A 57,671-nucleotide genomic window follows, 5' to 3' on the forward strand; every position below is an offset into this window, starting at 1 on the left:
ACACACCCCACCTAAAGACACAAAACCCCAGGTAGATTGATGCGTACTAGCGTATTGCCTGTGCAGTAGAGCGATTCACCAAGGACCGGAAGCCCCCTCCCCTTAACGAAAGCCGATAGCTTTCGCTCATCACTACCACCTTGGCTCCGGTTTCTACGCTCCCCTAAAACAACCAAAGCTCCGGACTGACCAGGAGTCAATGATTCTGAAATCATCATTCTCCTAGCTTGCCCGGAGCCTTAGCCCAGCTACCTAAAAAGAATCAAGCCGCATAAACGCCGATTGATCTAGAGGCCAACAACGCACCTACACGGAGACCAACCAGCACCTACACGAACTTCACACCAGCGAAGTTCTTCTTACCGCGGCGCAGCACAATCCACTTGCCATGCAGCAGATCCTCGGCAGCTGGTTCCCACGCTTCGTCCTCGATGCGCTGGTTATTGGCGTAGGCGCCACCTTCCTTAATGGTGCGGCGTGCTTCGCCCTTCGACTTAGCAAGACCCGCAGCAACCAGGAGGTCAACGACCGTTCGCGGTTCACCCTCGGCAATCTCCGCAACCTCGGTCTCAGAGACAGCACCTACCAGAGTGGCCTCGTCCAGCTCAGTCAGCTCAGCGCGTCCAAACAGCGCCTGCGCTGCTAGCTCCACTGCCTTGGTGGCCTCTTCGCCGTGAACCAGATTGGTCATCTCCTGAGCAAGGCGGCGCTGCGCTTCACGCTTGAACGGACGCTCCGCAACAGCGACCTCGTACTCCGCAATTTCCTCCTGAGTCAGGAAGGTGAACCAACGCAGGTAGTCAATAACAACCGAGTCACCAGCGTTGAGGAAGTACTGGTACCAGGAGTACGGCGAGGTCTTCTCAGCATCCAGCCACAACTTGCCGCCACCGGTGGACTTACCGAACTTCTGCCCCTGCGCATCAGTCACCAGCGGCACGGTCAGGCCGTGCACCTTAGCGCCGTCGATACGCCTGTTCAAATCGACACCAGAGACGATGTTGCCCCACTGATCGCCGCCGCCAATCTGCAGCACACAATCGTAGTTGCGGCGCAGCTGCACATAGTCGTTGGACTGCAGCAGCATGTAGGAAAACTCGGTGTAAGAGATGCCGTCGGACTCGAGGCGGCGCTTGACGGTGTCGCGGTCGAGCATGGTGTTGAGGGAGAAGTTCTTGCCCACATCGCGAAGGAAGTCAATGACGGACATATTCATAGTCCAGTCCGCATTATTGACCATCGTCGCCGGGGCCTCGCCCTCAAAGTCAATAAAACGACGCAGCTGGCCCTTGATGGCCTCCAGGTTGTGCTCAATGGCGTCCTGGCTGAGCATCGAACGCTCACCGACATCACGCGGATCGCCGATGAAGCCCGTAGCACCGCCTGCCAGTGCAATTGGGTGGTGACCGGCCAGCTGGAAACGACGCAACATAATCATCGGAACCAGGTGGCCCGCGTGCAGCGAATCGCCCGTTGGGTCAAAACCGCAATACAGAGTAATCGGGTTTTCGCACGCCTCGCGCAGCGCGTCAACATCGGTGGACTGATTAATCAGGCCACGCCACTGTAGTTCGTCGATAATGTTCTGTTCAGTCACGTCCTCCATCGTAACGTTTCGCTTGCCGACGTTCACCGCGAGGGTGACCTAGAACTCCTCAACCGCCTTCTTGTGGCGCCGATAGGCTGAGACTGAATCGTCCGGCAGCCACAGCCGCCACGGCCTATTCGCAGCTCGGCGAACGCCCACGCGCGGGCCTGCGTGGATGTCGCTAACTAAATCGGCGGTCTCCGGCTGCGCCACAAACACGCGTGACGACGGATCCAGCGCATCTGCCCCATAGTCGCTTAGGTCAAGGCCAAGCGCCTGACCAACATTGCCCGGACCACGTCCGAGACCCGCAACCGCAGGCTTTTCACCACGGCGACGTCGCACCGCATCCATACCCTGCTCAATGCGAACGGAACGGACTAATACTCCCCCGCCCGTGCCGTCCGTAGCGCTAGTGATGTTGGCACAAAAGTGGATGCCATAGGAGCGGTAGATATACCAATGCCCCGCCGGGCCAAACATGGCGCGATTGCGTTCGGTCGGCCCCATAAAGCAGTGCGCTGCCGGGTCGGGATAGCGCTGGTCAGCTGGACCGCCGTAGGCCTCGACCTCGGTGATGGTGGCGGTGACATCCTCAGCGGGGATGACAATTACGCACCCGAGCAGCGTCCGCGCAGCCTCGATAGGAGCTCCCGACAGCATAGTGCGGTCGAGGACGCTGTAGCCGTCGGGAAGCGGGAAAGGCAATTATTTGTCCCAGGTGATAGCTTCGTCAGAAAGCATGACCGGAATGCCGTCGTCGATGCGGTAGGCGATTTTCAGACGGGGGTTGACCAGCACCTGCTCGTCTTCGAGGTATTCAAGCGGCCCCTTGTCACGCGGGCAAGCGAGGATATCAAGGAGTTTCGGATCAAGGCTCATAGTCCACTACCTTACCGAACTGAATTGCCAGGGTGTCACGATGGCTGTCCGAACACTTAACTGCGAACCGGCTTTTCAGCCCACTGCTTTAGCTCAGTGTTCTTCTCGTCGACACGAGCGAGCTGCTCTGCAACACGCACTCCCGCGGTACCACCACGGGTGTCGCGGGAAGCGACAGCGCCGTCGATAGTAAGCACTTCGCGGACCTTCGGAGTCAGTGCCGGGTGGACACCGGCGAGGTCCTCGTCGGAAAGCTCGTCCAGACCGATACCGCCCTTGGACTCTGCGATGCGGACGCACTGGCCGGATGCCTCGTGAGCGTCACGGAAAGGTACGCCTTCGCGGACCAGCCATTCAGCCAGGTCAGTGGCCAGGGTGTAGCCTGCCGGAGCGAGCTCGCGCAGACGATCCTCGTGGAAGGTCAGCGTTGCCACCAGACCGGTCAATGCCGGCAGCAGCAGGGTCAGCTGCTCGACCGAGTCCACCAGAGGCTCCTTGTCCTCCTGGAGGTCACGGTTGTAAGCCAGCGGCTGAGCCTTCAGCGTGGCCATGAGCCCTGCAAGATTACCAATCAGACGACCGGTCTTACCGCGAGTCAGCTCTGCCACGTCCGGGTTCTTCTTCTGCGGCATGATGGAGGAACCAGTCGACCAGGCATCAGCCAGAGTGACGTAGCCGTACTCAGGGGTGGCCCAGTAGATGATTTCCTCTGCCAGACGCGACATATCCACGGCAATCTGGGCGAAGACGAATGCCGCCTCAGAGGCGAAATCACGCGAAGAGGTGCCGTCAATGGAGTTGTCCGTGGCAGAGTCGAAGCCGAGCTCCTCAGCGATGGCCTCCGGATCCAAATGCAGCGAGGATCCTGCCAGCGCACCAGAGCCGTACGGGGATACAGCCAAACGACGGTCGAGATCGCGTATACGGTCGAGATCACGCAGCAGCGGATGCGCATGTGCCAGCAACTGGTGCGCCAGCAGCACCGGCTGAGCCGCCTGAGAGTGAGTCTTGCCCGGCATGATGGCATCCGGATGTGCCTTGGACTGAGCAACCAGGGCGCCGACCAGGTCCGTGACATCCAGTGCGATACCGCGCACGGCATCGCGCAGCCACATGCGGAACAAGGTTGCCACCTGGTCATTGCGGGAACGTCCAGCGCGCAGGCGACCGCCGACCTCCGGGCCGACGCGGTCAATCAGACCGCGCTCCATGGCCCCGTGGACGTCCTCATCCGTCGCCTCTGGACCAAACTCGCCGGAGGCAACGTCGCGGCCGAGCTGATCAAGGCCTGCAATCATGGTGTCAAAGTCGGCATCGCTGAGCAGCCCGCGAGCATGCAGCACTCGGGCGTGGGCCTTGGACGCAAGAACGTCGTAAGGCGCGAGCACCCAGTCGAAATGGGTGGACTTGCTCAATGCAGCCATCGCCTCGGACGGGCCACCCGCAAAGCGGCCGCCCCACAGGGAGCCTTCGTTGGTACCGTGCTTTTCGACCATTGTCTTTTCCAATAGGCCTTTCGCTCTAGTCGCTCTGGAGAATCTTTACAGGTTGAAGTCGCGCTTTGCGGCCATCTTCGAGGACAGGCCGTGCAGCTCGACAAAACCGCGAGCCAGGGTCTGGTCGAAGGTGTCGCCCTCGTCGTAGGTAGCCAGGTTGAAGTCGTACAGCGAGGTGTTCGAACGGCGACCGTTGACGTTGCAGTGACCAGCGTGCATGACCATGCGGATATCACCGGAAACGCCCTTCTGGGACTCCTCGATGAAGGCATCCAGCGCGCGCTTCAGCGGCGAGAACCACAGGCCGTCGTAGACCAGGTTGGCCCACTCGCCTTCGACCTGGCGCTTGTAACGAGCCAGCTCACGCTCAACGGTGACGTCCTCGAGCGCTGCGTGTGCGGCCATGATGGCAATTGCGCCCGGAGCCTCGTAGATCTCGCGGGACTTAATGCCGACCAGTCGGTCTTCAACCATGTCCAGACGACCGATGCCCTGAGCACCAGCGCGGCGGTTCATCTCTTCGATGGCCTCGAGCACGGAAACCTTCTTGCCGTCGATGGCAGTCGGCTTACCATCCTCGAAGGAGATGATGACCTCATCCGGAGAGTTGAAGTTCAGGGTCGGATCCTCGGTGTACGCGTAGACATCCTTGGTCGGTGCGTTCCACAGGTCCTCCAGGTAGCCGGTCTCAATGGCGCGACCGAACAGGTTCTGGTCAATGGAGAACGGCGACGACTTGGACTGCTCAATCGGCAGACCCTTTTCCTCAGCGAAGGCGATGGCCTTATCGCGGGTCCACGCGAAGTCACGAGCCGGAGCGATGATCTTCAGATCCGGTGCGGTGTTGGCGAAACCGACCTCGAAACGGACCTGGTCATTGCCCTTACCGGTGCAACCGTGAGCAACGTGGGTGCCACCGAACTCCTCTGCCGCCTTCGCCATGTGCTTAACAATCAGCGGGCGAGACAGTGCAGAAACCAGCGGGTACTGCTTCATGTAGAGACCATTTGCCTTAATGGTCGGCAGGCAGTACTCCTCGGCGAACTCGTCCTTAGCGTCGACAACGACAGCTTCGACAGCGCCGGCGTCCAGAGCGCGCTGACGCACGGACTCCATGTCCTCGCCGCCCTGTCCGACATCGATAGAAACTGCGACGACCTCGCCGTCGGTCATTTCCTTGAGGTACGGAATAGCAACGGTGGTATCGAGGCCACCAGAGTAAGCAAGAATAACCCGGTTGGTCATAGGGTAAGCGCTCCTTTAATCGGTGCTTTAAAGCATTTCGTGAAATAGTTTACTGGTTCGTTCCGGCGGCTAGACGCTGGGCTAGGTCAGCGCCGGAAAGTGGTTCTCTAGCCAGGCACATTACGGTGTCATCTCCCGCAATTGTGCCAACGATTTCTTTGAGTCCCGCACGGTCAATCACACTGGCTAGATACTGTGCGGCTCCCGGTGGTGTACGCACAACCGCGATGGTGCCCGAATGATCAATGGAGACCAGCAGCTCGTCTAAAACGCGCCGCATCCTGGCCACCGCCCCGCTGGAGACAGCGAGTGCATCTTCGACGATGGAATAACGCGAACCGTTGACTCCATCGCGAATCTTTCGGGCGCCCAGCTCATCGAGGTCTCTAGACAACGTCGCCTGCGCAATCTCAATGCCTTCGTCGGCAAGCAGCTCGACGAGCTGAACCTGACTGGACACGTGATGCTGCGCCAACAGGTCAGCGATGCGCGTCTGCCGAGCTGTGCGAGAACCTGGTTGTGCTGCGGTCATGACCTTACTGCCTCTCCACCAGCCAGGTCAGCAACGCCTTCTGAGCGTGCATGCGGTTTTCCGCCTCGTCAAAGACTACCGACTGCGGGCCATCGATGACCTCGGCAGTAACTTCGTTGCCGCGGTATGCCGGCAGGCAGTGCAGGAAGATGGCATCCTCATTTGCCTTCGCCATCAGCTCAGCGTTGATCTGGTACGGCAGAAACGGAGTGCGACGATCCAGGCCGTCGTTCTCCTGCCCCATGCTGACCCAGGTATCGGTGATGACAACGTCGGCACCGGCAATGGCCTCATCGACGTCTGCGGTCACGGCCACGGCCGCACCGGTCTGCTCCGCGACCTTCTTGGCGCGGTCGACGTAGACCTGCTCCGGCTGGAAGGTCTCCGGTGCACAGATGGTGACGTCCAGCCCTGCGGTGGCGAAGCCTACTAGGTAGGAGTTGGCCATGTTGTTGGCACCATCGCCGAAGTAGACAGCCTTCTTGCCACGCAGTCCCGCCTGGCCTTCTTCCGGGCACTTGTGCTCGATGATGGTCTGCAGGTCAGCGAGAATCTGGCACGGGTGGAACTCGTCGGAAAGTGCGTTGACAATCGGCACCGTCGCAGTTTCAGACATGGCCTCCAGCCCTGACTGTGCGTAGGTACGCCACACGATTGCCGAGACAAAACGGCTGAGCACAGCAGCGGTGTCCTGGTAGGTTTCGCCCTTGCCCATCTGCGAGTTTCCGGTTTCGACCACAATCGCGTTGCCGCCCAGAGCCGCAATACCAGCGTCGAAGGAGAAACGGGTACGAGTCGACGTCTTGTCGAACAGCACCGCAACCGACTGCGGCCCCTCAAACGGCCGGCGGGAGTACGGTGCTGCCTTTAGCTCTGCAGCCAACTGCAGCACCTCAGCCTGCTCCTGCGGAGTCAGGTCATCATCGGCGAGAAAATGACGGAGCATCAGTTCCTAATTCCTTCCATTGTTTGCGACAGCCTCAGCGGCGTCGTTCAGGCAGGTATCAATCAACTCGACGGCACGGTTGATTTCCTCATCGCTAAGATTCAGCGGCGGCACGATGCGCAGCACATTCGCCTGTGGTGCATTCAAAATGACTCCGTGCTCATAGCCGGCGTTAACCGCTTCCTTAGCCAGGTTCTCGCACAGCACCAGCCCAAGCATGAAGCCTCGACCACGCACGTGATCGACATGGCTTAACGACGCAAGCTTGCGAGCCAGAACCTTGCCCTTCTCGGTGACTCGATCGAGCAGCTTTTCTTCTTCCAGCGTCTCGATAACGGACAAACCAGCGGCGGCACAGACCGGGTTGCCACCGAAGGTGGTGCCGTGCGCACCTGGGGTGAACAGTTCTGCTGCGCGGCCGTTAGCGATGACAGCGCCCAACGGCAGTCCGCCGCCGAGCCCCTTAGCCAGGGTCATAACATCCGGCACGATGCCATCGTGCTGATGGGCAAACCACTGGCCGGTACGGCCAATGCCGGTCTGCACTTCGTCGACAATCATGAGGACGTCGAAGCGCTTGGTCAGTTCGCGGACGTCGGCGAGGTATCCCTCTGGCGGTGCGACCACGCCGGTCTCACCCTGAATTGGTTCCAGAATCACCGCTGCGACACCCAACGGATCGGATTCGATGGTCTTGGTAAGGAAGTCAATGTCACCGTAGGGCACGAACTCGACTCCACCCGGCATCGGTTCGAACGGGGTGCGCTTGTCCGGCTGACCGGTCATGGCAAGTGCTCCCATGGTGCGGCCGTGGAACCCGTGGTGGGTCGCGATAATACGGTTGCGCCCCGTCAAACGCGCCAGCTTGAATGCAGCCTCGTTGGCCTCGGTGCCGGAATTGCAGAACATAACCCGGGTGTCATCGGTGTCCCAGCCAGTGAGCTCAATGAGCTTCTCACCCAGTGCCAGTGGCGGCTCAGAGGCGAAGATGTTGGACACGTGCCCCAGCGTGGAAATCTGCTTGGACACGGCTTCCACGATCGCCGGATGCGCGTGACCCAACGCGTTGACTGCAATACCGGCGAGCAGGTCCAGGTATTCCTTGCCCTCGGAATCCGTGACAATAGCGCCCTTACCCTGCACAAGCTCAATGCGCGGCGTGCCGTAATTGTTCATCATCGTGTGTTGCCACTGCTGCTTGAAGTCGCTCATGTCGTCTTTCGACCTGCCTAACGTGTGTGTAGGTAAATTCTTGTCCGTCTTTTTCTGCCTTATCCGGGCTCTACCATTGTGCCGATACCGCCGGAAGTCATCAGCTCCAGCAGCACCGAGTGTGGCTGGCGGCCATCGATAACGTGGGCCGCAGGCACTCCCTGATCCACTGCGTTCAGGCAGGACTCCATCTTCGGAATCATGCCCGAGTCCAGCGTCGGAAGGATTTCTCGCAGGTGCGAAGTGGAAATCTTGGACACCAGCGAATCGCGGTTCGGCCAATCCGTGTAGAGACCCTCGACATTAGTCAGAATCACCAGACGGTTCGCGTTAATTGCCGATGCCAGTGCACCTGCTGCCGTGTCGGCGTTGATGTTGTAGACCTCTTTGCCGTCAGCGGACGGCGCAATCGTGGAGACCACCGGAATACGGCCGGCATCAATCAGGTCCAATAGCGTTTCCGAGTGCACCTCGGTGATATTGCCAACCAGCCCGATATCTGTCTCCTTGCCACCGACGTTTACCGTGCGTCGAGTACCGGTGAACAGGCCACCGTCCTCACCAGAGGTACCTACCGCATACGGCCCGTAGGCGTTGATGAGGTTCACTAGTTCGCGGCCGACCTGCCCGAAGAGAACCATGCGGACAATTTCCATGACCTCCGGAGTCGTGACGCGGAAACCGCCTCGGAACTCTCCCTCCAGCCCCAGGCGCTTGAGCATCGACGAAATCTGAGGACCGCCACCGTGGACAACCACCGGCTTCACACCCACGGTGCGCAGGAAAACCATGTCCTGCGCGAAGGCCTTCTTCAGTTTCAGGTCGGTCATCGCGTTACCGCCGTACTTGACCACCACAATCTTGTCACGGTGGTGCTGCAGCCACGGCAGGGCTTCCGCCAGCACATGTGCCCGCTGTTCGAAGGACAGCCCTTCGGTCAACTGGTGAACCATTGCAGAGTCTCCTCAAAACCTTTAGGACGAATATGCCGAGTTGATGTGAACGTAATCGTGGGAAAGGTCCGTCGTACGAATCGTGGCCTCTTCCGGATTACCAGTACCGAGGTCAACCTCAACGGCGATGTCCTTGCCGGACAGATCCACTTCACGAGCATCAGGCGTGCCACCAGTATCGCGACAGACTACGTGACCGTTGAAGGAAACCGTGATGTGCTCCGGATCCATATCCACCGGCGCGGTGCCGACAGCCGCCAACACACGACCCCAGTTCGGGTCCGAACCGAACATCGCACACTTGAAGAGGTTGTCGCGGCCGATAATGCGAGCAGCTACCAGGGCATCTTCAGCGCCACCGGTGCCACGCACGGTCACCGACACACGTTTGGTCACGCCTTCGGCGTCCGACTGCATCTGGCGTGCGATGGAATCACACACGCTGAGCACTGCCTGATCGAGCTCCTCCTGCGAGGGCTTCACGCCAGAGGCACCGTTGGCCAAAATGATGACGGTGTCATTGGTGGAGGTGGAGCCATCAATATCTAGGCGGTTAAACGTAACCTCGCTCGCCTTGGCAATAGCCTCGTGCGCCATTTCTGCGCTTACCGACGCATCCGTCGTAATCACACCGAGCATCGTGGCCATCGACGGGCTAATCATGCCAACACCCTTGCCCATAGCACCGACAGTGAATCCGTCACCATGCGCAACGGCCTGCTTTGCCACCAAGTCAGTGGTCAAGATGGCCTCTGCTGCAGCCGTACCTGCGGCGACATCGCCGCCCAGTTTCTCAATCAGCTTCGGCACACCTGCCAGCACAATGTCCATCGGCAACCGGTCACCAATCAAGCCAGTGGAACAGGCGCCAATCTCGGTAACGTCGACGCCGAGCCCATCTGCGACCTTTTGGCAAACTTCGAGGGCGTCGGCAATACCCGGCTGACCATTGCAGGCGTTGGCATTGCCGGAGTTCAGCACCACTGCCGACAGCTTGCCGTCAGCGATGTGCTTCTTGGATACCGTCACCGGCGCAGCCTGGACACGGTTGGTGGTAAAGACAGCCGCCGCGGTCTTCTCCGGCCCCTGGTTTACGATGAGCGCCATGTCCGGGTTTCCGCTGACCTTGATGCCGGCAATGACACCGCTGGCCGCGAACCCCTGAGGTGCACATACGCCGCCTTCGTCACCAGCGACGTTGACAAGACCTTCTTTTTCTTCCTTCATCATGGGGCAACTCCTACCAGTGGAAGTCCTGCAGCTTCATTCTGTCCAGTAACCAAATTCATGCACTGAACTGCGGCACCACCGGTGCCCTTTGTCAGATTGTCAATCGCCGAGGTCAGCACCAGGCGCTTGGCGCGTTCATCTACCTCGACCTGAATCTGAACCAAGTTAGAGCCAATTACCGACTGTGTCTGCGGCAGCAGCCCTTCGGCCAACACCTGCACAAACGGCTCATCCTTGTAGAACTCGAGGTAGGCTTCCCGTGCGGCTGCCTCCGTAACCCCGTCGACAAGCGGGGCGGTAATAGTGGTGAGAATGCCGCGCGACGTCGGGGCGAGTACGGGCGTGAAGCTGACGGTGAGATCCTCTGCGTACGGTTTGAGGTTCTGCAGGAACTCTGCGGTGTGGCGGTGCCTGCCCGCAGTGTTGTAGGCGCGGAGATTGCCCATAACCTCGGACCCGAGCAGGGGCACAGCCGCCTTCTTGCCCGCACCGGAGGTACCGGTGATGGAAACAACGGACAGGTCCGGCTTAACCAGGTTCTTTGCAACTGCCGGCAGCGCCGTAATTGTACCCCCAGTGGGGAAACAACCCGGCACAGCAATGCGCTTCGAAGCAGCCACTACTTCCCTGTTGCCCGGCAGCTCTGGAATACCGTAAGTCCAGGTACCGGCGTACTCCGAGCCGTAGTAGTGCTCCCACTCAGCGGCATCCTGCAGGCGGAAATCCGCGCCGCAGTCAATAATCACCGTGTCATCCCCCAACTGCTCTGCAATCGCAGCCGAATGACCGTGGGGCAGACCGAGGAACACCACGTCATGTCCAGCGAGTGTGTCACCATTAGTCGGCTCAATACGACGGTCAGCCAAAGGTGCCACATGAGGCATAATGTCGCCCACACGAGCACCCGCGTTGGATGCTCCCGTCAGTGCGCCGATGGTTAGTTCGCCGGAAAGGTACGCCGGGTGCGACAACAGGATGCGGAGGATCTCTCCTCCTGCGTAACCGGTCGCACCGGCAATGGCAACGGAAATACTCATGTCAAACATTCAACACTTTTATTCACTGCGTTGCAAGATATTCATAGAATTCGTTGCCAAAGTGCTGGAATCCTACCAATGTGACGTGAGTGATTTATGAATATAACGCCGTCGTCGGTACATACACTTCGCTCAACCAGCACGCCGGACTATTCAACACCGGACTACTCAACGCCGGGCTACTCAACGCCGGACTATTCAACTACGACGCTTGACTCCTGGCTCATCACACCATCTGCCCACTGCGCCACCGATGACGTCGTGGTGTAGAGATAGTAACCCGACTCCTCCGGTGCGACGCTGCCATCAAAAGCCACCGCACCCGAGAACACCGCGGCCAGCTGGCCGTCGATAAAGAGTGGTCCGCCCGAATCGCCCACCTGCAACGCCGCGGGTCGCTCCATGTGCGCCAACACTGAGTCTTCCCGCACGCACTGCTGATACTTCACCGGGCACATCGACGCGGTGACGGTCGCCATCGGCAGCGCGCCATCCGCAACATCGCCGAGCAGCGATCGCCCATAGACCGTGCCTGCCGTTTCTTGCTCCGAAAACGCTTGACGACGTTCCATTGCGGGATACTCCCGAAGAGCTGCATCGCCCGCAAGGTGAATAAGCACTACGTCACCGCTGGGCGCAATCTCCCAGCGATCAATCGGTACACGCCGGGCATCCGGGCCGGAACCGACCTCGACTTCCCCAACCTGCTGCGGGACATCACGCACGCAGTGAGCTGCGGTCATTACCCACTGCGGGGCGATTGCAGTTCCCGTGCAAAAGTTTCCGGTATGGGGACTGGTCCGGACCATGACCGACACCACGGAGTCCGCCGCCGCACTGGGCGCAGCAGCCTCCCCACCAACCAGCGCAGCCGCACTCGGCGCGCCGGTGAGCAATAGACCTGCCGTGACAGCAGCTGCAGCCACAGTCGCCGCAGGCTTCGCACTGCTCACAGCGCGCGCTCCGACGCGCTGCTCTCGTGCCTCTGCGCTATTCAGCCTGTTGTCGCGGTGCCGCAAGATGCCAATCATGGGTATCTCTCCCTGGGGCCTCCCCTTTTAGCCGCGCAGCTGAGCGCCGTGACGGGTAGTGGCCAACTCAATGGCCGCCTCGCGAGCTGCGGAAGCTTCCTCTTCCTTCAGCGTACGGTCCGGTGCGCGGAAACGCAGGGAGTACGCCAGTGAGCGAACGCCTTCGCCCATCTGCTCGGAACGGTAAACATCGAAGACACGGATGGATTCGAGGAGCTCACCGGCACCTTCCACCAGAGTCTTCTCCACCTCTGCGGCAGAGACCTCATCGCTGACAACAAGCGCGACGTCCTGGTGGACGGCCGGGAACGGGCTGAGTACCGGCGCCGGCAGGTGCTCCGTCACTGGCAGTGCATCGAGATTGATCTCCATAGCGCAGGTGCGCTCCGGCAGACCAGCATCCTTGCACACCTTCGGGTGCAGCTCACCGGCGTGGCCGACGACGTGACCGTCGACAAACAGCTCAGCGCAGCGGCCCGGGTGCCACGGCAGCACCTCAGCGTTACGGATCTCCAGCTCGACGTTGGCGGCGCGGGCAACAATGCGTGCAGCTTCGATGGCATCGGCGACGGTGTACGCGGCCTCATTGCCCCACGGGCTGTCCAGGCGGATCCGCCCACAGGCGACAGTGGCGACGTGCAGTGGCTGCTCCGGCAGCGAGTCCAGAAGCTCAGCGCGCTCGGCCTCGCTCGGCAAGCCGGCAGTCGACGGCATCGGCGAGACACCGTTACCGCGCTCGATGGATACCTGCTCCACACCGTAGAGCGACAGGTCGACCTGGCCGCGAGCAACATTGCGCTTCAGCGACTCCAGCATGGACGGCAGCAGAGTCGTGCCCAGCTGAGCGTGGTCGGACTCCAACGGGTTGATGACCTTGACGGTGTTACGACGCGGGTCATCAGCGTCCAGGCCCCAGACGTCGAATACATCGTTGGCAATGAACGGCGTCGGCAGAATCTCCAGGTAGCCATTGTGGGCCAACGCGTGACCGACGAAGCGGCGGCGCAGCTGACGCTCGGTCAGACCGCGACCGGCCGGAGCGATTGGAAGGATAACCGGAATGTCTTCCAGACCCTCCAGTCGCAGGATTTCCTCAACCAGATCAGCGGACATGGTCAGATCCGAGCGCCAGGTTGGCGGAGTGACAGCCAGGCGGTCACCGTTGTCAACGACCTCGCAACCGACCTCGCGCAGGCGACCAATGACGGTTTCACGCGGGTAATCAACGCCCGCAACTTCGCTGGCGCGGTTGACGGCAAAGTCAATAGTCGGCATGGTGGCAACCTCGCCGAGCAGGGTGCGACCAGTGTCGATAGTGCCGCCGGCGATGTCAGCGAGCAGCTGGCAGGCCAAGTCCAGAGCCGGCTCGACAAGGGCGGTGTCCACGCCGCGCTCGAAACGTCGTGAAGCCTCGGAGCTCAGCTTGTGGCGGCGACCGCTGCGGAAGACGTGCAGCGGCGACCAGTTGGCGGCCTCGAAGACCACATCGGTGGTGTCGTCGGCAATCTCGGAGGTAAGTCCGCCCATGATGCCGGCCAGTGACTGAATACCGTTGTCGTCGCAGATGACGACGTCCGCCGGGTCGAGCTTGCGGTCCACGTGGTCGAGAGTCGTCAGAGTCTCGCCGGCCTTAGAGTTGCGGATGTGCAGGCCACCAGCGATCTTAGAGCCATCGAAGGCGTGCATCGGCTGACCGAGCAGCAGCATCACGTAGTTGGTGACGTCCGTGGTCACGTTGACCGGACGCTGACCAGCCAGCAGCAGGCGGCGGCGCATCCACCATGGGGTCTCGGCGTTCGGATTGATGCCGGTGACACGGCGCAGACCAAAGCGGCGGGTGTCGGTGTCCTCGTCGATGGTGACATCCAGGATCTCACCTTCGACCGGTAGCTCCTTGACCTTGGCCGGATCGGCGAAGTCGAGGTTGAATGCGGAGCAAATCTCGCAGCCAAGACCGCGGGCCGACAGCGCATAACCGCGGTCCGGAGTGATGTTGACCTCGAATTTCTCGTCATCGAGACCGATGAACTCCTTGGCGCACGAACCCAGCTCAGCCGGGGCCGACGGGAGCGTCAGAATACCCGCGGAGGAATCGGTCATGCCCAGCTCAGCTTCGGAGCAGAGCATGCCGTTGGAAACCTTGCCGTAGGTCTTCCGTGCGGAAATCTCGAAACCACCCGGCAGCACGCAGCCCGGCAGTGCGACGACGACAATCGAGCCCTCTTCGAAGTTGCGGGCACCACAGATAATCTCCTGCAGTTCGCCGGTGCCATTGGCATCGCCGACGTTGACCTGACAGAAGCGAATTGGCTTCTTGAAGCCCTCGAGCTCCTCAATGTGGTCGACACGACCGAAAACCAGCGGACCTTCGATCTTCTCCAGCGGCTCGTGCCCCTCGGTTTCAAAACCAACGCGGACAAAGCCCTCATCCAGCTCGTCCGGGGTAACGGACCAGTCCGGGTTGATGGTGTTCTCTGGGCCGCGAACGATTTCAGTGACCCACGACTGTGGAATGAACATGTAAGTAAAACTCCTATCTGTAGGTCAGTGAATTAGCCGCGGATACCGAACGGCTGCGTGAAGCGAACGTCGCCTTCGACCATGTCGCGCATGTCGGTCAGACCGTTGCGGAACTGCAGGGTGCGCTCCAGGCCCATGCCGAACGCGAAGCCCGAGTACACCTCCGGGTCAATGCCGGAGGCCCGCAGCACGTTCGGGTTCACCATGCCGCAGCCGCCCCACTCGATCCAGCCGGCACCGCCCTTCTTGTTCGGGAACCAGACGTCAACCTCAGCCGACGGCTCGGTGAACGGGAAATAGTTGGTGCGCATACGGGTCTTGGTCTCCGGACCGAACAGCGCCTTTGCCATGTGATCCAGCGTGCCGCGCAGGTGCCCCATGGTCAGGCCCTTGTCCACAGCGAGCCCCTCGACCTGGTGGAAGACCGGGGTGTGGGTGGCATCGAGCTCATCGGTACGGAAGGTACGCCCCGGGCAGATAACGTAAATTGGCAGGTCACGCGACTGCAGAGTACGAACCTGAACTGGAGAGGTGTGCGTACGCAGCACCTGCTTGGATCCTTCCGGCGCAATGTGGAAAGTATCCTGCAGGGTACGAGCCGGGTGATCCGGCAGGAAGTTCAGCGCGTCAAAGTTGAAGTACTCGGCTTCGACCTCCGGGCCCTCGGCAACTTCCCACCCCATGCCCACGAAGATGTCACCGATCTGCTCGGACAGGATAGTAATTGGGTGCATACCGCCACGCTGGCCTCGCGTGGTGTCCACCGACACATCGATGCGCTCCGCGACCAGACGGCGCGCGTTTTCCTCTTCCTCCAGCACCGCAAGACGCTCTGCATAGTGCTTCTCGACGGCTCCGCGAACAACATTCACGCGACGACCAGCATCCTTGCGCTCAGCCTTCGGAATAGAGCCCAGCGCGCGGCGAGCCTGCGGAATGTAACCTTCATCCCCCAAGTGCTCACGACGGGCGGCAGAAAGCTCATCCAGGTTGCCGGCAGCGTCAAAGGCATCCGTGGCCTTCTGCGCAGCCGCCTGGAGGGCGTCCTCGGAAAGATCGATAGGATTTGGCGAATCGCTCACGTGTCAACCACTTCTATATAGGACTATCAGTTCTTGTGATGGAACAATCATAGTCGAGGATAACTGCACGCGTGCACGCACCTCACCATCGAGGTTTCCTACTTACCCCGAACCGTCTCCCACAGGCACATAGCCGCTGCGGTGGCGAGGTTCAACGACTCCGCCTCGCCCTTAATCGGGATGGCCACACTCGCCCCCGCCGAGGCCGTAATCTCCTCCGACAGGCCATGTGCTTCGTTGCCAAAAAGCCAGGCGACGGGACCGTCGGGAAGCGCATCAACGCCGAGTGTGAGAGCGCCATCCATCGCCGTAGCGAGGGTGGCAAAGCCCGCTTCCCTGACTCTCTCCACAACGACATCGATATCGCGCTCGCGTGCGACCGGTGTATGGAAAACAGACCCCGCAGAGGAACGCACGGCCTTCGAGTTCAAAGGGTCAACCGAATCGCCAGCAAGGATCACCGCACCAGCACCGAGGGCATCAGTCATGCGCACAATCGTGCCAACATTGCCCGGGTCATTGCACTCCACCGGAATCACCAGACAACCGGACTGCTTTCCAACCTCAATGGCCTCCTCCAACGAAGTGGACACCACACCTGTGTCGCAGACGGCGAAAAGCCCGGTAGTGGTGACGGTTTCGCTTAATGAGCGGGCGGCGGAGTCGTCGATAAGCGAAACAGACTTACGCTGCGTCCAAGATCCGAGATACCCCGTGAGCAGCTCACGGAACTGCTCGGCGGCGGGTGCCGTGACGAAGATTTCCACGACGGCCTCTGCGCGGATAGCCGCATCGACGGAATTGAAGCCCTCGACGAGGAAGCGCCCGGACTTCTTCCGCTTGGCCGCACGGTGGAGCTGAATAGCCGCCGAGACGCGTGGAGTGCGGGGAGTAAACGGCTCGTCGTTGAAGTACAGCGCAGAGTTCATAGTGATTAATCCTAGCGATGCGATTCGGGATTCATAACCGCCAGTGCGGATACGAAAAACCACCGCCGGGGTTATTCATAAACCCAATCGACGGTGGTTTTTTCAAAGATGTTGGCAAGACCGCGCTGCCAGTCGCAGGCGCTTGCCGACGCTACGTACGAGTTACCTCGTAGCTGCTTTACTTAGCAGCAGGAGCGTTGACGTCCTCCGGCAGAGCGTCCTTAGCAACCTTGACCAGAGCAGCGAATGCCTGCGGGTCGTTGACAGCCAGCTCAGCCAGGTTCTTACGGTCAACCTCAACGCCAGCCAGGTTCAGGCCCTGGACGAAGCGGTTGTAGGTGATGTCGTTAGCGCGGGCAGCAGCGTTGATGCGCTGAATCCACAGACGACGGAACTGCCCCTTACGGTGGCGGCGATCGCGGAACTCGTAAGTCTTGGAGTGGAGCATCTGCTCCTTGGCCTTGCGGTACAGGCGAGAGCGCTGACCACGGTAGCCCTTTGCGGAATCGAGAACTTCGCGACGCTTCTTCTTAGCGTTAACAGACCGCTTCACACGTGCCACGGTGATACTTCCTTTTCGTTGTCTTTAAGAACTAGTGAAATTAAGAGGGCGATTGCCCTGGGACGAGACTTGAAAAATTAAGCCTTGCCCAGCAGACGCTTGACGCGCTTGACGTCCGACTTAGCAACGTCCGTAGTGCCCTTCAGGCGACGGGTACGAGTGGACGGCTTGCCCTCCAGGAGGTGGCGGCGGTTAGCCTGCTCGCGGCGCAGCTTGCCGGAACCGGTAACCTTGATGCGCTTTGCGGTGCCCTTGTGGGTCTTCTGCTTCATGTTAAAACTCTCCCCTACCGATCTTTGACGCTCGTGGCGCAAAAATCTCGTTTACAACCATTTCTGGTCAGGTCGGTTACTTCTTACCCTTATTCCGAACCGGCCCCAGGACCATAGTCATGTTGCGACCGTCCTGCTTCGGGCGAGACTCGACGGTGCCGTACTCTTCGACATCGGCGGCCAGACGCTCCAACAGGCGGAATCCCAGTTCTGGACGAGACTGTTCACGGCCACGGAACATAATCGTGACCTTGACCTTCGAACCCTTCTCCAAGAAACGAACAACGTTGTTCTTCTTGGTTTCGTAGTCGTGGTCATCAATCTTCGGACGGAACTTCTGCTCCTTGACCACAGTCTGCTGCTGGTTCTTTCGAGCCTCGCGTGCCTTCTGGGCTTGTTCGTACTTGAACTTGCCGTAGTCCATAATCTTGGCGACCGGCGGCTTTGCTCGCGGAGCAACCTCAACCAGGTCAAGGTCTGCTTCGTAAGCGAGCTTGAGTGCGTCACCGGTGCGGACAACGCCCACCTGCTCACCATTCGGTCCTACAAGGCGGACTTCCGGTACTCGAATATCCTCGTTAATACGAGCTTCAGCGCTGATGTGGCCTCCTAGGTTGAACCTGAACAATCTTCGTTTCAAACCGCGATAGCAAGCGGGAAAGGAAGAAAAGCCACGCGTCTACAGCGGATTACTACACACTGTATAAGGACGCCTTCCAATCGTGCGACGTGACATCACCGATTAGGGTGGACCCCGGCGCTACCGTAATTCTTTGGCGCACCCAGGGTGGGACTTAAATCCTCTTCGCTGCCGAATGCGACTAAATGCTCCCCGAAGGCAGCAAGAAGCATCACATTCTGGCGGTCGTAGACGAGATGTTAACACAAGCGTTCTCGCATACCAAAACCGACTCTTACGCCAGGTTGTTCACCATCAGCTCCCCCGGCGCACTACTGAGCGTTAAAAAGCGCAATCGGAATTGTAATCAGATTGGTAGATTCTCTCCATAGTTTTTAGGCCAAACACGATTAAAGTCGTCACCATGAATACTGGCTCCAACGGCTTTGACCCTAAAGCCGAGAACACCAATCCTAATCAGCATTCCGCCCGATACGGCAAGCCTCCGACCGGAGATTTTGTCCTGACCGGCGACTCCGTCTCAGAGCTTTCCCATGCTCTGGCAGATTTGGAGGCCAGCTCGCTTCGGCTGGCTCGGCTCACCCGAACTTGGCAGGTGCGCCTTTCGCAGGCAAGCGGGCAAGCGCCGACTGCACCGAGCGCGCCTCAAACTACGGGAACGGAGTTTGCGTCGGCACCTAAAGCGGTACCTAAATCGGCGCCTGAGCGGACACCTCAAGCGCCGCCCCATGCTGCGCCCCAAGGGGCACCTCAACACAATCCGCAGCCACCGCCAACACAAGCGGACTGGCGGAATCAACCAGCTCCCCTGCCACAGAGCGGCGCAACTGCGCAGCCGATGTTCGGCTTCCCCTCTGCCCACCAGTGGCGGCGGGATTCGAAGTCGCCGCAGTCTTCTCTCTCGCCGCAGTCTTCCCCAACCGGCTCGGCCCCGCCGCCGAAGCTGCCGGAGGCACCGCGTGAACCTCGCGAGCCCCGCGAACCCTGGTGGCGCAACGAGAAGGCGATCATCAAGATTATTGCCATCTTCGGTGGTCTCATTACCGCTGCCGGTATCGCGTTCTTCGTCGCGGTTGCAATCCAATCCGGCCTGATTGGACCGGCCGGGCGTGTGGTTCTGGCTTACTTGTTGGCCACCGTGCTCGCGGTCGCGGCTGTGCGAGCGCACCGTCGTCAAGCACCGCCTGCTGGCGTAACGGCATTGATTGCGACGTCGCTAGCCGCTGCGCACCTGACAACGATGTCGATGTCCTACCTCCTCGACTGGATTCCGGTGGCGGCGACGCTGGTCATCATGCTGCCTTTCGCCGCCGTCGGCCTATACGGCGCGCGGTGGACAAAGTCGAGCGCAACCGCCACGTGGGCCATCACAATCAACACCGGATTAATGCTGTGGGCGACGATCGGCCTCAACTTCCACGCCCGCCCGCTGAGCTCTTCGCTCGCACAAATCACCCTTCAACTGATGGTTATCGCCGCTATCGTCTGCTTCTTGAACATCCCCTTCCGGAAGTACGTAGTCGCATTCCTGCTCGGCGCAAACGTTCTCATCGGCGTGATCACGACCAATAATGCACTGGTGATGCCTGCAATCGCCGCACTCACCATTGCCCTTTTCGTGTTTGCCCAGTTCGGTCCGCTGGCGTTGGCGCGCCAACTCACTCCCGAGCTTGACGACGAGCCTTCGGAGACCAGTACTTGGGAAGACGATCTGGTCACCATCACGTCAGTAGTTGCCTTCTCGACTCCGGTTGTAGCCGCAGTCCCAACGGTCAACGCCACACAGTCCACCTCCAGCCTCTGGTTGCTGTTCTACGGCGGATTCGTGCTGTTCATCGCAATTGCCGCGGTATTCCTTTGGAACCGTGCCATCTTCCGCTATCTCGCCCCAATGGCCTTGGCCACGGCAATTCTGCCCTGGCTTGCACTCGCGGTGGCGGGCCCAGAAGGGGACGCAGGAGCCGGTACTGGAACCCACACCTGGGGTCTCATCCCAATCTCCATCGGTGCCGCGCTCTTTGTCTGGGCGCTGGCCACAGCACCGAAGTACAGCGCGATTGGTGCACGCCTACAAGCTCCTGAGCCAACGCGGGATGCCGTCGCACCCTATACAAAGATTGCGGCGCTGACCTGGCTGCTCGGCGCAACGGTAGTACACCTCTACATCCTGCCCGCAGCGTTGAATGCCGGTGCTGCGGCTGACTACTCGGCAACGTGGGCAGAAATGCTTTCGCTGTTGTTCCTGCTGTGCGCCGATGTCGGCCTGGCCGTGACGGCGGCGAGGTCGCAGCTGCCGCCAGCTTTTGCACTGATCGGCCTGGCTGCGCTGGGTATGCCATTTATCGTGCTGCTTACAACTATTGGCGTGAGCTTCAACGCCGCACACATGTTGCTGAGTATTTTCTGGGCCACGATTGCCGGCATGCTGGTGCTATCGAAGAGGTTCCACCACATTCCGGCGCGACTGGCAGCGGGTTTGACCATTGCGGCGCTGTCTATCGTCAAGCTGATCTTCTACGACATGGCAACGCTCGATGGCGTTATCCGCGCCTTGGCGTTCCTCGGCTGTGGTCTGATCCTGCTGGCCATGGCGGTCTCCGGGGCAAAGCAGAAGAATGCCGAGGAACCAGCGGCAGCGGACCGTGACGGCACCGCCAGCGATTCTGACGCTGTCGGCGCTGCCGCTGCCGCAAATGCCGATGCTGCCGATACCGACCCCGCTGCTGACAGACTGGAAGGCATCACCCGCACCGACGGTCCAGGAATTTCCGACGGAAACGAGCCGACTACCTAAGCTACTTAAGCAGCGGCTTCAGGTACTGCCCGGTGTGGGAACCGGAACAGTTCGCGACATCCTCCGGCGTGCCCTCTACAACCACCGTGCCACCGCCGGAGCCGCCTTCCGGCCCCATGTCGATGATCCAATCCGCAGACTTGATGACATCCAAATTGTGCTCAATGACAATGACGGTGTTGCCCTTGTCCACCAGGCCCTGCAACACCAACATGAGCTTGCGGATGTCCTCAAAATGCAGACCCGTGGTCGGCTCATCCAAGATGTAGACCGTCCGGCCATTGGAGCGCTTCTGCAGCTCACTGGCCAGCTTCACGCGCTGAGCCTCACCACCCGAGAGCGTGGTTGCCGCCTGTCCGAGACGGACATAGCCCAAGCCGACGTCGACAAGCGTATTGAGATAGCGCGCAATCGACTGAATCGGCTCGAAGAACTCCGCTGCCTCGGAGATGGGCATATCCAGCACCTCAGCGATGGTCTTGCCCTTGTAGCGAACCTCCAGCGTCTCGCGGTTGTAGCGCGCGCCATGGCAAACCTCGCAAGGCACGTAGACATCTGGCAGGAAGTTCATCTCAATTTTGATGGTGCCGTCGCCCTTACACGCCTCACAGCGACCGCCCTTGACGTTGAAACTGAACCGGCCCGGCTTATAACCGCGAACCTTGGCCTCTTGTGTCTCTGCGAAGAGGTTGCGGATCTTGTCGAACACGCCGGTGTACGTCGCTGGGTTGGAACGTGGAGTGCGACCAATCGGCGACTGGTCAACCTGCACCAGCTTGTCCAGCTGATCTAGCCCCTCCACGCGGCTGTGTCGCCCCGGCACCTGACGAGCACCGTTGAGCTCGTTGCTCATCACCTTGGCCAGAATTTCGTTGACCAAGGTGGACTTGCCTGATCCGGAAACACCCGTGACACAGGTCAGCACACCGAGTGGGAACTTCACGTCGATCTTCTTCAGGTTGTTTTCGCGAGCGCCCTTGACCGTCACCATGCGCGATTTATCAATCGCACGCCGGTTCTCCGGCACTGCCAATACCCGACGACCCGAGAGATACGCACCTGTCAGTGATTCCTCGCAGTCAACAATGCCCGACGGGTCACCCTGGTAGACGATCTGGCCGCCGTATTCACCGGCCTTTGGCCCAATGTCGACCAACCAGTCGGCCTCGCGAATCGTATCCTCATCATGCTCGACCACAATCAGGGTATTGCCCAGGTCGCGCAGATTTTTCAGAGTTTTGATTAGACGATTGTTATCGCGCTGGTGAAGACCAATCGACGGCTCATCCAAGACATAGAGCACGCCGGCGAGCCCCGAGCCAATCTGGGTGGCCAGACGAATTCGCTGCGCTTCGCCACCGGACAGCGTGCCCGCCGAACGCGACAGGGACAGATAGTCTAGCCCCACATCCAGCAGGAACTTCAGACGAGCCTGCACCTCACGCAGAACGCGACCGGCAATCATTTCCTCGCGCTTGCCCAAAGTCAGCGAATTCAGGAATGCCGAGCCATCGTGGACCGACAGCTCTGTGAGCTCGGCGATACTCTTCTGCCCGAACTCCGCCGAATCCAGCGTCACCGAAAGAATTTCTGGCCGCAGACGCGTGCCATTACACGCAGGACACGGCACTTCACGCATGTACCCCTGGAAGCGATCCTTCTGAGAGTCACTCTCTGCCTGCGACAGCTTGCGGTGCAGGTACGGCATCACGCCTTCAAACGGCGCGGTGTACTGGCGAGTACGGCCGTACCTATTGCGGTAGCGCACCGTGACCTTGTGGCTGGAACCATGCAGCAGGGCCTTACGCTGCGGTGCTGTGAGATCTTCGAAAGGCGTGGTCGGGTCGAAGCTCATCTCGGTAGCGAGCCCCTCGACCAACTTTTCAAAGTACTTCTTGTTCAGCGTCTGTCGCCACGGCGCAATAGCCTCGATCGTCGGCAGTGACGGATCTGGAATGACCAGGTCCGTGTCCACCTCCAGCTTGGTGCCAATGCCGTCGCACTCCGGGCAGGCACCATACGGCGAGTTAAACGAAAACGACCGTGGCTCCAGCTCATCGATAGCAATGCGGTGCCCATTCGGGCAGGCCATCTTTTCCGAGAATCGCTGGGTTCGACGCGGGTCATCTGCCTCTAGCCCGACTGCGTCGATGACCACGACGCCGTCGGCAAGCAGAAGCGCCGTTTCGACGGAATCGGTGAGCCTGCGCTGCTGCGACTCCTTCACCTGGAGGCGGTCAATAACCACGTCAATGTCATGCTTGACCTGCTTCTTCAGCTTCGGCGGATCCGTTAGGCGATGCATTTCGCCGTCGACGATGACACGCGCGTAGCCCTCAGATGCGAGGCGTTCAAACAGGTCGACGAACTCGCCCTTGCGCGTACGCACGACGGGTGCGAGGACCTGGAATTTGGTGCCCTCCGGCATCTCCATGACCTGATCGACAATCTGCTGTGGAGTCTGTGAGGAGATTACTTCCCCACAGGTCGGACAGTGCGGAGTACCGGTGCGCGCGTAGAGCAGACGCAGGTAGTCATACACTTCTGTGATGGTTCCGACGGTCGAGCGCGGGTTGCGGTTCGTCGACTTCTGGTCGATCGACACCGCCGGCGAGAGCCCCTCAATCATCTCTACATCGGGTTTTTCCATCTGCCCCAGGAACATGCGCGCATAGGAGCTCAGCGACTCCACGTAACGGCGCTGGCCCTCGGCGAAGATTGTGTCAAATGCCAGTGACGATTTACCCGACCCCGACAGACCGGTGAAAACCACCATCTTGTCTCTGGGCAAATCGATGTCAACACCCTGCAGGTTATGCTCGCGGGCGCCTCTGACCACTAGACGTTCAGCCACAGTGGGAAACCTCAATTCGTCGACGATTCACTGCCGACCAGTCTACAGTCCATAACCAATTTTTCGCACATGTGTTCAGAGACTCGCAGTTAAGTCGCGTTCCTAGCGCACCGACAGACACCTCATTACCCTGGGGCGCATGAACGACGTCATTACAATTAGCCCCTACTCCAACTCGCCGAGCACGCGCGGCGTTGAGCGCATTGACTACGGCAATGTCACTATTTATAAGACCTCCGTCGGACCGATGGAAAACAACGTCTACCTTTTGGTCGACTCCCGCGAGCCCGACAATTCCCTACTTATCGATGCCGCCACCGACGCCGACCACTTAATCCGCCTGGTTGAGCACGTCGGCGCGCAGGTCCGCACGATTGTCACCACGCACTCCCACGGCGATCACGTCCAGGCGCTCCGCGAGCTCCTGCAGGCATTCCCGGCTCGCCACATCACGTCAAGCCTCGACGCTGCAGACATTCCCGAACCCGCCGACCAGCAACTCGACGGCGGCGAGACCATTACGTTCGGCCAGGGCATCACGCTTCCCACGTTCATCCTGCGCGGGCACACCAAAGGCGGCCTTTGCCTCGACCTGTCCGCCAAGGAAACCGGCGCGCTTTCCGACGACACCCCGTCACACCACCTCTTCGTCGGTGACAGCATCTTCCCCGGCGGCGTCGGTAAAACGTACTCGCCCGAGGATTTTTCGCAGCTTATCGACGATGTCGAGAGCCGTGTCTTCCACGTCTACCCCGCCGACTCGGTGATTCACCCCGGCCACGGTAAGGACACCACGGTCGGAGTCGAGAGCCCCGAGGTGGAGAACTGGCGCGAGCGTGGTTGGTAGTGCTGGATAAGTGTGGTTGATAGTGCTAGATGAGCGTGGTTGGTAGCGCTGGATGAGCGTGGTTGGTAGCGCTAGATGCAGTCGCAGCGTCTGAAAACTCGTCATTCCCACGACATAAATAGGCCAGGCTGCGTAGGATTAATAGTGAATTACAGCGACCAGGTGGCCAAAAACACGGTTTCACCTGGACGACAAAGGAGATGGAATTTAGATGATTCGCAAGTTTGCCCGACCAATGCTGGCCTCGGTTTTCGTTGCCGACGGTGTCGACACGCTGATGAACCAGAAGGATCATGAAGAGGGCGCACGCGACCTGATTGCCCGCGTCCGCTCCGTAACCCCGAACCAGTACAACAAGTACGTGCCAAATAGCGAGAAGCTGGTTGTTCAGGCCGTCGCTGGTACCAAGGTTGCCGCCGGTTCCCTCTACGCTCTGGGTAAGGCCCCACGTCTGTCCGCCACGGCTCTGGTCGCTGCACAAATTCCGACGATGCTGGCTCGCCACGCATTCTGGGAGACCCAGGACTCGAAGGAGAAGGCGGCTCGCCGCACTGGATTCCTGACCGACATCGGTCTGCTGGGTGGCCTCTTCCTGGCTACCGCTGACACCGACGGCAAGCCGGGTGTCGCTTGGCGCGCTGAGAAGGCTGGCAAGCAGCTGAACAAGAAGGTTCAGGCTGCCCTGCCGACCAAGTCTGAAACCGAGCAGCGCACTGAGGAAGTCAGCGCAGCTTTCGCTTCCGCCGGCGAGAACGTCCGCGAAAAGGCCGGCCTGCTCCGCGACCGCGCTTCTGAGGCCACCGATGGGGCTCGTGAATACATCGAGGACAACAAGGACGGCTGGCGCGAGCAGCTCACCGGCGCCTTCGACACCGCTAAGGGCTACGTCGAGGACAACAAGGACGACTGGATTGCCAAGGCTAGCGAGCTCGCTGAGGACGCTCGCGACTACGCCGAGGACCTGGGCAAGGATCTCAAGAAGGACACTCGCAAGCAGCGCAAGGAACTGCGCAAGCGCGCAGCCAAGGCTTCCAAGGAGGCCAAGAAGTCTGCAAAGAAGGCGCAGAAGCGCCTGCAGTAAGTTTGCTGCCGCAGTTAAAGCGGTATACTTAAACGCTCCCCACGCCACTACGCGTGCGGGGGCGTTTTCATATTTTTATATTCATTCAGCACATCAATTAGCACTAGTTTTAACGAACTGTTGAGGAGACCAGGTTGGCGTCGCGCGCATCCGAGCCCGGGCAGGACCAGACAGGCCGCACTGGCCGCACTGGCCAGGCAGGTCTGCCGGACCAGGCAAGTTCAGCACCACAGCGAGAAGAAGAGAGTACCCTCGCTGCAGAACAGGCCTACGTCAATCGCGCGTTCAGCTTCCTCGACCGGGCACGCGAGCGCGACCAAGAGTACCTGCGACAGGTCATGCTCATCGACGACCCGGACCCGCAAGCCCGCGTTGAACGCGAGGTGGAATACCACCGACTACAGGCTAACCTGGACCGCTACCGCTCAGCCGAGATTGGCCTGGTCTTTGGTCGAATCGATATCGATGACCCAGACCCCGACAATCCTTTGGCAGAGGAAGGGCCGGGGGCGACCGTCGATAAGCGATACATCGGGCGAATCGGCCTGTCCGATGAAAACGACGACTACCGCACGGTCATCATGGATTGGCGTGCCGATGGTGCGCGCCCGTTTTACCTGGCCACGACCGCGCATTCCGAGGGAGTCAGCCTGCGTCGCCACCTGCGCACGCACGGCCGGAAGGTCCGCAGCATTGACGACGAATGGCTCTCCGGCGAGGAAGCCGACAGCGCACACGAAACCGAAGTCGAGGCTGGTGTCGGTGGCGAATCGGTGCTGCGCGAGGTCATGAATCAAGCGCGCACCGGCCATATGCGCGGCATTGTGGAGACCATTCAGCGCGAGCAGGACCTCATCATCCGCGATTCCACCCGCGGCACCCTGGTCGTCCAGGGCGGGCCCGGCACGGGCAAGACGGCGGTGGCGCTGCATCGCGTCGCGTGGCTTCTCTACACCTACCGCGATCAGCTGGCGAAAACCGGTGTCCTCATCATCGGCCCGAACACGACCTTCCTCGACTACATTTCCCGCGTGCTGCCGAGCCTCGGCGAAACAGGCGTGGTGCTGACCACCATCGCCGATCTCTACCCCGGCGTACGCGCGTCCAACGCGCTTATCGACGGGCACAACCCCGAACCCCTGGTTGCGCAGGAAGTTAAGGGCTCGATGGAGATGCTCACTATCCTGCGCGAAGCCGTGCGGGCCTACCAGGAGCTCCCCGCGGAGTCGTTTGAAGTCCGTAACGACAACATCATCCTGACCATCACGCCAGAGATGGTGAAAGCCGCGCGAACGCGTGCGCGGCGGACTCGTAAACCACATAATCTGGCACGTCCGATTTTCCGGGATCACGTGGTGGAACTCCTGGCCGCACAGATGGCCGAGGTCATTGGCGCCGACCCGCTGGGCGGCGAAAACCTGCTGTCCGTGACCGACGTTGCCGACCTGCGCGACGAAATTGACGAATCCGGAGCAGTCGCTGACATCCTCGACGAGCTGTGGCCCGCACTCACACCCGAGCAGGTGCTGTCGGAACTGCTGAGTTCCCGCGAGGCCATCGACTACGCCGCCAGCGATTACGACGAGCTGACGCGCGAGGCTCTCTACCGGCCGGAAGGCACCGACTGGATGCCTTCCGACGCCCCGCTTCTCGACGAGCTGGCGGAGCTCCTCGGCCCGGTTGGTGAAGCGGAGACCGATGACGAGAATTGGCAGGCCCGCGTCGAGGAGGCGCAGGGCGCGTTGGATACCCTGTCCAGCTCTGCGTCCCAGGACCTTGACGACGGCTTCGAGGCCGAGATTCTATCTGCGTACGACGTCATCGATGCCGAGGCACTGGCCGAACGCCACCGTGAGCGCGACCTGCGATCCACCGCCGAGCGGGCGGCGGCGGATCGCCTGTGGGCCTACGGCCATGTCATCGTCGACGAGGCTCAGGAACTCTCCGCGATGGCCTGGCGCATGCTGCGCCGCCGCAGCCCCAATGGTTGGATGACCCTCGTCGGCGACGTGGCCCAGACGGGCTCACCCGCAGGTGCCGCGACCTGGGACGATGTGCTGGAACCGATCATCGGCTCGAGGTGGCATCTCCACGAGCTGACCGTCAACTACCGCACCCCTGCTGAGGTGATGGAGGTTGCCGCCAGCGTCCTGGCTGAGATTGATTCGGAGCTGGAGGCGCCGCAGTCGATTCGCGCGACCGGCCGCAAGCCTGTTCAGGCTCGCACCGTGACGGAGGCGTTGGCACATGTGGAGCGGGTTGCACAACCGGATCGCCTGGTCGCGGTCATCGCCCCGGCAGAGTTGCTCGACGCCACGCGCGCGGAGGTGCGGGATTTTCTCGCTGGCCGAACTGGTGGAGATGGTGAAGATGGCGGGGCTGGTGGCTCTAATGCTGCCGACGCGACTAGCGCCAATGACGCACCTGCTACTCGCCCCAACAAACTCACCAACTGCGCGGTCTACGACATCACGACCTCAAAGGGCCTGGAATTCGACGAGGTCATCGTCGTCGCGCCCGACCAGATTGTGGCGCAATCTCCGCAGGGGCTACAGGACCTGTATGTTGCACTGACTCGTGCGACCCAGGGACTAATTGTTGTGGCGCCTCAGCAGTCGAGCGTTTTGCCGGAGCTGCAATGGTTAGAATGACGAGGATAGTGCCGTACAGAATGAGTGAGACATAATGTCCCAAAACTATCTACCTCAGTTAGCTGAACTTCGCGCACGCCGTCTCATTGCCCAGAGGTTAGCTGCAAGTCAAGCACGCAGCGATTGGAATACAAATCTCAAGTCGCCTGCATTATCAGCAACGCATGGCATGGTTGCTCTACAAGGGCAGAATTATTCGAACGGTGTTAATGCCATCGCCCTACGCAGTGGCAGCACCTCCGACGATGTTTTAGCAGCCATTTCTTCTTTCGACATCGTTCGCTGTTGGTCTCAACGAGGCACCCTGCACTTTGTTTCAGCACAAGACGCGGAAGCAATTATGAGGTTGACGAATCCGCGCATCGAAAAGGCGGCAGCAAGACGCCGTACGACACTCGGACTTTCTCAAGATGATGTGCAGACCGCACGGGCAGCATTTCATTCCGAATTGCGCTCACGTGGTCTGTCCGACCCGCTGACTCGGACCGAAGCCTATGAGGTTTTCGCAGATCATGGAATAGACCCCACGGAACAAAGAGGCCCTCACCTACTGCGCACATTCGGCGGCGAAGGCGCTGTCATCCAAGGGCCACGAAAAGGAGCCCAAGATACCTTCGTCCTGCTTACCGACGTAACTTTCAAAGGCGGCCTCTCAGAAAAAACCACAGAGGGCTCCAGCACAGGACACTCAGCTGAATCCACGCTGGCCGACATTGCCTGGCGCTATGTTGATTCCCGCGGACCTATCTGTGTAGCTGACTTCGCGTGGTGGCTGGGACTGACGAAAACTCAAGCGAAAAAGGCCCTTAAGCTTATCGACCACTTAATAGTTCCTTTCTCCCTCGATTCCTCCGCCTCTTCGCACGCGCCAACTGACACAGAATTCACCGGCGAACCCCTCACGCAAAATGAGTACTTCATGCCGGCATGGCAGCAGAACGTAACTGAGGCCGAGCTTGAAGCCGCGCTTTCACTGACGCTTCGACTGCCCGCTTTTGACGAGTACCTCATGGGCTATGGCAGCCGTACCGAAGTTCTTCCTGAATCCCTTCGCAACCAGGTCTTAACTAGAAATGGAATTAGCTGGCCTTTTGTAGTTGAAGAAGGAGTTATCACCGGACGGCAATAGAAAAACCGGCACCTCAACTCAGAGGCGCCGGTTTAAAACGAAAGCTAAATTGTTAGCTCACCGTTTTGTAAGCTCACGGTTTTATTAGCTCACAGTGTGAACAATCATGACATCACAGTCCGACTGACGAGCAACATCCGCCGGCACGGAGCCCAGCAGACGACCAGTCAGCGAGTTAATACCACGGTTACCAACCACCAGCAGGTCCGCGCGACGGTCAGTGACCAGCGACATCAGAGCTTCAACCGGGGAGCCCGAGCGAACTTCAGTCTCAACCTTGGTCGCGCCGACGGCCTCTGCGGCCTCCTTAGCAGCAGCCAGGTTCTTCTGAGCCGGGTCATCACCGAGGACCTGGACCGAATCCTGGCGCAGGGTCTTGGACGCATCCTCTGCAGTCTCGTAGTAAGCGCAGCCGATAACTAGGGTGGCATCGAAAGCGGCAGCAATCGAGGCAGCGCGCTCTACTGCGAGCAGCGACGACTTAGAACCATCCGTGCCGACAACAATGGTCTTGTAATCACTCATGAAAACTATCCCTCACTGTGGAAGTTGCATTAAAACAGTTCATCGTGCGTAACGCCGTCGTTGCCCCGAACCCACTGGCCAGAGGCACTTTCGCGAATACACTGTTTTACTTCCCACAACAGTAGCAAAAAACTACTCGACACCGGCCTCAATCATCCCCTTAAGTTCCTTCTTGAGGTCGAAAATCTCATCGCGCAAGCGCCCCGCGAGCTCGAACTTCAACTCACGCGCAGCCGCGGCCATCTGCTCCGACAAATCTGCAATAAGAGCCTCGAGCTCAGCCCGCGGCATCTGCTTACCGCTGGCACCATCGGCCGCGCCCGAGCCGTCGGCACGCGAGAGCAGCGCATCGGCGGGCGCACCGGTCTTGCCTTCGTAATCAGTGTCAGCGTTGTCGTAAACCTGATCCAGAATGTCCGCAATCTTCTTGCGCAGCGGCTGCGGATCGATACCATGCTCGGTGTTGTACGCGATCTGCTTTTCGCGGCGCCGCTCCGTCTCATCGATGGCGAACTGCATGGAATCGGTGATCTTGTCGGCGTACATGTGCACCTCGCCGGAAACGTTTCGCGCGGCACGACCAATCGTCTGAATCAACGAACGCTCCGAACGCAAGAACCCCTCCTTGTCAGCGTCGAGGATTGCCACCAGAGAAACCTCGGGCAAGTCGAGGCCCTCGCGCAGCAGGTTAATACCGACCAGCACGTCGTACTCACCGAGACGCAACTGTCGCAGCAGCTCAACGCGCTTGAGCGTATCCACATCCGAGTGCATATACCGCACTTGCACGCCATTTTCGAGCAGGTAGTCGGTCAGGTCCTCCGCCATCTTCTTCGTCAGGGTGGTCACGAGGACGCGTTCGTCACGCTCGGTGCGCTTTCGGATCTCGCCAATCAGATCATCAATCTGTCCCTCAGTCGGCTTAACGACGATCTTGGGATCCACCAGCCCAGTCGGACGAATGACCTGCTCCACATACTCACCACCGGCCTTCTCGAGCTCATAGTCACCCGGCGTTGCGGACATGAACACGACCTGGCCCACTCGGGCATCGAATTCATCGAACGTCAGCGGCCGGTTATCCAGCGCCGACGGGAGGCGGAAACCAAAGTCGACGAGGTTGCGCTTACGGGAGGCATCGCCCTCGAACATGCCGCCAATCTGCGGCACAGTGACGTGCGACTCATCGATGATAGTGAGGAAGTCCTCCGGGAAATAGTCGATGAGCGTCGCGGGGGCCGAGCCCGGCGCGCGACCATCGATGTGGCGCGAGTAGTTCTCAATACCGGAGCAGAAGCCGACTTGCTCGATCATTTCGAGGTCGTACTCCGTGCGCATGCGCAGACGCTGTGCTTCCAGCAGCTTACCGCGGTTTTCTAGGTCTGCCAGGCGTTCGGCGAGCTCGGCCTTGATGTCCGCGACGGCACGTTCCATGCGCTCCGGGCCGGCGACGTAGTGCGTAGCAGGGAAAATGCGCAGCTCAGGGGCTTGGTCGATGACGTCGCCTGTGACTGGATTGAGGTAGTACAGCGAATCAATCTCGTCGCCGAAGAACTCCACTCGCACGGCCTTTTCTTCGTAGGCCGGGATGATGTCGACCACGTCGCCTTTTACTCGGAAGGTGCCGCGGGTAAAGGCGATATCATTGCGGGCATACTGAATGTCCACCAAAAGGCGCAGGAACTGGTCGCGATCGACTTCCTCGCCCTCCTTCAGCCACACCGAACGGTCGAGGTAAGACTGCGGGGTACCCAGACCATAGATGCAAGAAACAGAGCTGACGACGACTACGTCGCGACGCGACAACAGCGCTGAAGTAGCCGAGTGGCGCAGGCGCTCCACATCCTCGTTGATGGAGGAATCCTTTTCAATATAGGTATCGGTCTGCGCGATGTAGGCCTCTGGTTGGTAGTAGTCGTAGTAGGAAACGAAGTACTCGACCGCGTTGTTTGGCAGCAGGCTGCGGAGCTCATTGGCCAGCTGAGCCGCCAGAGTCTTGTTCGGCGCCATGACGAGGGTTGGCCGTTGCACCTTTTCGATCAGCCACGCCGCAGTGGCTGATTTACCGGTACCCGTGGCACCCATCAGGACGACCTCGCGCTCGCCTCTGTCCAGGCGTTCCGACAGTTCCGCGATTGCCTGCGGCTGGTCGCCCGAGGGCTCGAACTCGCTGATGACCTCGAAGGTTCCCTCCGCGCGCTCGACTTCACCGACGGGACGGAACTCCGAGTGCGCGAGGACGGGTTGCTCTGCTGCAAATGCCATAGTTCCCAGCGTAGCGAAGGCTGCTTTACATGGGCTGGTTATGCTCGCTTCCCTGGGCTTTGGGGTGGCTGTGGGGATTTGGGGCCAGCACAGGCACCGCAGGCACCGCAGGCGGGGTTCCGCTTCACCAGCTGGCCCTTGGTACGCAGCGACTGGCTCCTGGTGAAGCGCAAGCCGTCTTATCGATGGTCCGCGGGTACGAGGTTGAGGTTGAGGCTGCGGCTGCGCGGCTGCGGGCGGCCTGGATTATCCACACCTTGAAAGTTGTCCACAGATTGGACGCGGAGCCTCTCTCAAAGAAAAGCCCCTGAATCAAAAAGGCTTAGAGTCCCGACCATGGGAAGTTTCACCACGGCCGAGTTACGTGCACTCGGCATCGGAGAGAAAAAGACCAGAGCCCTCCTACAACAAGGCAGACTAACTAAATTAGTACGTGGCCTCTACATTGACGACCACTCTCCCGCCTCAGTCGCCCGAGCAATCACAGGGCATTACAAAAAGATTGCTCTAAGCGGTAAAAGCGCAGCTCAAATCCACTTGAGACTTCCCCTGACATTTCCTATCCAGACGGAAGGCGCGGGATCAGTTCAGGCCGAAACCTTCTCTATTAGGCATAGCCGCCTGCCGGCCTGCACCAGCATCAATGGCCTTCCAGTTGTCGAAGCACTCTGGGCAGCACGAGCTTCAAAAGACTATGCACGCAGAATCCTGGAAACACACTACGCCGGCCGGGACGGCGAGAAGCGACTCAACCACGACCTCAGCCGGATGCGGAAAGTCCCCGCATGGCTGCGTGAAACCATCGCCACCACGCCGATCGGCGCATGCAGCGAACTCGAGCGCAAGCTGGCTCGCCCATTGATTAAGCGCGGGTACCGGATCCGAATGAACCACTTCATCGGCCCCTACTGCTTCGATATCCTACTTGACCAGTGGAAAATAGCCATCGAAGTCGACTCCGAGAAGTACCACGCGAACGAGGACTCATTCATCTCAGATCGTTGGAAGACCAACTCCGGCACGCTGCACGGCTGGATAGTCCTGCGGTTCACAGACTCATGCATCAATTGGAATCTCGACAGCGTCCTCGACGAAATCGAGCAGGCAATCCGATGGGTACAAAAGCGCCGTCCCCGCGTGGACTATAAACCAGGATGGCCTGCCTGCCAGAAAGTCTGGGAGTGGAATCCAACGGTTGGCTACGCCAACAAGCAATGACACCTGTCATGGGCAATTCGTGACATTACCTATACGTCCATACCTCTAATCCGCGCTGAACTTGGAACTATGAATCCGGACGTAATTCTCGAGTTCTCCAATATCACCAAGCAATTCAGCAAAGGCCAGGTAACCGCACTCGATGATGTCAGCGCCACCGTCCGCCGCGGTGAGGTCGTCGCCATCCTCGGTGAAAACGGCGCAGGCAAAACCACACTTATCGATCTCATCCTCGGCCTGACCACACCCACCGCCGGCCGCATCGAAGTCAACGGCCAATCATCCAGGAACGCGGTCAATGCTCAGCAGGTCGGCGCTATCTTGCAGACGGGCGGTTTGCTTCCCGACGTAACGGTCGAGGACACACTCAAGATGATTGCCAGTGGCTATTCGGAGCATGTGGCGTTGGCGGACGTCGTAAAGCAAGCGCGGCTGGAACCCTTGCTGAAGCGGAAAGTCGGTAAGTGCTCGGGCGGTGAGCAGCAGCGATTGAAGTTTGCGTTGGCCCTGCTCGGTGATCCGGAGTTGATTATGTTGGATGAGCCGACAGCGGGGATGGATCCGAGTGCGCGGCGCAATTTTTGGGCGGATATTCATGCCCGGGCGGAGCGTGGCACGACGGTGTTGTTCACCACGCATTACATGGATGAGGCGGAGGATTTTTCGAAGCGAATCATCATGCTGCACAAGGGGCGTATCATGGCGGACTTGGATACGCCGAGCATGCTTGCGCTGAGTAAATCAGTGCTGGTTGAGGCTAATTTTCCGGGTGCGGCACCGGAGCTTTCAGAGCGCACTGAGGTCGATGAGGTCACCTGGTTGAGTAGCGCTGCTGGGGAACCGGCCGGGACCAGTAGGCGCGTGCGGCTGCGGACACGGGATTCGGACTCACTGCTTCGTCACTTGGTAACGGAGACGGATGCGACCGACTTCACGGTCCAGCGCGCGAAGCTTGATGACATTTTCATTTCTATGCAGCGTGACGCAGATGTTGCAGCTGATGCCACGCCCGATGTCGCCGTGGCTGCTGGGAACTAAAGGAAATAACTGGAAAGGATTACCATGACGTACACCGCGACTGAAACTTCGTCCGACATACCCGGCGCGACTGCTGGTACCAGCGCAACAAAGCTAACCGAATCCCACGGCCTGTCGACATACATCGCCATTCAGATCAAACGCTATCTGTCCGACTGGTCGAACCTGTTCTTCTCCATCGGCCTGCCCATCTTGTTCTTTCTGGTGTTCGGTGCCTCGCTCGACCGCGGCGGCGATGCCTTCCCTCACGGCAATGTCACCGCCTACGTGATGATTGGCATGGCTATTTACGGCGGCGTCACAGCAGCGGTGGCCAGCGCCGGACAAACGATTATGGAGCAAACCACGGGATGGGGTCGCCAGCTTGCGCTGACACCAATGTCGACGTCGCGTATTGTACTAAGCCAGGCAATTCTGGTGCTCTTCGCCGCAGTGTTGCCGATTGCGGCAATGTATCTTCTCGGCCTCGTCATCGGCGCCGAGATGGAGCCACGGGCCTGGATTGTCAGCTTCATTCTCTGTGTTGTAACCTGTCTGCCGTTTGGTTTCTACGGCTATGCCTGGGCACTGCTGCTGCCGAAGCCGTCAGCGCTCAGTATCGCGTCGGGCTCGATTGTCGTGCTGTCTTACCTCGGTAACCTCTTTATCCCGATGCAGGGCACGTTGCTGGCAATCAGCCGCTTCACGCCACTGTTCGGTTCTGTGACTCTGTCGAGGTATCCGCTGACCGCAGGTCTTACTCCCAGCACGGATACTGGTGCAGGACTCTACACCGAGCCACTGTGGGTGCCCATTGTCAATGTTGCAGTGTGGAGCATCCTGCTAATCGGCTTCTGCATATATCTGAACAAGCGCGAGAAGTCGCGGCTGTAAATAGCGCGGCGAAACACGGCTAGATAGCAAACCCAAGCGATAGCCATCGCCTCCATCTAACCTGTGACTAACTAGACCAACTTCCCTCTGCCACCGACCGAGACCGCCTAGGCATCTATGACAACCACTTTGCGACGCAGCTTCAGCCATCCCTTCCAGGGATTCCATGTCTACTCCGCACTGTCGGCTGGCATCTGGATTGTGGTTTTACCCTTCGTCTTCTTCGGTTTCGGCGCCGAAAAGGTCGCTCAGATAACTGCGCTGATTGTCAGCTTTGCGCTGGTGTACATCTTCATCTGGGGCTCACTTCACTACTATCCTCGCGGCTGGTTGCAACGAGCTCGCAACATACTTGCCCTGTGCATAGTCGCAGCGTTCGGCCTGCTCTCCATCCCGCTTGTGGGAAACGGCGCCAGCGCATTCCTGCCATTTGTCGCAGCATTGCTCAGTTGGATGCTGCCCATCATCCCCGCCATCCTCAGCATTGGCGTGCTCGGCGCAACAATCGTTACCATTAGTCATTTCTTGGCTCCGGAAAGCGGTCTCATCTTACCCATCGATGCCCTGTTTTGGGCCGTCGTTGTCTGCTGCGTTGTTCAACTCAGCAGGTTCTCCCAGGAACGAGCCCAGCTCAACCAGGAAATTGAGCTCAGCCAGCAGCGCGACTCCATCGCCCGCGATGTCCACGACGTGCTGGGCCATTCGCTGACGGTCATCTCGCTCAAATCTGAAGTCGCGCGGCGTTTGGTCCACACCAACCCCGATGCCGCCGCTGCCGAACTCGAGGCCATCACCGCTCTGTCGCGCACATCGCTTGCCGAAGTCCGCTCAACAGTCACACGCATGCGCCAGCCGGATCTCGCAGGCGAGCTCGCCGCCGCCGCGCGGGCATTCCACACCGCACACATTGAGGCTTCGCTTCCCGACGATTCCAGCGGTGTAACCACCAATGCGAAACTCTTCTCCTGGGTGATTCGCGAGGCCACCACCAATATCATTCGGCATTCTGAGGCGGAGAATGTCTCAATCGAACTCACACCATCCAGCGTGGAAATCATCGACGATGGCATCGGCTTCGACATTTCCGACCTAGGCCGTGATTCCTCCGCGGCTACCACGGGCGAAGGCCAAACTGTCGCCGCTGGTGGATTGGCTGGGCTGAAGCAGCGTGTCCAGGATGCTGGCGGTGACCTCATTATCGAGTCCGCACCAGGTCGCGGCACTCGCCTTGTGGCCACGATGACGCAGTCACGCTTGCAGCGCTCGCACCGCTCCCACCACGCGGGCCGTTCATCCACCACAAGCTCCAAAAACCACCTCACTGACACAACCGTCACCGAATATGCGCGGGAGAATAGATGATTCGCGTTCTCATAGCTGATGATCAGCACCTAGTTCGAGGGGCTTTAAAGGCTCTACTGGAAACCGAACCGGACTTGGACATCGTGGCTGAAGCCGCCGACGGCATTGAAACAACGCAAAAAGTCATCGAGCAGGACGTCGATGTCGCGCTTATTGACATCGAAATGCCGCGCCTCAACGGCATTGACACCATCGCGAAAATTTCTGACCACTGCCGCTGCCTCGTCGTCACTACTTTTGCTCGCCCCGGCTACCTCAAACGCGCACTTCAGGCCGGTGCCAGCGGATTCCTGGCAAAGGACACGCCTCCTGAGCAGCTCGCAGAAGCTATTCGACGCATCCACTCCGACCTCCGAGTCATCGATCCGGCCTTGGCCGAGGCCTCACTTTTCACGGCCGACTCTCCCCTGACCGACCGCGAAGTCGAGATCGCTCGACTGATTCTCCAAGGCGCTGATACGGGCACAATCGCCGGCCAGCTCTTCATTGCCAAGGGCACGGTGCGCAATCAGGTGTCGTCAATTATCACGAAGACGAATACCTCAAACCGCGTCGAGGCCGCGAAAACTGCTCGCGACAATGGTTGGCTCTAGAAAACAGGTCGAAATACCGCCCTGATTTTCATCGAATCGTTATTACTTTCATAGTGCGAAAACTCCCTACTGCCCACTGCGTGACGCCTACGAACACCCACCACACCTTTGCTTCACGACGTGCACTCATCGCCGGTATCCTCGCCACAACCGCATTGACCTTCACCGCCTGCTCTCAAAACGACGGCGCAGTAACTAGCCAATCGGCAGCTGACACCGCCACCATGACTCAGACTGACGGCAACGCATCAAACGCAAACTCAGAGAATAGGCCGAACCCAACCGGCTCAAACTCTGATGCTGGCGGCAGCAATAACGGTGGCGCTGCCGGAAACTCCGACGACACCTCCGACGATGCAAATTCTTCCGAGACGGCCCCATCACAAAATGGTGGACAAACCAATGGGGATACGGAAACCACGTCTTCGTCGTCAAGCGAAAATGCAGACATCGGCCAGGCGATGAGGGACATCATCTACAGCAACTCGTCGCCGGGGACCACGTTTACCGGGGGCGAGGAGATGACTGTTTGCGTGTATGGCGATGGTTACCGCACGAATCTGGTCGTTGCCGGGCCGAATACCAGCTGTGAGTTTGCCACCGAGGTCTTCCATCAGCAGACCGACGGTCTCAACGCCACCGCTGATAACATTCGCGATAATTTGAAGCCGAATATTCAGGCAACGAGCCCTGCGACCGGCCAGACCTACGATGTCAGCTGCGGCACGCAGGGCGATGGTGTCGTGGCGTGCAGCGGCGGAAACGACGCACGGATTTATATCAATTAGCGTTGATTGCCATTTCGGGAGCAGGCATTTCGTCTTCACTCGTTGACAGCGCAATTGCTGAATACTGCCCTGGCCGATTGATCAGTTTCGACAGACTTGCGGTAATGGCAGGCAACGATTTCACATCGGTGTAGGTCAAGTACCGAGACTTCCATACAGGCTTGAACTTCTCCTTGTAATTGCGCAGCCCGCGGAAGTTATAAATCCGTCCGCCGTAGTTGTACACCAAATAGATCGTTTTTTCGCTGAGCCTAGAATGCGGTCGGGCACCTGTGTTTGACATTGGTGCCATGCCAAAATTGAACTCGGTATATCCATGGTTCTTTGCCCACTCCATCAGATTCACGAAAATGCCATCCATCACGCCATCTGGCGCATCGGGGCGAATGCGCATCAAATCCACCGACGCAACGCTTAACCCCTGCGGCATTAGCGATGCGAACCCTTCAATACGATCTGAGTCTGCCGATCGGACTATGGCAATCGGTGCACGAGATAGATAATTCTCGTCGAAGAAGCCGAGAGAAAAACTCATTTCTGTGCGCTTTCCGAGCCACGCCTGCGATGCATCTCGCAATTCCGTAATGAGGTCTGGACTGTACGGTGCTTCGACAATTTCAAAAGTACAAGCGGAGCTTTCCAACTTGTTGTGCATGCGCCGGAAGGTCTTGCCCTTACTACCGACTCTCGTGAAGCCAGAAATATCAACCGTCGCATCTTCACCTAATTTGACCAGGCTCATCCCCTCATTGACGCACCGCGCCAAATGCTCTTCGCCCACTTCATAGAATGCGACGGAACACTGAAAGGTGTCTGCATAATCAATAAAGTCCGCGAATAATTGATTGAAAGAATCCGGGTCGCCAAATGGGTCACCGAGTGCAATCAATGTCGTACCCTGCGGGCGATACAACAGTGCTGCTCTATCCGCACCATTTCGCTTATCGACGGTAAAGAAGACCTGCTTGTCGCCTAGGTAATATAGGTGCGAGAAAGCATTTCCACCCCATTTTGCAATCAGCTTCTCGAAACGACGTGTCTGCTCTTCGCATGGCTCCTCAAACTCTGGAGCGCGGCAACGAGAAAACAATACCGCAATTGCCACTGCGCAGGCGAGCATTACGTAGAAAAGAATCATTGGCCAGTGGGTATTGGCATGATGGGATGGTGCGGGTACATTGACCACCTTGTTTACCCGAAGCGCATGCCAACTCGAAAGCACGATTGGAATAGCAATCGCCAGAGCTGCCGTCGGCACGAAACTACTCCACTTTAATGGGAGTGGATCTCGGTCAAAGGCACTGCGCGATGCAAATAGTGCTAGTGCAAAGACCCCGAGATAAATAGCCTCTTCATAGTCGATTCCGCGGGCTAAACAAGCAACAGCTGCCACACCGAGCAAGACCAAGACCAGCTGGTAACAACGCCTAACTCGCTGGTTAATCCCGCGCGCCAAGATAAGCAACATGACTGCGGTAAATAACACTGTCAAGTGCGATGCCTTCCGCACAGTACTTGGCAAAACCTCTTGGATGATTTGAATACGAGAGGCGATTTCAGGTGTTAGCGCTGAGATAAAGAGCAGGAGGCTAGAAAAAACGGTTACTAAAGCCAGCACCCGCGCCATGACACGGTGCGGAAAATCGGACTCGAGTTCTTTCACGCTGTCGGCGACCCACACGACCGTGGCCAACAGCCACGGAACGATGTAATAGAAAACGCGATACAGTACCAGCCCAAGCAAAACTTGATTAGTGTCGAGGCCAAGTTTGGCGCACAGTGCAATCACCGTGAGGTCGAAGCTACCGGCACCCGCGGGCAGGAAAGATAGCAATCCGGCCAAAGTCGCGGTTGCAAAAATAAAGATAGCAATTGGGAATGAGAAATCCAGTGTGAAGACACGAACACATGCCCAGAAAAATAGCCCAGCTGCGGCCCAATCGATAACAGAGGCGCCGAGAAGATTCCACTTTTCGCGCATTCCTATCTGCGCAAACCTCGTTTTTCTTAAATCGATCACCCCAAGTTTCAATCTGTCCGCCAAGAAAAACAGCGGTAGATACATACATGAGATTATCGCGACGATAATTAACCAGCCATCGAAATGCACTGCGTACGGCAAAGTTATTGCCAACAGTACGAATAATCCAAGTAGGTTGGCAGCCCACACACTGGCCGAAACTCCAATGGACTTATCTCGGTCCGCACCCGCCCAGGTATAGTATTTTGCGCGAATTGTGCCTCCGGTGAGACCGCCAAATCCGGCAAAATTATTAAAGGCCTGCGCAATCCAACCGATTTTCAACGCTTCGCGCGGTGACACCTCCACACCGGCGTATTTGGAAGCGACCAAATCGTAGAGCCCCGTCGCGCTGAACGCAATCAGTCCCAATGCCATGATGATTGCATTTACGTGCATCGACGTATCAACAAATATTTCTCGAAGTTGGCTTCCTGAAATAGCGGCAAACTGGTCACGAGCGACAAGCACGATAATGGAGATTATCACAATATAGAAAACAATCTTTAAGATTTTTCCGTGCGCCTTAAGCCACTGAAATAACGATTGTAGCGCCATATCCTTGAAATCCAATCTTTTATCTCGAAGTTGATCTAAACAGACAGCCCACTTTTAATGGCGTATTGGGAAACATATTTAGTAGTCTTGCGACTTAGTGGCTCGGCGTCCGAATAAGATTCATTTTCGCCGCGAGCCAGGGAAGCTCGTCGTCAAGCGACTTCTCCCACACCTTCCATTCGTGCGTTCCAGAATAGGTGCGCTCCTGTACGTCCATTCCCTGGCTATGCCCGGCTCGGCAGACCTTCCAGAGCCCTTCGATGACGTCTCTAGGTTCCTTATCGCCAATGGAACAAAATGCGGAATACCCGGTGAAATCCTCCCCCGAGGAAAAAATCGAAAGTGGATTGTTTTCCTCAAATGCGGCCTTGTCACCGCCAAATCCCTTGTCGATAGTCGTCTCAAGGTTGTGCAGATTTGGAAACTCCTCACCCGACATGTCCAAAACGGTGCGGTACGGCCCACCTTTACGGCTGAGAACCTGCATTGCGCAGGTACCTCCATTGGACAATCCGCCAACAGCCCACGATTGCGGTCGAGTGTCTACTTGGAAGTGTTCCTCTAGCCACGCCGGTACGTCATGTTCCAGATAGGTTGCGACCGCCCCATTTTCAGTATCGGAGCAGAGCGGGTTCTTGAAGCTCGAAGAAAGCTGATCAGCAATCGCCACAATCGGCGCCAATCCATTGTGTTGCTCAGCAAAGCGGTCCATAGTGTTTTTTAGGTCACCGTTTACCAACCAATCCTTAGGCGTACCCGGCTGTCCTGGCATTAGCACAAGCACAGGCAGCAGCGGACGCGGTCGAGTAAAATATGCCGGAGGAAGGTAGACGATGGAGGGGCGCGGAGAGAAGTTAGTAGCAGGGATATCGGCTTGAACGAGAACGCTACTATCAGTACCTATATTTTCGGCTTGGCGTGGCCGCCACCGTTGTTCCAAGGATGTTTGTTTTGCCGACTCACTGTCACCGGGACGATAAACATCCGCGACCGGCGCGAGCCCATCTACCTCGCCAAAAGCCTGCACTTTGCCTGGTCCGCGTAGCACCTGGGCCAAGTTTGCATACGTGCCATAGTGAATATTGGGAACGGCATAGGCGCCGAGTACTGATAGTGAGCAGACGAGAAGACCCGCAATGATGCGCCTAGGCTTCTTGGAAGACGCAATTACAACTAGAGCAACGATGCCGGACAAGCCAGATGCGAATGGTCCGAAAACTTCAATACCGATGTAGTCCGGGATCGGTCGCCACACCTTATTAAGCACATACCAGCCGATGGTGCTCACCACAGAGACAGCCACTACAATCGCGCAAACTTGAATTAGTCCCGATTTTCTAGAGCTGTTCCCCTTTGCAACCAGCCAAAGGAGAAACCCGAGAGTCAGCAGCATTAGTATAACTGCGATAATTTCTGGAACTCTGCCACGCAGCTGTACCAATTTGGCAGCCTCAAAGGCGTACCACGACCAATCTTGCATGCGGTAAAGACTATTTTTTAAAAGGAAGAGAATGCACAGAATATCTGAAGCTCTTGTCTAGAATTGTCGCTTCGATTTGTAGCGCTCAGAGATGGCACGCCAAAGCTGGTGTACACAGCTTCGCGGACTGACGACCATCACATCCTGCAGCTTCATGCTTCGAACTCATGAGATTCCACCTACAGTAAATACCATGACCGTTTCCCGCTTGCGCCCTTTCGGCGAGACCATTTTCGCCACCATGTCCCGCCTCGCCACTGAGTACGATGCAATCAATCTTGGGCAGGGCTTCCCCGATTGGGACGGGCCGGCGGAGGTACTCGCTGAGGCGCAGCATCAGATAGCTGGCGGAAATAACCAGTACGGACCCGGCCGCGGTATGAAGGTGCTCCGCGAGGCCATCGTCGCCGATCGCGCCCGCCGCACGGGACAGGTCTACGATGCCGACACTGAATGCCTGGTCACCGTCGGCGCCACGGAAGCGATTGCCGCCACCGCCTTGGGGCATCTCGAACCCGGCAGCCACGTCATCGTCATCGAGCCGTACTACGACTCGTACAAAGCCGCCATCGCACTGGCTAACTGCACATATACCGCGGTGCCGCTCATTCCCACGGCCTCGGACACCGAACGCTTCTGGTCGCTCGACCGCAGTGCACTTGCCGATGCCGTCACCGCCGAAACGGCCATGATCATCATCAATTCGCCGCACAATCCCACCGGCACCATCCTCACAAACGAGGACTTGCAGGCTATCGCCGATGTCGCCATCGCAAACAATCTGCTTGTGCTTGCCGACGAAGTCTACGAACGCCTGTACTTCAACGGATTGTCACACTCTTCCATCAGCACTCTGCCGGGCATGCGTGAGCGCACCATTGTCGTGTCCAGCGCCGCAAAGACCTTCAACGTCACCGGCTGGAAGATTGGCTGGACGCTCGCTCCGGCCGAGTTGCTCGATGGCGTGGTCAAGGCCAAGCAGTTCTTGAGCTACGTCGGTGCTACTCCCCTCCAGCCGGCGGTCGCCCGTGGCCTGAAAGAATGTGCTCCATGGGTGGATGAGCTAGCGAGCCAACTCGAAGGCAACATGCGGCTCCTCGCCGATGGGCTGGAGGGCCTTGGCGCCGACGTCTTCACGCCGCAGGCAGGGTATTTTGTCGTCGCCGATGTCTCGAGCTGGGGGCATGGAGACGCACTGGAGACCTGCACCCGCCTAGTCAAGGAATGCCGAGTCGCAGCTATCCCCGTCACCGCCTTTGTGGATGACCCGGAGTCAGAAAAATACCGCTACCTGGTGCGATTCGCTTTCTGCAAGCGCGCCGAGGTGATTGAGGAGGCGATCGCGCGGCTGCGGGATTATCTTGCCGGTCGGTCTTCCTCCTAGATGGGCTTCCGCTGGTCAGTCTGCTTGCGGAACTGTTTACTGGTCGGACTGCTATTGCCCGGCCTGTAGCTGACGAATCTGGTTCAGCGGCTGAATAATCCGCTCCCAAATCCGGTCGACCTGGCGCACGAGATCCTCCTCGGTACCTGAGTTTTCCAGCACCACATCGGCGAACTGCAAACGCTTATCGTCGCTGATTTGCTTAGCGATGCGCTGCTTCGCATCCTCTCGGTCTACACCGCGGCTTTCCACCAGACGGTCGAGACGGACCTCCACCGGGGTATGCACAACCACGACGAGGTCCTGCACTTCCGACTGCCCCATTTCAATTAGCAGCGGCGAGTCGAACACGATGATGGCGTCACCTGCCGCGTTGAACTGCTCTTCGGTGCGCTGCTCAATACGCGGGTGAGTGATGGAGTTCAGCAGCTCCGTCTTCTCCGCGGATACGAAGGCCCGCTTCGCAAGCTCGCCGCGGTTGAGGGAGCCGTCGTCAAGCAAAATGCCCTCGCCGAAAGCTTCGGCGAGTTCGGCCAGCGCCGGTTCGCCGGGTTCGACGACGTCACGAGCAATCTGATCAGCGTCGATGATGGCGGCACCGAGCTCGGCAAACCTACGGGCGACCGTAGATTTTCCACTGCCCATGCCACCGGTTAGTCCTACTTTGAGCATGTCTCTAAGGGTACGTCGACACGCCCCGGCACGTTAGTGCTTTACGACGAGATCCTCGATGCGGTAGCCCTCTTCAACGGGATCCGGGTTGACTGAATCCGGAGCGGTACCGTTACCAAATGGGCTGCCACCAAGGTCTTCACGACCGTGCGGCTGGAGCAGGTCGAAGAGCTCCGGGCCCTTCGGGACAATACCTAAAGGATTGAGGTCGCGGTGGACCTCGTAGTAGTGGCGCTTGATATCGACAAAGTCAGTGGTGTCGCCGAAGCCCGGAGTCTGGAAGAGATCACGCAGGTAGTTGTATAGAACCGGCATCTCGGAGATCTTGTTCCGGTTGCACTTGAAGTGGCCGTGGTAGACCGCATCGAAGCGGATGAGGGTCGTGTAAAGGCGAATGTCGGCCTCAGTGATGTGGTCGCCCATGAGGTAGCGGCGGGTCTCTAAGCGCTCAGATACCTTGTCTAGGGCACTGAACAGTCGGTCGTAAGCTTTGTCGTAGGAGTCTTGCGAACCCGCGAAGCCGCAGCGGTAGACACCGTTATTGATTTCGGTGTAGATGAACTGCATGAGCTCATCCATTTCCTCGCGCATCTCCACCGGGTAGAGATCCGGGGCGCCGTGGCGATGAAACTCGGTCCACTCGGTAATGAAATCCAAGGTGATCCAGGGGAAGTCGTTGGTCACAACCTCGCCCGATTCAATCTCGACGATGGCCGGGACGGTAATGCCCCGCTGGTAGTCCGGGAAGCGCTTTAGGAATGCCTCCTGCAGGCGCTCGTAGCCGAGTATTTCGTCGCGGCCACCTGACCCCTTGTCGAATGTCCAGGAGCGGGCATCGTGAACCGGCCCTGGAATTCCGACCGAAATTGCATCTTCCAAGCCGAGCAGCCTGCGAACGATAAGCGTGCGGTGTGCCCACGGGCACGCACGAGCCGCAACAAGACGGTAGCGCCCGGCTTCAACGGGCCACGTCTTAATCCCCTCGCCTACCTCGCGACCGTTCTTAACAATGCGGTCATTGATATAGCGAGTATCGCGGTTAAAGTCTTTGCCCTCCTGGGAGTACACACCGCCGGTGGAATGGGAGGAGTCCTCTATCTGGTTAGCTTCATACTTTGTTGTCATATCATCAACCATATGGGTAGGCAGACAGGCTGTCAACGGCGGCCAGAACAGACAGAGCCACCAAAATCGACAGGGCAACCACGGCCATAAGGGCCACCAAGGCCATTAGGACGGCTTGAGCTTCGCCAGCAGCCGGTTACTGTGCAGCAAGCCACTTCTGGTGAAGCGCAAGCCCGCCTTAGGCAACAGCGGTGCCACCTTCATGGCCCAAAGTCCCAACACCAGGACCAAAAATGCAGCAAGCACCCAAGCCGCCACTAGAAAAAAGGCCGAGCGGGTGCCCGTCGTAAAGCAAAGAAGGCACGAAAAAGCCCCAGCGAGGAAAACCTCGCCGGGGCGATTTCTCAAAGGGACGTATAAGCCCTTAGCGGTCTAGCTTAGTTGCCAGCCAGCTTCTCACGCAGAGCAGCGAGCTGCTCGTCGGAAGCCAGGGTGCCGCCTGCGTTGTCTGCAGCCGGTGCGGCCGGAGCTGCCTCGCCGGACTCGGAGGAGTAGTTCGAAGCAGTCTCTGCAGCCTCGGCAGCTGCAGCGCGGTGACGCTCGATCTGGGCAGCGTGCAGCTGGTGGTGACGCTCCGCCTCTGCGTAGCGAGCCTCCCACTCTGCGCGCTGGGTCTCGAAGCCCTCCATCCACTCGTTGGTCTCCGGGTCGAAGCCCTCCGGGAAGATGTAGTTGCCCTGCTCGTCGTAGGAGTCGCCCATGCCGTACTTGGTCGGGTCGAACTCTTCGGTGAAGTCCTCGTCAGCCTGCTTGAGGGACAGGGAGATACGACGACGCTCGAGGTCGATATCGATGACCTTGACCATGACCTGCTCGTCGACGGAGACGATCTGGTCCGGAACATCGATGTGGCGGGAAGCCAGCTCGGAGATGTGAACCAGACCCTCGATGCCTTCCTCGACGCGGACGAACGCACCGAACGGAACCAGCTTGGTGACCTTGCCCGGTACAATCTGGCCGATTGCGTGAGTGCGGGCAAAGACGCGCCACGGATCTTCCTGAGTAGCCTTCAGGGACAGGGAAACGCGCTCGCGGTTCAGGTCGACCTCGAGAACCTCGACGGTGACCTCGTCGCCAACCTGGACAACCTCGGACGGGTGGTCGATGTGCTTCCAGGACAGCTCGGAAACGTGAACCAGGCCGTCAACACCGCCGAGATCGACGAATGCGCCGAAGTTGACGATGGAGGAAACGACACCCTTGCGGACCTGGCCCTTCTGCAGCTGGTGCAGGAACTCGGAGCGGACCTCAGACTGGGTCTGCTCGAGCCATGCACGGCGGGACAGAACGACGTTGTTGCGGTTCTTGTCGAGCTCGATGATCTTGGCCTCAATCTCCTGGCCGATGTACGGCTGGAGGTCGCGGACACGACGCATCTCGACGAGGGAAGCCGGCAAGAAGCCGCGCAGGCCGATGTCGAGGATCAGGCCGCCCTTGACGACCTCAATGACGGTACCGGTAACCGGCTCGTCGTTCTCCTTGAGCTGCTCGATGGTGCCCCAAGCACGCTCGTACTGAGCGCGCTTCTTGGACAGGATGAGGCGGCCTTCCTTGTCTTCCTTGGTCAGGACCAGCGCGTCGATCTCATCGCCAACTTCGACCACTTCGTCAGGGTCGACATCGTGCTTGATGGACAGTTCGCGGGAAGGAATGACACCTTCAGTCTTGTAGCCGATGTCGAGAAGAACCTCGTCGCGGTCAACCTTAACGACGGTGCCCTCAACGATGTCACCATCGTTGAAGTACTTCATCGTCGAGTCGACAGCGGCCAGGAAATCCTCAGCGGTGCCAATGTCGTTGATGGCAACCTGAGGGACGTTAGAAGTGGACATATAAGATGTGCTCCGAAGCGGATAGAAATCGAAAAACGGACAATTTCGGCCTTGCCCCTCAAAGAAACTCCTGGACAACCGGGCCAAATCCGCTTTCGGCGAATCTCGCCATTGGCAATTAGTTAACCCGATGTCCCCCGGAACTCGAGGCTGCAAAGTCGGCATGCTAATGCATACCTAGCGAACAATACCGATTTGAGCTGCGACATTCAAGTCCGCAACACGCCCTCGGTGAGTCCGCAAAAGGTCCGCCGGCCGCGACCTCCGCCCCGCCTTCGCACCACTAATGCGCAGCAGCATCCCAGTTCACACCAGCACCGATGGAAACATCCAGCGGTACCAGCAATTCAGCCGCCGAGTCCATCTCCCGATGCAACAGCTCCTTGATTGCCGCCTCTTCCCCATCTGCAACTTCCACAACCAGTTCGTCATGAACCTGCAGGAGGACACGCGAGCGCAACCCGCCGCGTCGTAAAGCATCGTCGACCCGGAGCATCGCAATCTTAATAATGTCTGCAGCGGACCCCTGAATCGGCGAGTTCAATGCCGCGCGTTCCGCGTTATCGCGAGCGATGCGGTTGTCGGCGTTGAGCTCCGGCAGGTAGCGGCGCCGATCGAACATCGTGGCCGTAAAGCCGTCCTTGCGCGCCTGCTCAACAACCTTGTGCAGGTAATCGCGCACGCCGCCGAAGCGCTCGAAGTAGTCCTCCATGAGCTTCTTCGCCTCGCGCTGCGGGATATCCAGCTGCTGAGCCAGACCAAAAGCGCTCAGACCGTAAGCCAGACCGTAGCTCATCGCCTTCACACGACGACGCAGCTCGGGCGTGACCTCATCAATGCCGACACCGAAGACCTTCGAGCCGACGTAGTTATGCAGATCCTCGCCCTGTCGGTAGGCCTCAATCAGCCCCGGATCCTGCGACAGGTGCGCCATCACACGCATCTCAATCTGCGAGTAGTCCGCGGTAATCAGCTGCGCATAGCCATCGCCCACCACGAACGCCTCACGAATCCGTCGCCCGAACTCCGTGCGCACCGGAATATTCTGCAGATTCGGCTCCGTCGACGACAGGCGCCCCGTCGCCGCGACCGTTTGATTAAAGGTCGTATGAATACGGCCATCATCAGCGACGGCCTTAATCAATCCTTCCACGGTCGACTTCATCTTCTGCGACTCGCGGAACTTCAGCAGGTAATCCAGGAACGGATGCGGGTTGACCTTCGCCAGCCCCTCAATTTCCTTCGCCGCCGTGGAATAGCCAGTCTTCGTCTTCTTCGTCTTGGGCATTCCCAGCTGGTCAAACAGGACTTCTTGCAACTGCTTCGGCGATCCGAGATTCAGCTCAGGCTTATCGACGAGGTTGCGAGCCTCACTCTCCGCCTCATCGGTAGCCGCCTGCGCCTGCTTGTGAAGCTCCTCGAGCGCATCGACATCCACAGCGATACCGACGCGTTCCATCCGGCCAAGCACTGGAGCAAGCGGAACTTCCAGGTCGGCGTACACACTGTAGAGCCCGGCCTCGTCGAGTTCGACCGCCAGTCGTTCAGCCAGGTCGATAACGGCGGCGACATGGGAAGCGTCTTCGGCCGGGCCATCGAGCAGGGTCATCTGACCGTCGGCCTGCGAAAGAGTCTGCCCCAGGTGCCGCTGGACGACGTTGTCCAAGCTGTAACTGCGCTGACTTGGGCGCAGCAGGTACGCGGCCAAGAAAGTGTCGTGGATAACCCCCGCCAGCTCGAAGCCATAGTTCCAGAGCGCATGCATGGCCGATTTACAGTCATGCACCAGCTTCGGGTGGTCGCCTGCGAGCCACTCGCGCAGTGTGTCGGCATCTTCTGCGGATAGCTCGCCGAGGTCGAGAGAAACGGCCTGACTGGAGGTCTTGCCCTTCTCATCAGCGGAGCCAATCATCAAGGTATGCTCCCCGACCTGCAACGCGGCCGGCTCGTGCAGTTCATCGAGCCAGACAGCCAGGGCGCCGTCGTCAAGCGAGACAGCCTCGAGCTTTGTCGCGCTGTCACTGGTGGAGGCGGTGACGCCCGCGCCTTCGATAGAAAGGGTGCGGAAGACGCGCTCGCGGAGGTTATCGCCGAATTCGAGGCGGTCGAAGAAGTCGATGATTCCCTGGGCATCAGCGGGCCGGAGCTCGAGCTCGTTCGGACCGTACGGCAAGGGCAGGTCCTTGACCATTTCGGTGATGTCACGGTTCAGCTGGACATTTGCGACGCGCTCGCGGAAGTTGTCGCCGACTTTGCCGCGGATTTCGTCGGCGTGATCGATGAGGTTTTCCAGTGTGCCGTACTGAACGATCCACTTCGTCGCGGTTTTCTCGCCGACCCCTGGAATGCCCGGGAGATTGTCGGAAGGGTCGCCACGGAGGGCCGCGAAGTCCGGGTACTGAGTCGGCGTTAGACCGTACTTTTTCTCAATAGCCGCAGGCGTGAAGCGATGCAGCGTGGTGACGCCGCGCATTGGATAGAGCACCGTGGTGGTGTCATTGACCAACTGGAATGAGTCGCGGTCGCCGGTGACGATGAGCGTTTCGAAGCCCTCAGGCTTGGCCTGGGTAGCCAACGTCGCGATAATGTCGTCGGCCTCGTAGTTGTCCTTTTCCAGCGTGACGATGCCCATCTCTTTCAGCACCTGTTGAATAAGCGGCACCTGACCACGGAATTCCTCAGGAGTCTTCTCACGCTGGGCCTTATACTCCGGGAAAATCTCGTTGCGGAAGGTCTCGCGGGCGACATCGAAGGCGACCGCCACGTGCGTGGGTTTTTCCTCGCTGAGGATATTGGACAGCATAGAAAGGAAGCCGTACACCGCGTTCGTTGTCTGACCGCCGGTGGTTGAGAAATTATCCACCGGAAGGGCAAAGAACGCGCGGAAGGCCATGGAATGACCGTCGATAAGCATGAGGGTCTTCTTCATGACATCCCAGTGTAGGAAAATATCGAACAGCGTAGGAAAACTGAGATTCGCGCTGGGGACTCGCGGGCTGCGCAGGATGAGCTGTTAGCCGACCAGCTTCGGTGAATAATAATTACGGTAATCAGGCTGTATTTTGAAACGGGCTCAGCAGCCCATTAGTCCACCTGAACAGTGATTCGCAAGAGGGAGCCTCCCTAGCGTCGCTTGGTACTTGGTTTCAGTTTCCGAAATACTGTAATCCAACTTTAATATTCGCCTTATTTTCCTGGAGTTTTTCCATATTTTCCAACGATTGTTCAACAACATGCATAGAACCTGCCCCCAATGAGGCGTCTAGAAATTACCCCCTCTTTGAGGTGGCCGCGAAAACATATCGCCACGTCCTGCGCGTGCACCTGAAAGCAATTGGCGTAGTTACGCTTTCATGGCTTTAGACTCGTCAGCATGAGTGAGTTCGATTCGACCAATTTCCAACGGAGTGCCCAGTCCACCCGCGAGCGCATTATCGCGGCTGCAGCTCGGCACTTCGCGCGCAAGCCTTTGCGAAGCGTGCCACTGAAGGAGATTGCCAGCGATGCGGGCGTTAGCGCGCCGCTCATCATCAAGTACTTCGGCTCCAAAGAAGGCCTCATGGCCGAACTGATTGACTTCAGCCAGTTCAAAGGCACGCTCAGCCGAGCTCCTTTCAATGAACTTGGCCAGCGGATGGCCAGCGCTATTTTGACTGGTCAAGGAATGGCCGGACAGTCCATGATTCCGCTGATCGTCGGATCCCTTGACTCCGAGGAAACTGCAAAAGTCATCGCCGAACGGTTCAATGAAGCTATCGCCGACGACCTGATTCACCGCGTCGAAGAAGACGGCCCAGAGAACATCAGCCACGAAACTGCTGTGTACCGCAGCCAGATGGTTATTTCCCTCTGCGTCGGATACCTAGTTCTTTCCGATACCGGTTTGATCGACGAGACCAACGCGCCGAAGATCTCAGTGGAGGCCCTGGGGAGCTGCCTGCAGCAGATTATCGAGCACGGCTAAGGTCCGAGCACAGCTCAACAGCTCAGGAAGCAGCTCCACCATCCACCACCCACCGCCTACTCCTGCGTAACTCACTGAATCAGCAGCGCCGCCCCAGGCGCTGCTTTTTGTTTTGTGTTCTTAATCGCACTCCGAAGCTGCTAATACACACACGGAAATACGGTTCTTCTCAGGTGGAAGACATACAATGGCCTGCGATGTCTACTGAAAATATGAGCGCTCCTGGTGCAGAGTCGACTACGCTGCCGACCACGAGCCCCTACTCTGAAATCCCGAAGCCGACCCCGCTGGGTGTCATCGCCAACGCAGTTCGTGGTGGCCTCATTGGTCTCGCCGAGACGATTCCGGGTGTCTCCGGAGGTACGCTTGCGCTGATTACGGGCATCTACGGACGCCTGATTGAATCGGCAAAGCGCATCACCGACCTGCCGCGAGCGATCTCCAAGGGCACCTTCAAGGAGGACCTGCGCAGGGTTGACTGGTGGCTGCTCATCCCGGTGGCTATCGGCATGGTTGCCGTGGTCTTCTCCATGGCAGGAGTCATGGAGAACTTCGTCACCAATCAGCCGGTCGCTTCCCGAGCACTGTTCATGGGCATGATCGCCGCCTCAATCACCATGCCGCTGAACGAGCTGCAGCCGGGTGCCCTGCGTCAGCCGGGCATGCGCGGCAAGGCCATCGCAGTCTTCCTGTTTTTCAGCGTCGCCCTGTTCGCGCTGACTTCGCTACCCCAAGCTGCGCCGACACAGCCACCTCTATGGCTCGTGCTCATCGCCGCTTCGATTGCCGTGTGTGCACTAGTGCTGCCGGGCGTTTCTGGCTCTTTCTTCCTGTTGGTCATCGGACTCTACGCGCCGACCATGGGCGCAATTCATGACCGTGACATCGCCTACATCGGCACTTTCTTCGTCGGCGCGCTGATCGGCATCGTCCTGTTCATCCGCCTCCTCGAATGGCTGTTGAGTACACACCAGGCGCTCACGCTGGTCGCCATGTCCGGACTCATGCTCGGTTCCCTGCGCGCGCTCTGGCCGTGGCAGACCGAGAACAACGAGCTCCAGGGCATCGGCTCCGACTGGGGACTCGCCCTCGGACTGTTCATTCTCGGCGCCGCAATCGTCAGTGTCGTCGCTTATGCGCAGCGCCGTTTTTCTAATTCGGGGTCGATGGACTAAACTAGTCAAGGTCGCTTCGACAGAGCATTTTCGCTTATCGACGGCTTTGCGCCCCTGTAGCCCAATTGGCAGAGGCAACGGATTCAAAACCCGTCCAGTGTGAGTTCGAGTCTCACCGGGGGCACGATTTTAAAACCCGCTTTCATCTGGCGTTTAGCCTGGTGGGGGCGGGTTTTTGCTTGGGTTTGTATTCACTATCTTTCACTCCTTTTCACGCACTTTCACGCACTTTCACGGGTATTTTGAGCCAAAAGTGAGCCACAAACGCACCACGCAATTGCGCCGTAAAGCAGTACGATTTCCGAACTCAAGAGTTCGGCTGTGAAATCGTACTTTTCGAAAACAGTATCGTTGCCTAGCCCCGCCTTGTAGGCATGAAAAACGCCCCGCCAGCCAAGCCGTTCGGGAAAACCGAACAACTCAAACTAGCGGGGCAAAGATTCTTGACTCATTCCTCGCTCGGTGGGTTCCGGGCCGTCGGTAGCGCCTGCGAATCCCCAACAATCCCGGTCAGTCTCGCCAAGTCCGGCTGCGGTGCGAAGCGTCCTGGGTTTAGTTCCGCTTCTTTTACTGCCCTGTACTGACCGGCTGGGTGAGATAGTACTCAGTTTCTATCTCTTGTGGGGCAGCGTAGTCCAATGCTTCGTGAAGGCGCTTGGTATTCCACCAATGCACCCCCCGCAAGATGACCAGTTCGACTTCTCCGACCGCCGTCCATCGGCCTTGGGCATGAATGAGTTCCACTTTGTAGAAACCATTGACTGTTTCGGCCAGAGCATTGTCATAAGAAGCGCCGACTGTTCCCCCACTCGGGCGGATTCCAGGCTCAGATAAAGCCGTGGAATATTTCAATGACACGTACTGACTGCTCCGATCACTATGGTGAATCAACTGGTTGCCATTAATCCGCCCCAGCAGTCGTTAACGCATGCTCCAAGGCCTCCATCGGTACGAATCGTCGAGCGAGTAGCAACACCAACAATTTTCCGGCTGAAGACATCAACGACAAACGCGGTGTAGACGAATCCGGACAGGGCGCGAACGTAAGTAATATCGGCAGCCCAAAGCCTGCCCGGTCCGTGTGCACGAAAGTTTCGCTGCACCAGGTCCGGGCGATGATCCGGTGCCTTCGGGCTGATCGTGGTGACCGGGGTTCGTCCACGTCTGCGGCCTTTTCCGCCTCCAATGCCGCCATGCGCTCTTGCACCTTGAGCAGCTCGCCCCAACTGACCTGTTCGGCTTCCCTGGCCTTCTTTACCTGTGGATGAAGCTCCTTGTTTTCCGTGCGATACTTCGCTGCCTCACGACGAACCTTTTCCAACGCGGACTTGTAATCCTCGATGGTCATTACCTGCTTCTCTTCCGCGCCGTGATTCTCGCGAGCAGGTTCAGCCTGCACCGGAGCATCTGACGTGGAATCGGAGGCCGGTACATCAGCGGCCGCTTCATTCGTAGACATAGATCTTTTTGCCCCTCCTGGGAGAAAAACACTTCGGGTACGCAAAACCCCACAGAGCCCGCCAGGGGGAAATGGGGTCAATGCCCGAGGAATCGAACCCCGACGCCGTGACGCCCCATGCCGGTTTTCGAAACCGGTTGCCCACCACGGGCGGGGCCTTCCATGACGGAGCCCGGCGCGCCCCGTAGTGGGGCGGCCGGGCTGATTAGGGCGTGATTCTGATTAGCCCCAGTTCGGACCGAGGTCGATTACCGGATCCATCGCAGCGAACTCGACAACGAGATCGTGAGTAATGCCCTCTTCCTCTTCCCCCGGGATTGCATCGAAAATGATTGGCTCATCGGCCCAGGTCATAAGGAACTCACGCTTGAGAGATTCAGGCACATAAGCTCGGGCTTCGACGAGATCATTGAGGAAGATTTCGAGGGTCAAGTCACCACCTGCTCCATGCAGCCGGTCGAACTGCACCCGCGGGCTAGACTCCTTCTCGATCCTCTGGCACAACGAAACGATACCCATCATTGAAAGTCACCTCCCGTATGTTTCCATCTTCGTCAATTCCGCGTACGCGTTCTCCTCGTGCGGAAAAAGACACTCGTAATTTTCAGGTCATATCCACTCGTCGACTTGGCCGGAGCCAGCTGGACAACTAAATCGAGTTCGTTGCCCTGCTCGAAAAGCTCAACCAACTGCTCACGCTGCTGCTTACTTAGCGAACTTCGTGCTCTCAATGAAAGCTACTCCCCACGAGTCGGTAACTGATTTCTCAGTCCAACTAATGGGGAGCAATTCACCAATGTGACGGGATTGATGATTGGAGTTAGTGATTACTACGGTGAAGACTGCCCAGACTAGGTAAAGGTCTTAGCTGTTTCTACCAAATGCCACTTCCCTGTGTCATCACTAAGGTGCAACTCCGGTTTAATCCACTCCTTTTCGTTCAGTTTATAAAGCTCCTCATCTAAGAAGAGACCAAAATCTACACCATCAAAGCTGCTTGTAATATAGTCCATTTTCTGCCAACCGGGTTCATTGATTCGCACAGGAATCTGCCACTGCAAATCCCGGCCCCGGTATCGAATCAAAACAGCATCGCCGTCAGATCCGATAAAAGCAGCATGGTCAGCATCGACATGGGTGTCTGCCTCAAGAGCACCGATAAATTTTTGTGCAAACCCCATACTATTTACACCTCGACGTATTGGTGGGGTAGGCAGTAATAACGTGGTGGCTATGTTCAGCGACAAAGATTGATGGTTCAAGTGTCTTTACAATTATCCCTCGGACTTTATCAACTAAGTAAATCTGAGCGGACGCGCAAAACTTACCATCACGATTCTGACTTGAAGGTTCAACTCTCTTTGACCACGTAGTGTTCTCCAGTGCAGCATCAATCGCAATCCGGATTAGTGAATCCCCGTCCTTTCCTTCAATGTCTGCGAGCGTTGACCATTCAGGATGATTCTGTCGGATGTGCTTTAATCCGTGATGAGCATCTCCACAGCGCAATGTAATTTCATTTGCGTGCATGAAGTCTTGCGGCGTTCCTAAATCAACATACTTCCAGCTTGCTACCGTTTTTAATGTGTCAGTTGCTGGACCGCACGCTGCAAATGGCGGAAGCCCCGAATCGGGGTTCCACGACATGGGTACAGAGTTCAACGGATTCTCGTTGGGAATATCTGGCTTAATTCGCCATTCGAGAACTCCTTGCTTAGCGAGTTCTTCAATACTTTCAGCATGTGCAGGTGAGGGTAACTGCACCAGACATAGAGATGCTATCCCAATCCCGGCCAACAACCTGTTGAAAAGACTTCGAATCTTCTTTTGCATAAAGAACCCCTTCGGACGACCTATAGACAATCCAGGTACACAAATAAGTTAACGCATTAAAACACTATGTCTCCAGCCATTCGACTGCCGGGGTAGCCGGATGGCTGCCCTATTATTTGCAGCCTGCCCAGTCTTCAGCAGGTCCAGCCGAATCTGATATGGTCGGCACGTTGATATCATTTGTGCACGTAACCTTCACCACGCGGAACGTGGTCATCACCGCCTGCTTAAATTCTTCAGGATGTGCTGATGGTACGGACAAGACGATTTCGTTCTCCACAAAGATCGGTGCCGACACGCTGACAATTATCGTGATACCCATTTGCCGATGGTATTGATTCTTTGGATCAATATGCAGGAACTAACCTACAAAGCAATCTCTACAGCATTGTATGCAAACCGAATTATCACTTTTAATTCGCGATGTGACTTTTCGATAATCCTTTCGTCTATTGCCACAAAGTACGTAGGACTCCCCTAAGGCTCGCCTTCAGCAGCACCAATCATCCACGAACCATTAGAGAAATATGCATAATCAGCCATCTAATCCACATTTTTCTCGGCACAATCTGCACCGCGCCGAAGTTTTGCTGCCGACAGTCGCTCAACTGCCAGGTCACGCATTAAAACAGTCAAGACGGTTTCCGCTTCACCAGCAACCGTTCAGTGTGCAGCAAATGCATTCTGGTGAAGCGGAAACCGTCCTTTTGCAGCATGCATCCAAACGGGGCTCTGGCCAATTGGCGTCATCAACAAACGAAACCCGCTGCTACAGGTTATCCGCCGCGTACTGAGCTTCCTCCGGGGTAAACTGCTCGCCATATTCCGACGTCAGCTGCTCGTAAATCGCATCCGGGGACATTGCCATCGAATCCTGGTAAGAGCGCGCCTTTTCCAGTGCATTCTTATTCCAGTCCACTTCAAGGTTGTCCATTGCATACTGGGCAGCCTCCGGCGAGAACTTCTCGCCATACTCCGAGGTCAGCTGGTCATAGATGCCGGCCTTGGACATGTGCATCAAATCCGAGTAACTCTTGGCCTTGCGGAGAGCATTCTTGTACTCGGTCGGAGCCTTCTCTTCCTGCTTTTCCTGTTTTTCCTGCTCCTCCGCCTGGCCCTGCTGCTCCTCTAGAGCAGCCCCAGGGTTCTCAGCGAAATCGGCATTCTCAACAGAGCCAGAATCAGCCGCAACTGCAGTGTCCGAATCAAAGAGAGACGCAGCTTCAGAATCGGAGCCCGAATCAGCATCGCCGCCACCGGTCAAGCTGGCCGCCACGGCTAGGACCACAACAGCACCCGCGGCGATACCACCCCACTTGAAGCAGCCACCCTTCTTCTTTTCTTTCGGAGCCTGAGCCATCTGCCCAGCTGCCGACTACCCCTGCGGGTAGGACTGTTGGCCGAGCGGATCCTGCGGGTTGTGCTGGTAGGACTGTTGGCCGAGCGGATCCTGCGAGTTGTGCTGGTAGGACTGCTGCCCCAGCGAATCCTGGGAGCCATACGACCCCTCGGGGCCATACGGCCCCTGTGGGCACTGCGGGTTCTGAGGGAAAGTGGAATCGGACATCGTAAGAAGCCTCCTGTGTAGAAGTTGCAATAAACGAACAGCTCTCTGTCGTCAGTTGGAACTATCTCAGGAACCCTGGATTCAATCTTCCGCACTACACAAAAATTTTCGATTCACGAACCATAAGACGCCGATTAAGGTAAGAAAAAACCAGGCTTTGCCCACAAAAACAGGGCATGGACCTGGCTAAACTCTCGACAAACTAGCTTTCAACCTTGGCCAGCGCTTGCTCAATATCGGCAATAATATCGTCAACGTTTTCCAAACCAATGGACAGTCGAACAAGACCAGGGGTAATTCCCACCGCCGGCAGCTGCTCATCCGGAACCTGGCGGTGCGTGGTGGAAGCCGGGTGCAGCACGCAGGAACGGGAGTCGGCCACGTGCACCTGACGGGTCACCAGCTGCAGCGCATCCATGAAGGTCGT

Annotated in this window: 48 protein-coding genes, 1 tRNA gene and 1 pseudogene (1 of these 50 running past the window's edge); 15 read left to right on the forward strand and 35 right to left on the reverse strand. The window is 58.2% G+C overall.

Annotated features, from left to right (window positions below; translation table 11 throughout):
* Window positions 1-328: 328 nt before the first annotated feature.
* The 18 genes from tyrS to infC form a co-directional block, all read right to left on the reverse strand.
* Window positions 329-1,606, reverse strand: coding sequence for a tyrosine--tRNA ligase (gene tyrS / locus HMPREF2614_RS02510; protein ID WP_038629019.1), 1,278 nt, complete (start codon window positions 1,604-1,606; stop codon window positions 329-331).
* A 39-nt stretch (window positions 1,607-1,645) separates the two neighbouring features.
* Window positions 1,646-2,251, reverse strand: coding sequence for a DNA-3-methyladenine glycosylase (locus HMPREF2614_RS02515; protein WP_052155611.1), 606 nt, complete (start codon window positions 2,249-2,251; stop codon window positions 1,646-1,648).
* A 45-nt stretch (window positions 2,252-2,296) separates the two neighbouring features.
* Window positions 2,297-2,470 (reverse strand): Trm112 family protein, encoded by a 174-nt coding sequence (locus HMPREF2614_RS02520; RefSeq protein WP_038625618.1) that lies wholly within the window; start codon window positions 2,468-2,470, stop codon window positions 2,297-2,299.
* A gap of 56 nt (window positions 2,471-2,526) precedes the next feature.
* Window positions 2,527-3,966, reverse strand: coding sequence for an argininosuccinate lyase (argH, locus tag HMPREF2614_RS02525; RefSeq protein ID WP_038625620.1), 1,440 nt, complete (start codon window positions 3,964-3,966; stop codon window positions 2,527-2,529).
* A 45-nt stretch (window positions 3,967-4,011) separates the two neighbouring features.
* Window positions 4,012-5,211: an argininosuccinate synthase gene (locus HMPREF2614_RS02530; RefSeq protein WP_038625621.1), complete on the reverse strand. Its 1,200-nt coding sequence runs from the start codon at window positions 5,209-5,211 to the stop codon at window positions 4,012-4,014.
* Window positions 5,212-5,260: 49 nt separating this feature from the next.
* Window positions 5,261-5,743, reverse strand: coding sequence for an arginine repressor (locus tag HMPREF2614_RS02535; protein ID WP_038625622.1), 483 nt, complete (start codon window positions 5,741-5,743; stop codon window positions 5,261-5,263).
* Between the two features lie 4 nt (window positions 5,744-5,747).
* On the reverse strand, window positions 5,748-6,689 hold the full coding sequence (gene argF, locus HMPREF2614_RS11165; protein WP_070560044.1) for an ornithine carbamoyltransferase: 942 nt from the start codon (window positions 6,687-6,689) through the stop codon (window positions 5,748-5,750).
* A gap of 6 nt (window positions 6,690-6,695) precedes the next feature.
* Window positions 6,696-7,901, reverse strand: a complete 1,206-nt coding sequence (locus HMPREF2614_RS11170; protein ID WP_070560046.1) for an acetylornithine transaminase — start codon at window positions 7,899-7,901, stop codon at window positions 6,696-6,698.
* A 59-nt stretch (window positions 7,902-7,960) separates the two neighbouring features.
* Complete coding sequence (argB, locus tag HMPREF2614_RS02550; RefSeq protein ID WP_005511727.1) at window positions 7,961-8,854, reverse strand: acetylglutamate kinase; 894 nt, start codon at window positions 8,852-8,854, stop codon at window positions 7,961-7,963.
* 21 nt (window positions 8,855-8,875) lie between these two features.
* Window positions 8,876-10,084, reverse strand: coding sequence for a bifunctional glutamate N-acetyltransferase/amino-acid acetyltransferase ArgJ (gene argJ, locus HMPREF2614_RS02555; protein ID WP_070560048.1), 1,209 nt, complete (start codon window positions 10,082-10,084; stop codon window positions 8,876-8,878).
* Window positions 10,081-11,121 carry an N-acetyl-gamma-glutamyl-phosphate reductase gene (gene argC, locus HMPREF2614_RS02560; protein ID WP_187402650.1) on the reverse strand — a complete coding sequence of 347 codons (1,041 nt, stop codon included), beginning with the start codon at window positions 11,119-11,121 and terminating at the stop codon, window positions 10,081-10,083. The genes argJ and argC overlap by 4 nt, the downstream gene beginning before the upstream one ends.
* Before the next feature lie 194 nt (window positions 11,122-11,315).
* Window positions 11,316-12,152, reverse strand: coding sequence for a trypsin-like serine protease (locus tag HMPREF2614_RS02565; RefSeq protein ID WP_070560052.1), 837 nt, complete (start codon window positions 12,150-12,152; stop codon window positions 11,316-11,318).
* A gap of 27 nt (window positions 12,153-12,179) precedes the next feature.
* Window positions 12,180-14,672: a phenylalanine--tRNA ligase subunit beta gene (gene pheT, locus HMPREF2614_RS02570; protein WP_070560054.1), complete on the reverse strand. Its 2,493-nt coding sequence runs from the start codon at window positions 14,670-14,672 to the stop codon at window positions 12,180-12,182.
* A gap of 32 nt (window positions 14,673-14,704) precedes the next feature.
* The gene (gene pheS / locus HMPREF2614_RS02575) at window positions 14,705-15,754 is read right to left on the reverse strand and encodes a phenylalanine--tRNA ligase subunit alpha (protein WP_070429629.1); all 1,050 of its coding nucleotides are present in this window, start codon (window positions 15,752-15,754) and stop codon (window positions 14,705-14,707) included.
* A 98-nt stretch (window positions 15,755-15,852) separates the two neighbouring features.
* Window positions 15,853-16,683, reverse strand: coding sequence for a TrmH family RNA methyltransferase (locus HMPREF2614_RS02580; protein ID WP_070560056.1), 831 nt, complete (start codon window positions 16,681-16,683; stop codon window positions 15,853-15,855).
* 178 nt (window positions 16,684-16,861) lie between these two features.
* Window positions 16,862-17,245, reverse strand: coding sequence for a 50S ribosomal protein L20 (gene rplT, locus HMPREF2614_RS02585; RefSeq protein ID WP_005511721.1), 384 nt, complete (start codon window positions 17,243-17,245; stop codon window positions 16,862-16,864).
* Between the two features lie 77 nt (window positions 17,246-17,322).
* Entirely contained in the window at window positions 17,323-17,517 is a 195-nt protein-coding gene (gene rpmI, locus HMPREF2614_RS02590) for a 50S ribosomal protein L35 (RefSeq protein ID WP_005511726.1), read from the reverse strand.
* 76 nt (window positions 17,518-17,593) lie between these two features.
* Window positions 17,594-18,145, reverse strand: a complete 552-nt coding sequence (infC, locus tag HMPREF2614_RS02595; RefSeq protein ID WP_005511730.1) for a translation initiation factor IF-3 — start codon at window positions 18,143-18,145, stop codon at window positions 17,594-17,596.
* Window positions 18,146-18,560: 415 nt separating this feature from the next.
* Here infC and HMPREF2614_RS02600 point away from each other — a divergent pair, with 415 nt between their 5' ends.
* Window positions 18,561-20,951, forward strand: a complete 2,391-nt coding sequence (locus HMPREF2614_RS02600; RefSeq protein WP_070560059.1) for a DUF2339 domain-containing protein — start codon at window positions 18,561-18,563, stop codon at window positions 20,949-20,951.
* A 1-nt stretch (window position 20,952) separates the two neighbouring features.
* Here HMPREF2614_RS02600 and uvrA read toward each other — a convergent pair whose 3' ends face one another.
* Window positions 20,953-23,805, reverse strand: a complete 2,853-nt coding sequence (gene uvrA / locus HMPREF2614_RS02605; protein ID WP_070560061.1) for an excinuclease ABC subunit UvrA — start codon at window positions 23,803-23,805, stop codon at window positions 20,953-20,955.
* A gap of 139 nt (window positions 23,806-23,944) precedes the next feature.
* On the opposite strand from uvrA, the gene HMPREF2614_RS02610 reads away from it, so the two are divergent.
* The 4 genes from HMPREF2614_RS02610 (at window position 23,945) to HMPREF2614_RS02625 (ending at window position 29,513) form a co-directional block, all read left to right on the forward strand.
* Complete coding sequence (locus tag HMPREF2614_RS02610; RefSeq protein ID WP_070560064.1) at window positions 23,945-24,652, forward strand: MBL fold metallo-hydrolase; 708 nt, start codon at window positions 23,945-23,947, stop codon at window positions 24,650-24,652.
* A 211-nt stretch (window positions 24,653-24,863) separates the two neighbouring features.
* Complete coding sequence (locus HMPREF2614_RS02615) at window positions 24,864-25,733, forward strand: DoxX family protein (protein ID WP_070560066.1); 870 nt, start codon at window positions 24,864-24,866, stop codon at window positions 25,731-25,733.
* A gap of 134 nt (window positions 25,734-25,867) precedes the next feature.
* Window positions 25,868-28,384 (forward strand): HelD family protein, encoded by a 2,517-nt coding sequence (locus tag HMPREF2614_RS02620; protein WP_070560068.1) that lies wholly within the window; start codon window positions 25,868-25,870, stop codon window positions 28,382-28,384.
* Between the two features lie 34 nt (window positions 28,385-28,418).
* Window positions 28,419-29,513, forward strand: coding sequence for a DNA glycosylase AlkZ-like family protein (locus HMPREF2614_RS02625; protein ID WP_038625658.1), 1,095 nt, complete (start codon window positions 28,419-28,421; stop codon window positions 29,511-29,513).
* A gap of 84 nt (window positions 29,514-29,597) precedes the next feature.
* Here the strand turns inward: HMPREF2614_RS02625 and HMPREF2614_RS02630 are convergent, their stop codons facing one another.
* On the reverse strand, window positions 29,598-30,038 hold the full coding sequence (locus HMPREF2614_RS02630; protein ID WP_005511992.1) for a universal stress protein: 441 nt from the start codon (window positions 30,036-30,038) through the stop codon (window positions 29,598-29,600).
* A 132-nt stretch (window positions 30,039-30,170) separates the two neighbouring features.
* The gene (uvrB, locus tag HMPREF2614_RS02635) at window positions 30,171-32,303 is read right to left on the reverse strand and encodes an excinuclease ABC subunit UvrB (protein ID WP_038625661.1); all 2,133 of its coding nucleotides are present in this window, start codon (window positions 32,301-32,303) and stop codon (window positions 30,171-30,173) included.
* 336 nt (window positions 32,304-32,639) lie between these two features.
* Between uvrB and HMPREF2614_RS02645 the strand changes: the two genes are divergently transcribed.
* The 6 genes from HMPREF2614_RS02645 (at window position 32,640) to HMPREF2614_RS02670 (ending at window position 38,175) form a co-directional block, all read left to right on the forward strand.
* Complete coding sequence (locus HMPREF2614_RS02645; RefSeq protein WP_038625665.1) at window positions 32,640-33,521, forward strand: type IV toxin-antitoxin system AbiEi family antitoxin domain-containing protein; 882 nt, start codon at window positions 32,640-32,642, stop codon at window positions 33,519-33,521.
* A 69-nt stretch (window positions 33,522-33,590) separates the two neighbouring features.
* On the forward strand, window positions 33,591-34,559 hold the full coding sequence (locus HMPREF2614_RS02650) for an ABC transporter ATP-binding protein (protein WP_038625667.1): 969 nt from the start codon (window positions 33,591-33,593) through the stop codon (window positions 34,557-34,559).
* Between the two features lie 24 nt (window positions 34,560-34,583).
* Window positions 34,584-35,432 (forward strand): ABC transporter permease, encoded by an 849-nt coding sequence (locus HMPREF2614_RS02655; protein WP_005511993.1) that lies wholly within the window; start codon window positions 34,584-34,586, stop codon window positions 35,430-35,432.
* A 117-nt stretch (window positions 35,433-35,549) separates the two neighbouring features.
* The gene (locus tag HMPREF2614_RS02660; RefSeq protein ID WP_070560070.1) at window positions 35,550-36,794 is read left to right on the forward strand and encodes a sensor histidine kinase; all 1,245 of its coding nucleotides are present in this window, start codon (window positions 35,550-35,552) and stop codon (window positions 36,792-36,794) included.
* Window positions 36,791-37,387, forward strand: coding sequence for a response regulator transcription factor (locus HMPREF2614_RS02665; protein ID WP_016422917.1), 597 nt, complete (start codon window positions 36,791-36,793; stop codon window positions 37,385-37,387). The genes HMPREF2614_RS02660 and HMPREF2614_RS02665 overlap by 4 nt, the downstream gene beginning before the upstream one ends.
* 80 nt (window positions 37,388-37,467) lie before the next feature.
* Window positions 37,468-38,175, forward strand: coding sequence for a hypothetical protein (locus tag HMPREF2614_RS02670; RefSeq protein WP_038625670.1), 708 nt, complete (start codon window positions 37,468-37,470; stop codon window positions 38,173-38,175).
* Here the strand turns inward: HMPREF2614_RS02670 and mprF are convergent.
* Both mprF and HMPREF2614_RS02680 read right to left on the reverse strand, forming a co-directional pair.
* Entirely contained in the window at window positions 38,168-40,753 is a 2,586-nt protein-coding gene (mprF, locus tag HMPREF2614_RS02675) for a bifunctional lysylphosphatidylglycerol flippase/synthetase MprF (RefSeq protein WP_052155527.1), read from the reverse strand. The genes HMPREF2614_RS02670 and mprF overlap by 8 nt on opposite strands.
* A gap of 94 nt (window positions 40,754-40,847) precedes the next feature.
* Window positions 40,848-42,233, reverse strand: a complete 1,386-nt coding sequence (locus HMPREF2614_RS02680; protein WP_070560072.1) for an alpha/beta hydrolase — start codon at window positions 42,231-42,233, stop codon at window positions 40,848-40,850.
* Window positions 42,234-42,426: 193 nt separating this feature from the next.
* On the opposite strand from HMPREF2614_RS02680, the gene HMPREF2614_RS02685 reads away from it, so the two are divergent.
* Window positions 42,427-43,617, forward strand: a complete 1,191-nt coding sequence (locus tag HMPREF2614_RS02685) for an aminotransferase class I/II-fold pyridoxal phosphate-dependent enzyme (protein ID WP_038625674.1) — start codon at window positions 42,427-42,429, stop codon at window positions 43,615-43,617.
* Window positions 43,618-43,668: 51 nt separating this feature from the next.
* Here HMPREF2614_RS02685 and coaE read toward each other — a convergent pair whose 3' ends face one another.
* From coaE to polA, 4 genes are all read right to left on the reverse strand, one after another.
* Window positions 43,669-44,289, reverse strand: a complete 621-nt coding sequence (gene coaE, locus HMPREF2614_RS02690; RefSeq protein ID WP_038625675.1) for a dephospho-CoA kinase — start codon at window positions 44,287-44,289, stop codon at window positions 43,669-43,671.
* A gap of 33 nt (window positions 44,290-44,322) precedes the next feature.
* The gene (locus tag HMPREF2614_RS02695; RefSeq protein ID WP_224786630.1) at window positions 44,323-45,414 is read right to left on the reverse strand and encodes a glutathione S-transferase family protein; all 1,092 of its coding nucleotides are present in this window, start codon (window positions 45,412-45,414) and stop codon (window positions 44,323-44,325) included.
* A 377-nt stretch (window positions 45,415-45,791) separates the two neighbouring features.
* Window positions 45,792-47,246, reverse strand: coding sequence for a 30S ribosomal protein S1 (gene rpsA, locus HMPREF2614_RS02700; protein ID WP_070560074.1), 1,455 nt, complete (start codon window positions 47,244-47,246; stop codon window positions 45,792-45,794).
* A 283-nt stretch (window positions 47,247-47,529) separates the two neighbouring features.
* Window positions 47,530-50,160 (reverse strand): DNA polymerase I, encoded by a 2,631-nt coding sequence (gene polA / locus HMPREF2614_RS02705; protein WP_038625682.1) that lies wholly within the window; start codon window positions 50,158-50,160, stop codon window positions 47,530-47,532.
* 459 nt (window positions 50,161-50,619) lie between these two features.
* On the opposite strand from polA, the gene HMPREF2614_RS02710 reads away from it, so the two are divergent.
* The 3 genes from HMPREF2614_RS02710 to HMPREF2614_RS02720 all read left to right on the forward strand — a co-directional run bounded on the left by HMPREF2614_RS02710 (window position 50,620) and on the right by HMPREF2614_RS02720 (window position 52,509).
* Window positions 50,620-51,210, forward strand: coding sequence for a TetR/AcrR family transcriptional regulator (locus HMPREF2614_RS02710; RefSeq protein ID WP_038625684.1), 591 nt, complete (start codon window positions 50,620-50,622; stop codon window positions 51,208-51,210).
* 197 nt (window positions 51,211-51,407) lie between these two features.
* A complete protein-coding gene (locus HMPREF2614_RS02715) occupies window positions 51,408-52,385 on the forward strand; it encodes a DUF368 domain-containing protein (RefSeq protein ID WP_038625686.1) in 978 nt (325 codons plus the stop codon).
* 50 nt (window positions 52,386-52,435) lie between these two features.
* Window positions 52,436-52,509: transfer RNA gene (locus HMPREF2614_RS02720), tRNA-Leu, on the forward strand.
* A gap of 443 nt (window positions 52,510-52,952) precedes the next feature.
* Here the strand turns inward: HMPREF2614_RS02720 and HMPREF2614_RS11005 are convergent.
* The 8 genes and pseudogenes from HMPREF2614_RS11005 to HMPREF2614_RS02755 all read right to left on the reverse strand — a co-directional run.
* A pseudogene (locus HMPREF2614_RS11005) lies at window positions 52,953-53,572 on the reverse strand (DDE-type integrase/transposase/recombinase); the annotation flags it as partial.
* A 494-nt stretch (window positions 53,573-54,066) separates the two neighbouring features.
* Complete coding sequence (locus tag HMPREF2614_RS02730; protein ID WP_052155528.1) at window positions 54,067-54,366, reverse strand: hypothetical protein; 300 nt, start codon at window positions 54,364-54,366, stop codon at window positions 54,067-54,069.
* A gap of 329 nt (window positions 54,367-54,695) precedes the next feature.
* Window positions 54,696-55,025: a hypothetical protein gene (locus HMPREF2614_RS02735; protein ID WP_038625690.1), complete on the reverse strand. Its 330-nt coding sequence runs from the start codon at window positions 55,023-55,025 to the stop codon at window positions 54,696-54,698.
* A gap of 1 nt (window position 55,026) precedes the next feature.
* Complete coding sequence (locus tag HMPREF2614_RS11010) at window positions 55,027-55,677, reverse strand: hypothetical protein (RefSeq protein WP_141737468.1); 651 nt, start codon at window positions 55,675-55,677, stop codon at window positions 55,027-55,029.
* A 112-nt stretch (window positions 55,678-55,789) separates the two neighbouring features.
* Window positions 55,790-55,975: a hypothetical protein gene (locus HMPREF2614_RS02740; RefSeq protein ID WP_141737469.1), complete on the reverse strand. Its 186-nt coding sequence runs from the start codon at window positions 55,973-55,975 to the stop codon at window positions 55,790-55,792.
* Window positions 55,976-56,446: 471 nt separating this feature from the next.
* A complete protein-coding gene (locus HMPREF2614_RS02745) occupies window positions 56,447-57,037 on the reverse strand; it encodes an Ltp family lipoprotein (RefSeq protein WP_052155529.1) in 591 nt (196 codons plus the stop codon).
* Window positions 57,038-57,052: 15 nt separating this feature from the next.
* Window positions 57,053-57,244, reverse strand: coding sequence for a hypothetical protein (locus HMPREF2614_RS02750; protein ID WP_038625694.1), 192 nt, complete (start codon window positions 57,242-57,244; stop codon window positions 57,053-57,055).
* Window positions 57,245-57,446: 202 nt separating this feature from the next.
* Window positions 57,447-57,671, reverse strand: partial view of an O-acetylhomoserine aminocarboxypropyltransferase/cysteine synthase family protein gene (locus HMPREF2614_RS02755; RefSeq protein ID WP_038625695.1) — the final stretch only. The gene runs 1,047 nt beyond the window's last position; the window shows 225 of its 1,272 coding nt (coding positions 1,048-1,272); its start codon lies off the right edge, out of view — the gene reads right to left on this strand; it ends in the stop codon at window positions 57,447-57,449.

Source organism: Corynebacterium sp. HMSC074C11 (genome assembly GCF_001809455.1).
GTDB lineage: Bacteria > Actinomycetota > Actinomycetes > Mycobacteriales > Mycobacteriaceae > Corynebacterium > Corynebacterium amycolatum.

Bases quoted from the DNA above. Each gene is read 5' to 3' on its own strand.
- tyrS (WP_038629019.1), bottom strand. From the start codon at position 1,606: ATGGAGGACGTGACTGAACAGAACATTATCGACGAACTACAGTGGCGT.
- HMPREF2614_RS02515 (WP_052155611.1), bottom strand. From the start codon at position 2,251: ATGCTGTCGGGAGCTCCTATCGAGGCTGCGCGGACGCTGCTCGGGTGC.
- HMPREF2614_RS02520 (WP_038625618.1), bottom strand. From the start codon at position 2,470: ATGAGCCTTGATCCGAAACTCCTTGATATCCTCGCTTGCCCGCGTGAC.
- argH (WP_038625620.1), bottom strand. From the start codon at position 3,966: ATGGTCGAAAAGCACGGTACCAACGAAGGCTCCCTGTGGGGCGGCCGC.
- HMPREF2614_RS02530 (WP_038625621.1), bottom strand. From the start codon at position 5,211: ATGACCAACCGGGTTATTCTTGCTTACTCTGGTGGCCTCGATACCACC.
- HMPREF2614_RS02535 (WP_038625622.1), bottom strand. From the start codon at position 5,743: ATGACCGCAGCACAACCAGGTTCTCGCACAGCTCGGCAGACGCGCATC.
- argF (WP_070560044.1), bottom strand. From the start codon at position 6,689: ATGCTCCGTCATTTTCTCGCCGATGATGACCTGACTCCGCAGGAGCAG.
- HMPREF2614_RS11170 (WP_070560046.1), bottom strand. From the start codon at position 7,901: ATGAGCGACTTCAAGCAGCAGTGGCAACACACGATGATGAACAATTAC.
- argB (WP_005511727.1), bottom strand. From the start codon at position 8,854: ATGGTTCACCAGTTGACCGAAGGGCTGTCCTTCGAACAGCGGGCACAT.
- argJ (WP_070560048.1), bottom strand. From the start codon at position 10,084: ATGATGAAGGAAGAAAAAGAAGGTCTTGTCAACGTCGCTGGTGACGAA.
- argC (WP_187402650.1), bottom strand. From the start codon at position 11,121: ATGAGTATTTCCGTTGCCATTGCCGGTGCGACCGGTTACGCAGGAGGA.
- HMPREF2614_RS02565 (WP_070560052.1), bottom strand. From the start codon at position 12,152: ATGATTGGCATCTTGCGGCACCGCGACAACAGGCTGAATAGCGCAGAG.
- pheT (WP_070560054.1), bottom strand. From the start codon at position 14,672: ATGTTCATTCCACAGTCGTGGGTCACTGAAATCGTTCGCGGCCCAGAG.
- HMPREF2614_RS02580 (WP_070560056.1), bottom strand. From the start codon at position 16,683: ATGAACTCTGCGCTGTACTTCAACGACGAGCCGTTTACTCCCCGCACT.
- rpmI (WP_005511726.1), bottom strand. From the start codon at position 17,517: ATGAAGCAGAAGACCCACAAGGGCACCGCAAAGCGCATCAAGGTTACC.
- HMPREF2614_RS02600 (WP_070560059.1), top strand. From the start codon at position 18,561: ATGAATACTGGCTCCAACGGCTTTGACCCTAAAGCCGAGAACACCAAT.
- HMPREF2614_RS02610 (WP_070560064.1), top strand. From the start codon at position 23,945: ATGAACGACGTCATTACAATTAGCCCCTACTCCAACTCGCCGAGCACG.
- HMPREF2614_RS02615 (WP_070560066.1), top strand. From the start codon at position 24,864: ATGATTCGCAAGTTTGCCCGACCAATGCTGGCCTCGGTTTTCGTTGCC.
- HMPREF2614_RS02625 (WP_038625658.1), top strand. From the start codon at position 28,419: ATGTCCCAAAACTATCTACCTCAGTTAGCTGAACTTCGCGCACGCCGT.
- HMPREF2614_RS02630 (WP_005511992.1), bottom strand. From the start codon at position 30,038: ATGAGTGATTACAAGACCATTGTTGTCGGCACGGATGGTTCTAAGTCG.
- uvrB (WP_038625661.1), bottom strand. From the start codon at position 32,303: ATGGCATTTGCAGCAGAGCAACCCGTCCTCGCGCACTCGGAGTTCCGT.
- HMPREF2614_RS02645 (WP_038625665.1), top strand. From the start codon at position 32,640: ATGGGAAGTTTCACCACGGCCGAGTTACGTGCACTCGGCATCGGAGAG.
- HMPREF2614_RS02650 (WP_038625667.1), top strand. From the start codon at position 33,591: ATGAATCCGGACGTAATTCTCGAGTTCTCCAATATCACCAAGCAATTC.
- HMPREF2614_RS02655 (WP_005511993.1), top strand. From the start codon at position 34,584: ATGACGTACACCGCGACTGAAACTTCGTCCGACATACCCGGCGCGACT.
- HMPREF2614_RS02660 (WP_070560070.1), top strand. From the start codon at position 35,550: ATGACAACCACTTTGCGACGCAGCTTCAGCCATCCCTTCCAGGGATTC.
- HMPREF2614_RS02665 (WP_016422917.1), top strand. From the start codon at position 36,791: ATGATTCGCGTTCTCATAGCTGATGATCAGCACCTAGTTCGAGGGGCT.
- mprF (WP_052155527.1), bottom strand. From the start codon at position 40,753: ATGGCGCTACAATCGTTATTTCAGTGGCTTAAGGCGCACGGAAAAATC.
- HMPREF2614_RS02680 (WP_070560072.1), bottom strand. From the start codon at position 42,233: ATGCAAGATTGGTCGTGGTACGCCTTTGAGGCTGCCAAATTGGTACAG.
- HMPREF2614_RS02685 (WP_038625674.1), top strand. From the start codon at position 42,427: ATGACCGTTTCCCGCTTGCGCCCTTTCGGCGAGACCATTTTCGCCACC.
- coaE (WP_038625675.1), bottom strand. From the start codon at position 44,289: ATGCTCAAAGTAGGACTAACCGGTGGCATGGGCAGTGGAAAATCTACG.
- HMPREF2614_RS02695 (WP_224786630.1), bottom strand. From the start codon at position 45,414: ATGACAACAAAGTATGAAGCTAACCAGATAGAGGACTCCTCCCATTCC.
- rpsA (WP_070560074.1), bottom strand. From the start codon at position 47,246: ATGTCCACTTCTAACGTCCCTCAGGTTGCCATCAACGACATTGGCACC.
- polA (WP_038625682.1), bottom strand. From the start codon at position 50,160: ATGCTTATCGACGGTCATTCCATGGCCTTCCGCGCGTTCTTTGCCCTT.
- HMPREF2614_RS02710 (WP_038625684.1), top strand. From the start codon at position 50,620: ATGAGTGAGTTCGATTCGACCAATTTCCAACGGAGTGCCCAGTCCACC.
- HMPREF2614_RS02715 (WP_038625686.1), top strand. From the start codon at position 51,408: ATGTCTACTGAAAATATGAGCGCTCCTGGTGCAGAGTCGACTACGCTG.
- HMPREF2614_RS02730 (WP_052155528.1), bottom strand. From the start codon at position 54,366: ATGATGGGTATCGTTTCGTTGTGCCAGAGGATCGAGAAGGAGTCTAGC.
- HMPREF2614_RS02735 (WP_038625690.1), bottom strand. From the start codon at position 55,025: ATGGGGTTTGCACAAAAATTTATCGGTGCTCTTGAGGCAGACACCCAT.
- HMPREF2614_RS11010 (WP_141737468.1), bottom strand. From the start codon at position 55,677: ATGCAAAAGAAGATTCGAAGTCTTTTCAACAGGTTGTTGGCCGGGATT.
- HMPREF2614_RS02745 (WP_052155529.1), bottom strand. From the start codon at position 57,037: ATGGCTCAGGCTCCGAAAGAAAAGAAGAAGGGTGGCTGCTTCAAGTGG.
- HMPREF2614_RS02750 (WP_038625694.1), bottom strand. From the start codon at position 57,244: ATGTCCGATTCCACTTTCCCTCAGAACCCGCAGTGCCCACAGGGGCCG.